General features: G+C 76.6%; 43 protein-coding genes and 2 tRNA genes (2 of these 45 cut by a window edge). 26 read left to right on the top strand and 19 right to left on the bottom strand.

Features of this window, described 5'->3' with window-relative positions; all coding sequences use genetic code 11:
* The 3 genes in view from Q0848_RS04965 to ettA are tightly spaced (at most 9 nt apart) and all read left to right on the top strand, a layout consistent with a single transcriptional unit that may run on beyond the window.
* Positions 1–1,705, top strand: the 3' portion of a protein-coding gene (locus tag Q0848_RS04965) for a GTPase domain-containing protein (protein WP_299035657.1). 56 nt of this gene lie to the left of the window's left edge; the window shows 1,705 of its 1,761 coding nt (coding positions 57–1,761); its start codon lies off the left edge, out of view; the stop codon is at positions 1,703–1,705.
* On the top strand, positions 1,702–3,492 hold the full coding sequence (locus tag Q0848_RS04960) for a GTPase (RefSeq protein WP_299035654.1): 1,791 nt from the start codon (positions 1,702–1,704) through the stop codon (positions 3,490–3,492). The genes Q0848_RS04965 and Q0848_RS04960 overlap by 4 nt, the downstream gene beginning before the upstream one ends.
* Positions 3,493–3,501: 9 nt before the next feature.
* On the top strand, positions 3,502–5,184 hold the full coding sequence (gene ettA / locus Q0848_RS04955; RefSeq protein WP_299035651.1) for an energy-dependent translational throttle protein EttA: 1,683 nt from the start codon (positions 3,502–3,504) through the stop codon (positions 5,182–5,184).
* Between the two features lie 82 nt (positions 5,185–5,266).
* Here the strand turns inward: ettA and Q0848_RS04950 are convergent, their stop codons facing one another.
* A complete protein-coding gene (locus Q0848_RS04950; protein ID WP_366146435.1) occupies positions 5,267–6,235 on the bottom strand; it encodes an acyl-CoA thioesterase II in 969 nt (322 codons plus the stop codon).
* 317 nt (positions 6,236–6,552) lie between these two features.
* Between Q0848_RS04950 and Q0848_RS04945 the strand changes: the two genes are divergently transcribed.
* Positions 6,553–7,050, top strand: a complete 498-nt coding sequence (locus tag Q0848_RS04945; RefSeq protein ID WP_299035646.1) for a thioesterase family protein — start codon at positions 6,553–6,555, stop codon at positions 7,048–7,050.
* A 66-nt stretch (positions 7,051–7,116) separates the two neighbouring features.
* On the opposite strand, the gene Q0848_RS04940 is transcribed toward Q0848_RS04945, so the two are convergent.
* The 5 genes from Q0848_RS04940 to Q0848_RS04920 form a co-directional block, all read right to left on the bottom strand.
* Positions 7,117–8,259: a sugar-binding domain-containing protein gene (locus tag Q0848_RS04940; protein ID WP_299035643.1), complete on the bottom strand. Its 1,143-nt coding sequence runs from the start codon at positions 8,257–8,259 to the stop codon at positions 7,117–7,119.
* Positions 8,260–8,369: 110 nt separating this feature from the next.
* Complete coding sequence (locus Q0848_RS04935) at positions 8,370–10,079, bottom strand: glycoside hydrolase family 13 protein (RefSeq protein ID WP_366146434.1); 1,710 nt, start codon at positions 10,077–10,079, stop codon at positions 8,370–8,372.
* A gap of 110 nt (positions 10,080–10,189) precedes the next feature.
* Positions 10,190–11,020: an alpha/beta fold hydrolase gene (locus Q0848_RS04930; RefSeq protein WP_299035637.1), complete on the bottom strand. Its 831-nt coding sequence runs from the start codon at positions 11,018–11,020 to the stop codon at positions 10,190–10,192.
* Positions 11,021–11,043: 23 nt separating this feature from the next.
* A complete protein-coding gene (locus Q0848_RS04925) occupies positions 11,044–11,445 on the bottom strand; it encodes a globin (protein ID WP_299035634.1) in 402 nt (133 codons plus the stop codon).
* Positions 11,446–11,514: 69 nt separating this feature from the next.
* Positions 11,515–13,251 (bottom strand): SDR family oxidoreductase, encoded by a 1,737-nt coding sequence (locus Q0848_RS04920; RefSeq protein ID WP_299035631.1) that lies wholly within the window; start codon positions 13,249–13,251, stop codon positions 11,515–11,517.
* A 115-nt stretch (positions 13,252–13,366) separates the two neighbouring features.
* On the opposite strand from Q0848_RS04920, the gene Q0848_RS04915 reads away from it, so the two are divergent.
* Both Q0848_RS04915 and Q0848_RS04910 read left to right on the top strand, forming a co-directional pair.
* Positions 13,367–13,852, top strand: coding sequence for a hypothetical protein (locus tag Q0848_RS04915; protein ID WP_299035628.1), 486 nt, complete (start codon positions 13,367–13,369; stop codon positions 13,850–13,852).
* Positions 13,849–14,862 carry a hypothetical protein gene (locus Q0848_RS04910; RefSeq protein WP_299035623.1) on the top strand — a complete coding sequence of 338 codons (1,014 nt, stop codon included), beginning with the start codon at positions 13,849–13,851 and terminating at the stop codon, positions 14,860–14,862. Before Q0848_RS04915 ends, Q0848_RS04910 begins: the two co-directional genes overlap by 4 nt.
* A 111-nt stretch (positions 14,863–14,973) precedes the next feature.
* On the opposite strand, the gene Q0848_RS04905 is transcribed toward Q0848_RS04910, so the two are convergent.
* From Q0848_RS04905 to Q0848_RS04880, 6 genes are all read right to left on the bottom strand, one after another.
* Entirely contained in the window at positions 14,974–17,196 is a 2,223-nt protein-coding gene (locus tag Q0848_RS04905) for a prolyl oligopeptidase family protein (RefSeq protein ID WP_299035620.1), read from the bottom strand.
* Positions 17,197–17,275: 79 nt separating this feature from the next.
* A complete protein-coding gene (locus Q0848_RS04900; RefSeq protein ID WP_299035617.1) occupies positions 17,276–17,923 on the bottom strand; it encodes a pyridoxamine 5'-phosphate oxidase family protein in 648 nt (215 codons plus the stop codon).
* 129 nt (positions 17,924–18,052) lie between these two features.
* The gene (locus Q0848_RS04895) at positions 18,053–20,608 is read right to left on the bottom strand and encodes an FtsX-like permease family protein (protein WP_299035615.1); all 2,556 of its coding nucleotides are present in this window, start codon (positions 20,606–20,608) and stop codon (positions 18,053–18,055) included.
* A gap of 3 nt (positions 20,609–20,611) precedes the next feature.
* The gene (locus tag Q0848_RS04890; RefSeq protein WP_366146433.1) at positions 20,612–21,325 is read right to left on the bottom strand and encodes an ABC transporter ATP-binding protein; all 714 of its coding nucleotides are present in this window, start codon (positions 21,323–21,325) and stop codon (positions 20,612–20,614) included.
* A gap of 307 nt (positions 21,326–21,632) precedes the next feature.
* Positions 21,633–22,385: a response regulator transcription factor gene (locus tag Q0848_RS04885; RefSeq protein ID WP_299035609.1), complete on the bottom strand. Its 753-nt coding sequence runs from the start codon at positions 22,383–22,385 to the stop codon at positions 21,633–21,635.
* The gene (locus Q0848_RS04880) at positions 22,382–23,926 is read right to left on the bottom strand and encodes a sensor histidine kinase (RefSeq protein ID WP_299035606.1); all 1,545 of its coding nucleotides are present in this window, start codon (positions 23,924–23,926) and stop codon (positions 22,382–22,384) included. The genes Q0848_RS04885 and Q0848_RS04880 overlap by 4 nt, the downstream gene beginning before the upstream one ends.
* Positions 23,927–24,155: 229 nt before the next feature.
* Between Q0848_RS04880 and malQ the strand changes: the two genes are divergently transcribed.
* Positions 24,156–26,333 (top strand): 4-alpha-glucanotransferase, encoded by a 2,178-nt coding sequence (gene malQ, locus Q0848_RS04875; protein WP_299035603.1) that lies wholly within the window; start codon positions 24,156–24,158, stop codon positions 26,331–26,333.
* Here the strand turns inward: malQ and Q0848_RS04870 are convergent.
* Positions 26,311–27,114 carry a hypothetical protein gene (locus Q0848_RS04870; RefSeq protein ID WP_299035600.1) on the bottom strand — a complete coding sequence of 268 codons (804 nt, stop codon included), beginning with the start codon at positions 27,112–27,114 and terminating at the stop codon, positions 26,311–26,313. The genes malQ and Q0848_RS04870 overlap by 23 nt on opposite strands.
* Before the next feature lie 115 nt (positions 27,115–27,229).
* Here Q0848_RS04870 and Q0848_RS04865 point away from each other — a divergent pair, with 115 nt between their 5' ends.
* Positions 27,230–27,715, top strand: coding sequence for a GNAT family N-acetyltransferase (locus tag Q0848_RS04865; protein ID WP_299035597.1), 486 nt, complete (start codon positions 27,230–27,232; stop codon positions 27,713–27,715).
* 511 nt (positions 27,716–28,226) lie between these two features.
* On the opposite strand, the gene pepN is transcribed toward Q0848_RS04865, so the two are convergent.
* On the bottom strand, positions 28,227–30,782 hold the full coding sequence (gene pepN, locus Q0848_RS04860) for an aminopeptidase N (RefSeq protein WP_299035594.1): 2,556 nt from the start codon (positions 30,780–30,782) through the stop codon (positions 28,227–28,229).
* Between the two features lie 132 nt (positions 30,783–30,914).
* Between pepN and Q0848_RS04855 the strand changes: the two genes are divergently transcribed.
* Positions 30,915–31,532 (top strand): DsbA family protein, encoded by a 618-nt coding sequence (locus Q0848_RS04855; protein WP_299035591.1) that lies wholly within the window; start codon positions 30,915–30,917, stop codon positions 31,530–31,532.
* 190 nt (positions 31,533–31,722) lie between these two features.
* On the top strand, positions 31,723–35,280 hold the full coding sequence (locus tag Q0848_RS04850; RefSeq protein ID WP_299035588.1) for an ABC transporter ATP-binding protein: 3,558 nt from the start codon (positions 31,723–31,725) through the stop codon (positions 35,278–35,280).
* A gap of 35 nt (positions 35,281–35,315) precedes the next feature.
* Here the strand turns inward: Q0848_RS04850 and Q0848_RS04845 are convergent, their stop codons facing one another.
* Complete coding sequence (locus Q0848_RS04845) at positions 35,316–36,062, bottom strand: DUF429 domain-containing protein (RefSeq protein ID WP_299035585.1); 747 nt, start codon at positions 36,060–36,062, stop codon at positions 35,316–35,318.
* Positions 36,063–36,137: 75 nt separating this feature from the next.
* Here Q0848_RS04845 and Q0848_RS04840 point away from each other — a divergent pair, with 75 nt between their 5' ends.
* The 4 genes from Q0848_RS04840 to Q0848_RS04825 are packed head-to-tail and all read left to right on the top strand — an operon-like array spanning position 36,138 to position 39,231.
* On the top strand, positions 36,138–36,614 hold the full coding sequence (locus Q0848_RS04840) for a ribose-5-phosphate isomerase (RefSeq protein WP_299035582.1): 477 nt from the start codon (positions 36,138–36,140) through the stop codon (positions 36,612–36,614).
* 1 nt (position 36,615) lies between these two features.
* Positions 36,616–37,512: an Fpg/Nei family DNA glycosylase gene (locus Q0848_RS04835; protein WP_299035579.1), complete on the top strand. Its 897-nt coding sequence runs from the start codon at positions 36,616–36,618 to the stop codon at positions 37,510–37,512.
* Positions 37,513–37,570: 58 nt separating this feature from the next.
* Positions 37,571–38,779 carry a PP2C family protein-serine/threonine phosphatase gene (locus Q0848_RS04830; RefSeq protein ID WP_299035576.1) on the top strand — a complete coding sequence of 403 codons (1,209 nt, stop codon included), beginning with the start codon at positions 37,571–37,573 and terminating at the stop codon, positions 38,777–38,779.
* A gap of 35 nt (positions 38,780–38,814) precedes the next feature.
* Positions 38,815–39,231 (top strand): SRPBCC family protein, encoded by a 417-nt coding sequence (locus Q0848_RS04825; protein WP_299035573.1) that lies wholly within the window; start codon positions 38,815–38,817, stop codon positions 39,229–39,231.
* Between the two features lie 31 nt (positions 39,232–39,262).
* Here Q0848_RS04825 and Q0848_RS04820 read toward each other — a convergent pair.
* Positions 39,263–39,336: transfer RNA gene (locus Q0848_RS04820), tRNA-Gly, on the bottom strand.
* A 182-nt stretch (positions 39,337–39,518) separates the two neighbouring features.
* Here Q0848_RS04820 and Q0848_RS04815 point away from each other — a divergent pair.
* The 5 genes from Q0848_RS04815 (at position 39,519) to clpX (ending at position 44,522) form a co-directional block, all read left to right on the top strand.
* Positions 39,519–39,592, top strand: a tRNA-Pro gene (locus Q0848_RS04815).
* A 183-nt stretch (positions 39,593–39,775) separates the two neighbouring features.
* The gene (tig, locus tag Q0848_RS04810; RefSeq protein WP_299035570.1) at positions 39,776–41,131 is read left to right on the top strand and encodes a trigger factor; all 1,356 of its coding nucleotides are present in this window, start codon (positions 39,776–39,778) and stop codon (positions 41,129–41,131) included.
* Between the two features lie 690 nt (positions 41,132–41,821).
* Positions 41,822–42,376 (top strand): ATP-dependent Clp protease proteolytic subunit, encoded by a 555-nt coding sequence (locus Q0848_RS04805; protein ID WP_299035803.1) that lies wholly within the window; start codon positions 41,822–41,824, stop codon positions 42,374–42,376.
* Between the two features lie 11 nt (positions 42,377–42,387).
* Positions 42,388–43,062: an ATP-dependent Clp protease proteolytic subunit gene (locus tag Q0848_RS04800; protein WP_299035568.1), complete on the top strand. Its 675-nt coding sequence runs from the start codon at positions 42,388–42,390 to the stop codon at positions 43,060–43,062.
* 170 nt (positions 43,063–43,232) lie between these two features.
* Positions 43,233–44,522: an ATP-dependent Clp protease ATP-binding subunit ClpX gene (gene clpX, locus Q0848_RS04795; RefSeq protein WP_299035566.1), complete on the top strand. Its 1,290-nt coding sequence runs from the start codon at positions 43,233–43,235 to the stop codon at positions 44,520–44,522.
* A 308-nt stretch (positions 44,523–44,830) separates the two neighbouring features.
* Here clpX and Q0848_RS04790 read toward each other — a convergent pair whose 3' ends face one another.
* The 3 genes from Q0848_RS04790 to valS all read right to left on the bottom strand — a co-directional run bounded on the left by Q0848_RS04790 (position 44,831) and on the right by valS (position 48,724).
* Positions 44,831–45,208 carry a hypothetical protein gene (locus tag Q0848_RS04790; RefSeq protein ID WP_299035564.1) on the bottom strand — a complete coding sequence of 126 codons (378 nt, stop codon included), beginning with the start codon at positions 45,206–45,208 and terminating at the stop codon, positions 44,831–44,833.
* 132 nt (positions 45,209–45,340) lie between these two features.
* Positions 45,341–45,976: a methyltransferase domain-containing protein gene (locus Q0848_RS04785; protein ID WP_299035562.1), complete on the bottom strand. Its 636-nt coding sequence runs from the start codon at positions 45,974–45,976 to the stop codon at positions 45,341–45,343.
* Positions 45,977–46,114: 138 nt separating this feature from the next.
* Entirely contained in the window at positions 46,115–48,724 is a 2,610-nt protein-coding gene (gene valS, locus Q0848_RS04780; RefSeq protein ID WP_299035559.1) for a valine--tRNA ligase, read from the bottom strand.
* A gap of 180 nt (positions 48,725–48,904) precedes the next feature.
* On the opposite strand from valS, the gene Q0848_RS04775 reads away from it, so the two are divergent.
* From Q0848_RS04775 to Q0848_RS04745, 7 genes are all read left to right on the top strand, one after another.
* Complete coding sequence (locus tag Q0848_RS04775; protein WP_299035556.1) at positions 48,905–49,993, top strand: alcohol dehydrogenase catalytic domain-containing protein; 1,089 nt, start codon at positions 48,905–48,907, stop codon at positions 49,991–49,993.
* Positions 49,994–50,144: 151 nt separating this feature from the next.
* On the top strand, positions 50,145–50,657 hold the full coding sequence (locus Q0848_RS04770; RefSeq protein WP_299035553.1) for a ribose-5-phosphate isomerase: 513 nt from the start codon (positions 50,145–50,147) through the stop codon (positions 50,655–50,657).
* A 465-nt stretch (positions 50,658–51,122) separates the two neighbouring features.
* On the top strand, positions 51,123–54,413 hold the full coding sequence (ileS, locus tag Q0848_RS04765) for an isoleucine--tRNA ligase (protein ID WP_299035550.1): 3,291 nt from the start codon (positions 51,123–51,125) through the stop codon (positions 54,411–54,413).
* Entirely contained in the window at positions 54,410–56,023 is a 1,614-nt protein-coding gene (locus Q0848_RS04760) for a folylpolyglutamate synthase/dihydrofolate synthase family protein (RefSeq protein WP_299035547.1), read from the top strand. The genes ileS and Q0848_RS04760 overlap by 4 nt, the downstream gene beginning before the upstream one ends.
* Complete coding sequence (locus tag Q0848_RS04755) at positions 56,020–56,415, top strand: DUF4233 domain-containing protein (RefSeq protein WP_299035544.1); 396 nt, start codon at positions 56,020–56,022, stop codon at positions 56,413–56,415. The genes Q0848_RS04760 and Q0848_RS04755 overlap by 4 nt, the downstream gene beginning before the upstream one ends.
* A 147-nt stretch (positions 56,416–56,562) precedes the next feature.
* Entirely contained in the window at positions 56,563–57,000 is a 438-nt protein-coding gene (ndk, locus tag Q0848_RS04750) for a nucleoside-diphosphate kinase (RefSeq protein ID WP_299035542.1), read from the top strand.
* Positions 57,001–57,265: 265 nt separating this feature from the next.
* On the top strand, positions 57,266–57,671 hold the 5' portion of the coding sequence (locus Q0848_RS04745) for a GNAT family N-acetyltransferase (protein WP_299035539.1). 161 nt of this gene lie beyond the right edge of the window; the window shows 406 of its 567 coding nt (coding positions 1–406); its start codon is at positions 57,266–57,268; its stop codon lies beyond the right edge, outside the window.

Below are 57,671 nucleotides of genomic sequence, written 5' to 3'. Positions count from 1 at the left end.
CGACCTGGCCGAGCTGCACCTGCCGCTGGACCTGCCCGACTCCCAGCGCGGCCGCAGCGGCGCGGGGGCCGTGCGCGACCAGCTCGACGACTACCTGCTGCCGCGGCTGCGCCAGGCCGACGCGCCGCTGCTCGCCGTCGTCGGCGGGTCGACGGGCGCCGGCAAGTCGACGCTCGTGAACTCGCTGCTGCGAGAGCGCGTCACGCGCGCCAGCGCTCTGCGGCCGACCACGCGCGCGCCCGTCCTGGCCCACCACCCCGACGACGCCGAGTGGTTCACCGGCGACCGCGTGCTCCCGGCGCTCGCCCGCAGCACGGGGGAGGACGAGCCGTCCAGCCCCGCGACGGCGGACTCGCCCGCCGCGAGCGCCCTGCGCCTGGTGTCCTCGCCCGGGGCCCCGGCCGGGCTCGCGCTGCTGGACGCCCCCGACGTCGACTCCGTGGTCGACGCCAACCGCGCGCTCGCCGCGCAGCTGCTCGGTGCCGCCGACCTGTGGATCTTCGTGACGACGGCCTCTCGCTACGCGGACGCCGTGCCGTGGGAGCTGCTCGCCGGCGCCTCGCGACGCGGTGCCTCCGTGGCCGTGGTGCTCGACCGCGTGCCGGCCGGTCCGGGGGACGCCGCCGTCCTGCGGGAGGTCCGCGCGGACCTCGCCGGGATGCTGCGCGACGGCGGGCTGGGCGCCGCGCCGCTGTTCTCGGTGCTGGAGACGACCCCGGGCGACGACGGGCTGCTGCCCGAGGACGCCGTCGAGCCGCTGCGGCGCTGGCTCGCCGGCCTGGCCGGGGACGCCCGCCAGCGCGCCCTCGTGGTCCGCCGCACCCTCACCGGGGCGCTGGACGCCCTCCCGCGCGAGCTCGCCCCCGTGGCGGGCGCGGCGGCCGGGCAGGCCGCCGCCGTCGCAGCGCTGCGCGACGACGTCGTCACCTCCTTCGCGCAGGGGCGCGAGGAGCTGGAGACCGAGCTGACGGACGGCACGCTCCTGCGCGGCGAGGTGCTCGCGCGCTGGCAGGAGTTCGTGGGGACGGGGGAGTTCTTCCGCTCCTTCGACGCGGCGGTCGGGCGCGTGCGCGACCGCCTCGGGGCCGTCGTCCGGGGGCGTCCGGCGCCCGGGCCCGAGCCCGTCGGGGAGGCCGTGCGCTCCGGCGTCGCGGCGCTGGTCCGTGCGCGCTGCGCCGCCGCGCTGGACCGCACGCGCGACCGGTGGACGGCGCGGCCGGCCGGCGCGCAGGTCGTGGCCGTCGCCGGGCCGGTGCTCGACCTGCCGGCGGACTTCGACGAGCGCGTCGCCCGGCTCGTGCGCGACTGGCAGCGCGGGGTGCTCGACCTCGTGCGCGCCGAGGGAGAGGGGCGCCGCACCCGCGCCCGCGTCCTGTCCTTCGGCGTCAACGCCCTCGGCGTCGCCCTCATGGTCGTGGTCTTCGCCAGCACCGCGTTCATCCCCACCGGGGCCGAGGTGGGCGTGGGCGTCGGCGCGGCCGCCGTCGGGCAGCGGGTCCTCGAGGCCGTGTTCGGCGACGCCGCGGTGCGGGCGCTGGCCGAGCGCGCGCGGGCCGACCTGCTGCGCCGCGTCGACGAGCTCGTCGACGCCCCGCGGCTGCGGCTGCTGGAGGTGCTCGAGTCGACCGGCGTCGACGTCGGGGCCGCGGCTCGGCTCGAGCAGGACCTCGCCGAGGTGGCGGCGGCCCGCGAGGAGACCCCGTGAGCGCGCGCACCGGTCTGCCCGGCCGTCGCCGCGCGCCCGAGGGAGCCGCGCATCCCGTCGACGGCGTCGCGCTCGTCGCCCGCGTGGACCACCTGCGCTCAGCCCTCGAGGTCGGCGGCGAGCGGCTGGAGCCGGACGCCGTCGAGCGGGCCCTGCCGGTGCTCCAGCGCGCCGAGGACCGGCTGCGCCTGGGCAGCGCCCGCACGGTCGTGGCGCTCGCGGGCGCCACCGGCAGCGGCAAGTCGAGCCTGTTCAACGCCCTCACCGGCCTCCCGCTCTCCCAGGTCGGCGTGCGGCGCCCCACCACCTCCCGCCCCACCGCCTGCGTGTGGGGGGCCGAGCCCGCCGAGGAGCTGCTGGACTGGCTCGAGGTGCCCCAGCGGCACCGCACCGCCCGGGAGAGCGCGCTCGACGCCCAGGACGAGCAGGACCTGCACGGGCTCGTGCTGCTCGACCTTCCCGACCACGACTCCACGGCCGCGGCCCACCGGCTCGAGGTGGACCGCCTGGTGCGTCTGGTGGACCTGCTCGTGTGGGTCGTCGACCCGCAGAAGTACGCCGACGACGCGCTCCACGCGCGCTACCTGCGCCGCCTCGCCGGGCACGAGGACGTCGTCCTGCTCGCGCTGAACCAGGTGGACCGCCTCGGCGCCGACGACGCCCGCGCGGCCGAGGCGGACCTGCGCCGCCTGCTCGCCGAGGACGGCCTGGCCGGCGTCGAGGTGCTCCCGGTCTCGGCGCGCACGGGGGCGGGGCTGCCGGACCTGCGCGCGCGGCTCGCCGACGCCGTCGCCGCCCGGGCGGTCGCGCTGCGCCGCACCGAGGCCGACCTCGAGGGCGTGCGCGCGGACCTGGCGGGCAGCACCGCGCAGGCGCCGCGACCGGCGCCGGCGCCCGAGGAGGTGCCCGGGGCCGACGAGCTGGTCCGCGCGCTCGGCGCCGCGGCGGGCGTGCCCGCCGTCGTCGACGCGGTGGAGGCCGACCACCGCCGTCGCGCCGAGCGCCGCACCGGCTGGGTGCCGCTGCGCTGGACGGGGCGGCTGCGACGGGAGCCGCTGCGCCGCCTGGGGCTCGAGCCGCGGCGCGGCTCCGCCGTCGCCGAGCACGACGCGGAGGGCGTCGACGACCTGGTGGTCAGCTCGGTGCCCGCGCCGTCGCCGTCCCAGCGCGCCGCCGTGCAGCTCGCCGGCCGTCGCGTCGGCGAGGAGGCGGGGGCGGGGCTGCCGCCGCGGTGGGCGCGGGCCGTCCGCGACGCCGCGGCCCCGGCCGGGCACGACGTGGCCGACGCGCTGGACCGCGCCGTCGTGGGCGTCGAGCTGCCCCGCGCCGCCCCGCGCTGGTGGGCCGTCGCCGGCGTGGCCCAGGGCCTCCTGGCCGCTGCGGCGCTCGTGGGCCTGCTGTGGCTGGTCGGCCTCGGGGTGGCGGCCTGGCTGCAGCTGCCGCCGCTGCCGGTGCCCGCCGTCGGGCCCGAGCGCACGGACGGCGAGCGCCTCGTGCCGCTGGCCACGGCGCTCCTGGTCGGCGGGCTCGTGCTCGGTGCGCTGCTGGCCGCGGCGTCCGCCCGCCTCGCCGCGCGCGGTGCCCGCCGCGCGCGGCGGGCGGCGCAGGGGCGCCTCGACGACGCCGTGCGGGGCGTCGCCGCCGACGCCGTGCTGACGCCGGTGGTCCGCGTGCTCGACGAGCACGAGCGGGTGCGCGCCGCCCTGGCGCCCGCCGGCGCCGCCGGTGAGGGGGCCGGCGCACGAGCCGGGTCGTCTCGGTCGGGACGGCGGCGCCGCGGCCACTAGCCTGCAGGCATGGCCGAGTTCATCTACACCATGACCAAGGCGCGCAAGGCGCACGGCGACAAGGTCATCCTCGATGACGTCAGCATGTCGTTCTTCCCCGGCGCGAAGATCGGCGTCGTGGGTCCCAACGGCGCCGGCAAGTCGACGATCCTGAAGATCATGGCGGGGCTCGACCAGCCCTCCAACGGCGAGGCGCGCCTGTCCCCGGGCTACAGCGTCGGCATCCTCGAGCAGGAGCCCCAGCTCGACGCCGGCAAGGACGTCCTCGGCAACGTCAAGGACGGCCTGGGCGACATCGTGCGCAAGAAGGAGCGCTTCGACGCCATCGGCGTCGAGATGGCCGAGCCGGACGCCGACTTCGACGCCCTGATGACCGAGATGGGCGCGCTGCAGGAGGAGATCGACTCCGCCGACGCGTGGGACCTCGACTCCCAACTCGAGCAGGCGATGGACGCCCTGCGGTGCCCCCCCGGCGAGGCCGACGTCACGGTCCTGTCCGGTGGTGAGAAGCGCCGCGTGGCGCTCTGCAAGCTGCTGCTGTCCAAGCCCGACCTGCTGCTGCTGGACGAGCCCACCAACCACCTCGACGCCGAGAGCGTGACCTGGCTCGAGCAGCACCTGGCGGCCTACCCCGGCGCCGTCCTCGCCGTGACGCACGACAGGTACTTCCTCGACAACGTCGCGCAGTGGATCGCCGAGGTCGACCGCGGGCGCCTCTACCCCTACGAGGGCAACTACTCCACCTACCTGGAGAAGAAGCAGGCCCGCCTGCAGGTGCAGGGCAAGAAGGACGTCAAGATGGCCAAGCGCCTGGCGGACGAGCTCGAGTGGGTGCGCAGCAACGCCAAGGGCCGCCAGACCAAGTCCAAGGCGCGCCTGGCCCGCTACGAGGAGATGGCGGCCGAGGCCGACCGCACGCGCAAGCTCGACTTCGAGGAGATCCAGATCCCGCCGGGCCCGCGCCTGGGCAGCCAGGTGATCGAGGTCTCCGACCTGCGGAAGGGCTTCGGGGACCGGGTCCTCATCGACGGCCTGTCGTTCACGCTGCCCCGCAACGGCATCGTCGGCGTCATCGGCCCGAACGGCGTCGGCAAGACGACGCTGTTCAAGACCATCGTGGGTCTCGAGGAGGCCGACGGGGGCACGGTCAAGGTCGGCGACACGGTCAAGATGAGCTACGTCGACCAGGGCCGGCAGGGGCTCGACCACAGCAAGACGCTGTGGGAGACCGTCTCCGACGGGCTCGACTGGATCCACGTCGGCAACGTCGAGATGCCCTCGCGCGCCTACGTCTCCGCGTTCGGGTTCAAGGGCCCGGACCAGCAGAAGCCCGCCGACGTGCTCTCCGGTGGTGAGCGCAACCGCCTCAACCTGGCGATGACGCTCAAGGAGGGCGGCAACCTGCTGCTCCTCGACGAGCCGACGAACGACCTCGACGTCGAGACGCTCGGCAGCCTGGAGAACGCGCTGCTGGAGTTCCCCGGCTGCGCCGTCGTGATCTCCCACGACCGGTGGTTCCTCGACCGGGTGTGCACCCACATCCTCGCCTACGAGGGCACCCCGGAGAACCCGTCGAGCTGGTACTGGTTCGAGGGCAACTTCGACGCCTACGAGGCGAACAAGGTCGAGCGGATGGGCCCGGACGCCACGCGCCCGCACCGCGTGACCTACCGCCGCCTCACGCGCGACTGACGCCACCCGGCGGCACGACGACGGCCCCTCCCGCTGCGCGCGGGAGGGGCCGTCGTCGTCTCGCGGGCCGAGCCCGCGGGGCTCAGCCGACGATGCCGGCGCCGGCTCCCGGGCGGGGCGGGCGGACGAGGCCCTCCTGGGCCACGGAGGCCACGAGCTCGCCGTCGCGGGAGAAGACCTGCCCGGTGGCGAGGCCCCGGGCGCCCACGGCGGTGGGGGAGACTTGCCGGTAGAGCAGCCACTCGTCGAGGCGGGCGGGGCGGTGCCACCAGAGCGCGTGGTCCAGGCTCGCGACGCGCAGGCCGCGCGAGGCCCAGGTGAGCCCGTGGTGGGCCAGCACCGGCTCGAGCAGCGAGTCGTCGCTGGCGAAGGCGAGCACCGCGCGGTGCAGGGCGTCGTCGTCGGGCAGCGGCGCGGTGGTGCGCAGCCAGACCGCCTGGCCGGTGCCCGGGGGCAGGACGCCCTCGGGCACGTGCCGCAGGTCGATCGGCCGCGAGCTCGCCCAGCGCTTCGCCCAGGCGCGCGCGGCGTCGTCCAGGGAGCCGGGCACGCGCCACGCCGGCGGCGCGTCGGGGGTCCCCAGCAGGTCGACGGTCGAGCGCAGCTCCTCCGGGCCGGGGACGTCGGGGGCCGCCACCTGGTGGTCGACGCCGTCGGCCGGCGCCTGGAACGAGGCGATCATCGACAGGATCGGGCGGTCGTGCTGCAGCGCGTGCACCCGGCGGGCGCTGAAGGAGCGGCCGTCCCGCAGCCGCTCGACGGCGAAGGTGATGGGCAGCGAGGAGTCCCCGGCCCGCAGGAAGTACCCGTGCATCGAGTGCACCGGTCGCGGCGCACCGCCGGCGGGCGGCGGCGGGTCCCCGGGCGCGACCTCGCCGGCGCGGCCGTCACCCACGGTGCGGGTGGCCGCGACGACGGCCTGGGCGACCACCTGGCCGCCGAAGACGCGGCCGTGCGGCTGGGGCAGGCTCTGGCCGACGAAGACGTCCTGGTCGCGCTCGTCGACGCCGCGCCCCTCCAGGGCGAGGACGTCCAGGAGGCGCTCCAGCAGGCGGCGTCCCGGGCTGTCCTCGGAGGCCTCGCCGTCGGGTGCGGCGGGCCAGGTCGGGATGCCGGCCGGTCGGTCGTCCTGGGGTGCGGTCGAGCTCGCGCCCGCCGCCTCGTCGTCGCGTCGGTCCACCACGGCGCACGACCGTACCGGCGCCGGGCCCCGCCGCCCCGCGGGAGGTCCGCCGCCGACGTCGCGGCGGCGGTGCCGACCCGCGGCAGCAGCCCACGACCCCGTGGGGAGGTGCAGGTCCCCCCGAGCGGTCGACGCCTCCGCGGGCCGTGGACGGCGGTGCCGCCGGCGCCTGGGACGATGCCCGCATGCCCGCTCGTGAGGTCCCCGTGCCGCTGCGCTGGTCCGACATGGACGCCTACGGACACGTCAACAACGTCCAGTACGTGCGCCTGCTCGAGGACGCCCGCATCCTCGCCTTCCGGACCCCCCACGGGGAGGCGACGTCGGAGTCGCCGGTGCGGACCGGGACGATCGTCGCCCGCAACGAGGTCGAGTACCTGGTGCCGCTGAAGTACCAGTACGAGCCCGTCACCGTGCGCCTGTGGGTCAGCCGCACCTCGGGCGCGAGCTTCGACATCGGGTACGAGGTGCGGGGCCGGGCCGCGGACGCGCCGGACCCGCTGACCGGGGACGCCGAGGGCTGGGTCACCTACGCCCGCGCCGAGTCCACGATCGTGCTCTTCGACATGGACGCCCACCGCCCGCGGCGCATCACGCCCGGCGAGAGCGAGATGTTCGCGCAGATGTCCGGCCCGCCCGTCGAGCTGCGCCGACGCGCCCGGGAGCGCGCCGCCCAGGCCTGAGGACCCCCCGCGGACGGCGCTGCTGAAGGGGGACGCGCGACGACTCGCCCCGAGGGCGCGCGGGACCTACCGCCGGGCGTCGTCGGCAGCGGGAGGTGCGCCGTCGTCGAGGTCCTGGGCGTCGAGGTACTGGGCGTCGAGGTCCTGGGCGTCGAGAGATTGGGCGTCGCGGCCGGCGGGCAGCTCCTCCGGGGCCAGCGCGAGCAGCGCGTCGGCCAGCTCGGCGTCCGCCACCAGGGTCGTCACCCAGCCGGTGCGCACGGCGGCCAGCACGGCGGACGTGCGCGCCGCGCCGTAGGCGACGGCCACCACCTCGGGGACGCCCTCGAGCTGCTCCAGCTCGAGGGCCATCACGCGGTCGTCGAAGGCGCTGGGGACCCGGCGCCCCTGGGCGTCGAGCAGGCGCCCGCTGATCTCGGCCACCGCGCCGTCGCGCAGGCCGGCCTCGCGCTCGGCCGCGCTGACGGCGGGCCAGATGGTCGACAGCGTCGCGCCCCAGCCGCCCACGGCGACCACCGCCGTCGTGAGGTCGTCCACGCGACGCAGGGCGCTGCGGATGCCCGGGTCGCGCCGCAGCGCCGTGGCGGTCTCGGCGTCCGCGGTGACCAGCGGCGCGTAGACGGGCAGCGCGCGCCCGCCCGCGACGGCGGCGACGCGACGGACCACCTCCACGGTCCCCGAGCCGGCGTCGTGCAGGGCGCCGGCCAGCTGGACGACCGTGCACGGGGGCAGGCGCTCCAGCGACTGGGCGGCGTGCGCCAGCGTGCGGCTCCACGTCAGGCCGAGGACCTCGCCCTCGACGAGCAGCTCCTCCAGGAGGGCCGCGACGGCCGCGCCCAGGTGCCGGCGCACCACGGACCCGTCGCCCGTCGGGGTCTCGACCACGACGGTGCGCTCGAGCCCCAGCGCGGCGGCCAGCGCCACCGAGCGCTCGGGGTCGGTGCCGCCGGGGACCACCACGCTCACCCGGACGACGCCGCGCTCGGCCGCCTCGTCCAGCAGCCGGGCCACCTTGAACCGGCTGATCCCGAGGTCGGCCGCGATCTGGACCTTGCTGTCGCCGACGACGTGGAAGCGCCGGGCCACCTCGCCGAGGAGGACGAGCCCCGTCGGGCCGGGCGGGTGGCCACCGGGGCGCGGGGCGCTGCTGGTGGAGGTGCCGGCCCGCGCCGGTCGCGACCTCGGGGGAGGCGGGCTCTCGTCGTCCACGGTGACGACCTCTCATCTGCGAGCAGTCCCCGCTCAGGTGAGCGGGTCGCGACTGTAGCGCGCCGACCGCGGGCGCCGCGGCGTCTCCGGGGCGCCCGCGGTCGAGGGACTCAGGCCGTCGCGGCGGGACCGCGCAGCCAGGCCGTGGTCGTCGGCGGCAGCAGGCGCGCCTCGCCGTCGTGACCGAGCTCGCCGCTGACCAGCAGCACCTCCGCGCCGTCCGGCAGGCGGACCGGCTCTCCGCCGAGGTTCGCCACGACGAGCGCCCCGCTGCTGCGGAAGGCGAGCACGCCGCCCTCGACCTCCGCCGCGCCGTCGAGGTCGGTCCAGTCCAGCCCCGGCGAGGAGCCCAGCGCCAGCTCCCGGCGCAGGCGCAGCGCCGCGCGGTACATCTCGTACGTCGAGCCCGGGACGTCGCGCTGCCGGTCGAGGGCGAGCTCGCCGTAGACCGCGGGCTGCGGCAGCCAGGAGGCGGCGGTGGGCCCGAAGCCGAAGGAGGGGGCGTCGCCCTCCCACGGCACCGGCACGCGGCAGCCGTCGCGGCCGTTGACCTCGTGCCCCGTGCGCTCCCACGTGGGGTCCTGGCGCGCGTCGTCGGGGACGACGCCGTCGGGCAGCCCCAGCTCCTCGCCCTGGTAGACGTAGGCGCTGCCCGGCAGCGCCAGCATGAGCAGCGTCGCGGCGCGGGCGCGCTGCAGCCCCACCGCCGGGTCGGGCTGGTCGTCGCCGGCCGCGAGGCCGTCCGGGTTGCCGCCGGCGGTGCTCAGGCCGAAGCGGGTGGTGTGCCGCACGACGTCGTGGTTGCTGAGGACCCACGTGGGCGGGGCGCCGACGGCGGCCATGGCCCGCGAGGTCTCCTCGACCTGCGCCTTGAGCGCGGCGGCGTCGAGCGGGGAGACCAGGTAGCCGAAGTTGAAGGCCTGGTGCATCTCGTCGGGGCGCACGTAGCGCGCCAGCCGCTCGACCGGGTCGACCCACGCCTCGGCCACGAGCATGCGGTCGCCCTCGTACTCGTCGAGGACCGCGCGCCACGCGCGGTAGACCTCGTGGACGCCCTCCTGGTCCCACATCGGCGGCGGCGTGCGCGACTCCCCGTGCTGCCCGGCGAGCGTGCCGGTGATCATCTCGGTCTCCGCGTCCCACTCGGGCAGGCCGTCGGCCTTGACGAGGCCGTGGGCCACGTCCACCCGGAAGCCGTCGACGCCGCGGTCCAGCCAGAAGCGCAGGACGTCCTGGAACTCCCGGACGACCTCGGGGTTGCTCCAGTCCAGGTCGGGCTGGGAGGAGTCGAACAGGTGCAGGTACCACTGGCCGGGGGTGCCGTCGGGCTCGGTGGTCCGCGTCCACGCCGGGCCGCCGAAGACCGAGCGCCAGCTCGTGGGCGGCAGCTCGCCGTGCTCCCCGCGGCCGTCGCGGAACAGGTAGCGGGCGCGCTCGGGGCTGCCCGGCCCGGCGGCCAGGGCCGCGCGGAACCAGGCGTGCTCCCACGAGGTGTGGTTGGGGACGAGGTCGACGACGACCCGCAGCCCCAGCTCGTGCGCGCGGGCGATGAGGGCGTCGGCGTCCGCCAGCACGCCGAAGCGCGGGTCCACGTCGCGGTAGTCGGCGACGTCGTAGCCGGCGTCCAGCTGGGGCGAGGTGTAGAAGGGCGACAGCCACAGCGCGTCGACGCCCAGCTCGGCGAGGTGCGGCAGGCGGGCGGTGATGCCCGGCAGGTCGCCCATGCCGTCGCCGTCGCCGTCGGCGAAGGACCGGGGGTACACCTGGTAGATCACCGCGGAGCGCCACCACTCCCCGCGGCCTCCCGCGGTGGTGCTCACCTGCTGGTCGGCGTCGGTCTCAGGGGCGCGGGCGGCGTCGGTCGTCGTCACGCGCGACGACGCTACCGGCGCTCTGCGGGCTCGCGCGCACCGTCCACCCCGTGACGGGGTCAGGCGCCGCTGACCTCCCGGAGCCAGTCCAGCGCGACCGGCAGCGCGTCGAGCACGGCGACGTGGCCGTCGCGGGGGCGCACCCACAGCTCCGCGCGCGGGCAGCGCCGCAGCAGCCAGTCGCTGTGGGACGGCGGGACCACGCGGTCCCGGCCGCCGTGCACCAGGAGCACCGGGCACCCGACCCGGGCGACGTCGAAGCCCCACGGCGCGGCGAGGGCGACGTCGTCGTCGACGAGCCCGTCGGGGCCCTCGGCCGCCGCGCGACCCACGTCCTCGCCCAGCGGGGCCCACCGCCCGGCGAGCGCCGCCCAGTCGGTGTCGACGAAGCTCGACTCGTCGAACCGGTCGTGCTCGACGTAGCGGGCTCGGGCGTCCCGGCCGCGGCGGGCCGCGCGCAGCGGCCCCTCGTCCGCCATGCCCTCGTACCAGGGGAAGTCCGCGGTGAAGGGCGCGGGGCCGGCGAGGGAGACCGCCCCGAGGACGCGGTCGGGCAGCAGCGCCGCGCACGCCAGCGCGTGCGGCCCGCCGCCGGAGGCCCCGACGACCGCGAGGCGGGAGAGGCCCAGGGCGTCGGCCACCGCGGCGACGTCACCGGCCGCCGAGGCGACGTCGCGCCCGGGGGACGGCGTCGACCCGCCGCAGCTCGGGCGGCCGTAGGACACGACGCGCAGGTCGCGGCGCGCGGCCGCCGCCAGCACGGGCTCGAGCAGCGCGCCGGTCTGCGGCGAGCCGTGGTGCCACACGAGCGCCGGGGCGTCACCGCCGCTGCCCGAGTCATGGACGCGCAGGACGCGACCTCCCACCTCGACGTCCCGCGCGGTGACCACCCGCGGAGGCTACGGCCGCGGTGTCAGCCGTCGAAGGTGTTCAGCATGCTGTGCGCGGCCCGCTCGAGGTAGTCCCACAGCTCGGCGTGCAGCAGCGGCGGCAGGTCGAGGGAGTCGACCGCCGCGCGCATGTGCAGCAGCCAGCGGTCGCGCGCCACGGGGCCGACGGCGAAGGGCGCGTGGCGCATCCGCAGCCGCGGGTGCCCGCGCTCGTCGGAGTACGTCGTCGGCCCGCCCCAGTACTGCTCGAGGAACATCCGCAGGCGCACGCGCGCCGCGGGCAGGTCCTCCTCCGGGTACATCGGCCGCAGGACGTCGTCGCCCTCGACGCCGTCGTAGAAGCGGTCGACGAGGGTGACGAAGGTGTCGTGCCCGCCGACGGCGTCGTAGAAGGTCTCCTGGCCGCCCGGTCCCTGGATGCGCACGTGGTCAGTCTCGCCCAGCCCCGGCGGTGCCCGGACCGCCGGGGCCTCGCCCTCAGACCGCCTGGACGCTCACGACGTCTGGGCCCGGCCCTCGGCGGCGGCGGCCTGGTCGCGCATCAGGGCGTCGGCGTCGGGGTTGGCGCGAAAGGCGGCCTCGGCCGCCTGGGCCACGTTGCGCTGCATGCCCCCGAAGACGACGGCGTGGAAGGGCACGATCGCCGTCCAGTACAGGCGGCCCGGCAGCCCGCGGGGGTGGAACAGCGCCCGCTGGTGGAAGACGACGGCGTCGTCGGCCACCTCGGCGCCGAGCCGCCCGGCCTCCTTGGCCTCGGCGCCCGTCTCGACGGACAGGTCGAGCCAGGCGAGCCCGGGCAGGCGCATCTCGGCCCGCAGCCGCAGCAGCCGCCCGCGGTCCACGGCCTCGACCCGCCACCAGTCGAGGGCGTCGCCGACGGACAGGTGCAGGGGGTCGCGGCGCCCGCGGCGCAGCCCCGGCCCGCCGAAGACCTGGTCCAGCACGCCACGGGTCCACCACCCGAGCTGGAAGGAGTACCAGCCGTTCTCGCCGCCGATGCCCTGCAGCACGGCCCACAGGTGCTGGGGCGGCGCGTCGACGACCGTGCTGCGGTCGTCCTCGTACAGCACGCCGCCGGCCCAGTCCGGGTCTGTCGGCAGCGGCTCGCTCGGCGCCCCGCGCAGGCTGGCCGAGCGCCACGTCGTCTCCACCTGCAGCTCGCGGATGCGCGTCAGCGCCAGGCGCACCGACTCGCGGAAGTCGATGAGCCCGCCCTCCGGGTCCGGGACGTGGGAGCGGATGTCGCTCTCCTTGCAGACCACGTCGTGGACGAGGCTGCCGACGAGCGGCTGGGCGATCTTCTTGGGGACCGGCGTCACCAGGCCGACCCAGCGCGAGGCCAGGCGGGGGGTGAGGACCGGCAGCGGCACGATGACGCGGGGCTTCAGCCCGGCGATCGCGGCGTACCCCTGCATCATCTCGCGGTAGGTCAGGACGTCGGGGCCGCCGATGTCGAAGCCCCGGTTCGTGCCCTCGGGCAGGCGCGCGGCCCCCACGAGGTAGCGCAGGACGTCGCGCACGGCGATCGGCTGGATCCGCGAGCGGACCCACTTGGGCGTCACCATCGCGGGCAGCATCTCGGTGAGGTTGCGCATCATCTCGAAGGACGCCGAGCCGGAGCCGATGATCACGGCCGCCTTCAGCACCACGGACGGCACCCCGGACGCGAGGAAGATGTCCCCGACCTCCTTGCGCGAGCCCAGGTGCTCCGAGAGGTGCTCGCCCTCGGGGTAGAGCCCGCCCAGGTAGACGATGCGCCCGACGCCGGCCTCCCGCGCCGAGGAGGCGAAGGTCCGCGCCGTGTAGCGGTCCAGCTGCTCGAAGTCGCGGCCCGAGCCGAGCGAGTGGATGAGGTAGTAGGCGACCTGGACGCCGTCCAGGGCCCGGCGCAGGTCCGCGGCCTCGTTGGCGTCCGCCTCGACGAGCTCGACGTCGTCGGCCCACGGCCGGTCGGCGAGCCGCTCGGGGTGGCGCGCCATCGCGCGGACCCGGTAGCCCGCGGCCAGCAGCTGCGGCACCAGGCGCCCGCCGATGTAGCCGGTGACCCCCGTGACGAGGACCAGCGGCGGCCTCCCGTCCGCGCCCAGGGGCGCGTGCACGTGCTCGTCGACCGCGGTGGCGTCGGAGGCCACGTCGCCGCCGAGGCGCTCGGTGTCGCCGATGTCGCCGTCCCCCGGACCGTGCACCCGCTGGTCGGACGTGCCCGCCGTCTGGTCTGCGCCGCTCGTCATGGGCCCATGGTCGCCCCGGGGCCCCGCGCCCGCCCGGTGGTGACGTCACCACTCGCACGGGTGCGATCCGCCCGACCGCGGTGCCCCGGGGACGCCGCCACGGCATCCTCCGGCCGTGGCGGGAACAGGGGCGCGGGCGACGGGGGCGGAGCTCGTGGTGGACCTCGAGGCCTTCCCGCGCACCTGGCGCCTGCCCGTGTCGCGGTGGTTCGCGTGGGTGATGCTCGCCATGGCCGCGCTCGGCGCCGAGAGGCTGGTCTCGGGGGCCGTGGGAGTCGTCGACTGGGCGGGTGTCGCCGTCGGCGGCGCCCAGCTCGCTCTCGGGGTCGTCGGGGCCACCGTCACCCGCCGTGCACGGGTCGTCCTCGAGCCGCTCGGGTACCGCGTCGGAGACCCCGCGCTGCGCGGCCGGCTGCGGCCGTGGTCCGGCGTCCTCGAGGTCCGCCCTCCGGGCCGGTGGACGGAGCACGCGGAGATCCGCGGGACCAGAGCGGCCGACGGCCCCGTCGCGCTCGCGGACATGTCGGCCGAGCAGGCGGCCGAGCTGCAGCGTCGGCTGGTGGAGGCCCGGTCCGCGGCCGGCGTCCGGAGCGACCCGTGAGCGGCGCACGGCAGGACCACGCCCGGGAGGTGCGCGTCGACCTCGACGGCATCGGCCGTCGCTACCCGGTGGCGACGGGGCGGGGGTGGCCCTACCTCCTCTCCGTGGTGCTCCTCTCGCTCGGCGCGCAGGTGCTCGTCCGTGCGGCCCTCGACACCGCCGGTCTCACCGCAGCGCTGCTGGGCGGGCTGGCGCTCCTCGTCGGCGGCGGTGGTGCGGCGCTCGTCGGAGCACGTGCGCACCTCCGCCTCGAGCCCGCCGGCTTCCGCCGCCACGACGGCCTCCGCTACGGACGCCGTCTCCGGTCGTGGTCGACCGTGCGCGAGGTCCGACCGTCGAGCCGGTGGAACGAGCACCCCGAGCTGCGGGGGACGAGGGCGTCCGACGAGCCCGTGGTGCTGGTCGGCATGACGGACGACGACGCCCGGGAGCTGGGTCGACGGCTGGAGGCCGCGCGCTCGGGGAAGACGAGCTCGGTGCCGGCCGAGGCGGACGACGGGGCGTCCTCGACGAGCGGAGCGCGCTCTCCGGTGCCGGACGGCCTGGTCCTCGACCTGGGGGACCTCCCGCAGGTGCTGGCCACTCCTCTCGGCCGCCCCCGCTCCCTCGTCGCGTGGGCCGTCGGAGCTGTCGTCGCCGTCGTGGTCCTGGCGTGGACGGCGCTGAGCTGGGCGCTGGGGGACGGGCCCCACCTCCTCCCCCTCGTCGTGGGGGGCGTGCTCCTCCTGCAGTCGTGCGTCCGGCTCCTCGCCGGTCGGCGTGAGCGCGTGCTGCTCCGCCCCACGGGCGTCGTCGTCGCCGGGGACTCGGACGACCGCGAACGTCCGTGGACCGGCAGCCTCCGGGTGCGCCCGCCCAGCCGGTGGGCGAGCCCGCCGCAGCTGGTCGGGCTGCCGGGCGGTCCTGTGACGCTGTGGGGGTACGACGACGAGCAGGCCCGCGAGCTGCGTCGCCGGCTGGAAGGTGCGCGAGCCCGAGCCGCCCGGGACCGGGTCGAGCGACCGCGGTGAGCGCGGCCACGCCTCGGGTCTCGAGAGCGACGAAGCGCAGGTCTGAGCCGCCTCAGACCTGCGCTTCGTCGCACTCGTCGGCCCTGCCGCTCGTCGGTCGGCGGTCGGGCGTCAGGGCACCTGCGCGACGTCCAGGCCGAGGCGCTCGCCCAGGAAGGCCAGGACGTCGGCCGTCAGCGCGGTGGACCGGCTGAGCGCCCGCGCCCCGTGGCCGACGTCGGCCTCGCGCCGCAGGAGGACGGGTGACTCCTCGACGGGTCGCGACGTCGCCGCCTGGAGGGCCGCGCACAGCTTGCGCGCGTGCAGCGGATCGACGCGGCTGTCGCCGTCGAAGACGGTGAACAGCGTGGCCGGGTAGGGCTCGTCCGCCCGCACGTGGTGGTACGGCGAGTGCGCCAGCAGCCAGCCGAGCTGCTCGGGGTCGGTCGCGTCGCCGTACTCGCCGGCCCAGGTCCGCCCCAGGCCGTGCAGCTGGTAGCGCACCATGTCGAGCAGCGGGGCCGAGCACACGACGGCCGCGTACGCACCCGGCCGCCGCGTGAGCGCCGCACCGACGAGCAGGCCGCCGTTCGAGCCGCCGTAGATGCCGAGGCGCTCGCGCGTCGTCCAGCCGCGCGCCACGAGGGCGTCGGCCGCCGCCTCGAGGTCCTCGTACACCCGCGGCTTCTCCGGGCCCATGCCGGCGCGGTGCCAGTCCTCGCCCTCCTCGCCGCCGCCGCGCAGGCCGGCCTCGGCCCAGACGCCGCCGGAGCGGACCCACGCGAGCGTCGTCGCCGACCACGTCGGGCGCAGCGAGATGCCGAAGCCGCCGTAGCCGTAGAGCACCAGCGGGGCGCCGGCCCGCGGCGCGCCGTCGGCGTCCAGGGCGTCGGCGCGGGCGGTGACGAGCACGCGCACGGTCGTGCCGTCGGTGCTCGTCACCTCGAGCTGCTGGGTCCGCGTGGGCACCTCGGGGCCGTCGGACGCCGGGGCCCCGGGCGGGCCCTCGACGAGCTCGAGCTCGCCCGTGCGCGCGTCGTAGCGGTGCACGTGCGGGAGCGTCGTGGGGTCGGTGAAGGTCAGCCACACCTCGGAGCCGCCCTCGGGGCGCGACACGAGGCCGCCCACGCTGCCGGTCCCGGGCAGCTCGACCTCGCGGAGCAGGGTCCCGCCCGCGAGGTCGTGGACCGTGACGCGGCTGACCGCGTGCGTCGTCCAGGCGGCCAGGAGCACGGGCTCCTCGCCCAGCTCCGGTCCGTCGAGGACGGTCCACCCCTCCAGGACGGCGTCGTCCCGCTCGGCGAGCAGGTCGCGCCAGGCGGCGGGCCCGGGGTCGGAGGGGTCGCAGACCGCCAGGCGGCCGCGCGGGGCACCCAGGTCGGTGCTCACGTACAGGCGCCCGTCACGTCCGACGCGGGCGGACGTGCTCGCGTCCTCCCCGACGACGACCTCCCGCAGCGGGGGAGCGGCCGCGGCCGTCGACCCCTCGCCGAGGTCGGCCAGCCAGACGTCGCTGCGCGGGTCGGTGCCCACGGCGGCCGTGACCGACAGCCAGCGCCCGTCGCGCGAGAGCGAGACGCCGTAGTAGGTGCGCAGGTCGCGCCCGGCGCCGAAGACCTCGACCTCCTCGGACTCCGGCGCCCCGACCTGGTGCAGGACGACGCGGCGGTGGAACTGCGCCTCGTCGTCGGGCACGAGGTCGGGCGCCAGGCGCCGCACGCAGAAGAAGGCGTCCCCGCCGGGGAGCCAGGCGACGGGGGAGTAGCGCGTGCGGTCCAGCGGTCCGTCGACGACCTCGCCCGTGGCGACGTCCATCACCCGCAGGGCGCTCTCCTCCGAGCCGCCCTCGGAGAGCTGGTAGGCCAGCAGGTCGCCCTCGACGCTCGGCTGCCAGGCGTCGAGCGTCGTCAGCCCGCGGGGGTCCAGGGCGGCGGGGTCGACCAGGAGCCGCTCGACCTGCGCGCCGTCCGGGCTCGCGGGGTCCGCGGGCTCGCGCAGGAGGAGGACGGCGTGCTCGGCGCCGGGGTCGCGCCGCACCGAGAAGCGGCGCGCGCCGCGCCAGACCGGCACGCCGACGCTGCCGGCCGCGAGCAGGTCCCTCAGCCGCCCCTGGACCTCGTCCCGGCCCGCCCACCCGGCGCGGTGCTCGGCGAGCAGGGCGTCCTGCTGGGCGGACCAGGCGCGGGTGTCCTCGGCGTCGGCGTCCTCGAGCCAGCGGTAGGGGTCGGCCACGCCGACGGTCGAGCCGCCGACGGCCAGCTCCTCGACGACGTCGTCCCGGCGCGCGGGCGGGTACGGCCGGGGCGAGGCCGACGCCTCGGGGCCGAGGAGGGGGAGGTCACCGGGGGAGGTCACGAGCCGCACGGTACGTGCGCCCTGCGCGGCGGGGGCGCTGCGCGTCCGCCCGCTCGCGACCACGTCCGCGGCGGGGAGGTCAGGAGGTGCGGTAGAGGCCGTCGGCGTAGGCGGGCCCGTAGTAGGCCTCGAGCTCCTCGAGCGCGGCGTCGGGTCGCTCGAGCGCCCGGGCGATCTGCCGGCGGGCGGGCACGGCGCCCGGGTCCCAGGAGTCCGGCTCCCACAGCCGCGAGCGCAGGAAGGCCTTGGAGCAGTGGTGGAAGACCTGCTCGACCTCGACGAGCAGGGCCAGCTGCGGGCGGTGCTCGCGCACCACGAGCTCTGCGAACCAGGGGGCGTCGCGCACCAGGCGGGCGCGGCCGTTGACGCGCAGCGTGTCGCCGCGGCCCGGGAGGAGGAAGAGCAGGTCCACGTGCGGGTTGGCGAGGACGTTGCGGAAGCCGTCGACGCGCCGGTTGCCGGGCCGCTCGGCCAGGGCGACCGTCCGGTCGTCCAGCACGAGCACGGACCCGGCCGGGTCGCCCTTGGGGGAGACGTCGCACGTGCCGTCGGCGCCGGACGTCGCCAGCAGCCAGAACGGCGAGGCCGCGAGCCACTGCCGGTCGAGGTCGTGCAGGCGGTCGCGCTCCTTGCGCACGGCGCCGGCCGACGGCTCGCCCACGAGCGCTCGCAGCTCCGCCTCGTCGGCGACCTCGACCACGTCCGCCCCGGCGGGCTGCTCGTCCACGGCGCCATCCTGCTCCTCGCCGAGCCGGTCGGGGCCCGCCCGCGGCGACGGGGCGGGGGCGGTGGTGCGGCCCCCTGCGCCGCACCACCGCCCCGGCACCGCGCCGGGGGACGTCCCCGACCGCCGGCGTCAGGCCGCCATCGCCGCGACCGGGGGCGTGCGGGCCGCGCGCCGCGCCGGGAGGAGGGAGGCGGCCATCCCCGCCGCCGTCGCGACGACGACGACCGCCGCGACCTGCAGCCACGGCACGTCGAGCACGATCGGCGCCTGGGCGGCGAGGGCGGAGGCCGTCCCGGCCAGCCCGAAGACGACGCCGAGGCCGACGCCGAGGACGGAGGCCACCCCGGCCACCAGGCCCGCCTCCCACAGGAGGGTCCTGCGGACGTCGCCGGCCGGCTGGCCCAGCGCCCGCAGGAGCCCGAGCTCCTGGCGGCGCTCGACGACGGACAGCGCCAGGGTGTTGCCGACGCCGACGAGCGCGATGACGACGGCCACGCCGAGCAGCCCCGTGACGACCAGGAGCAGGACGTCGAGGACCTGGTCCAGCCCCTGGCGCACGAGCACCGCGCCCGCGACGTAGGAGTCCGGGGCGACGGCGGACGCCGTGGCGGTCAGGGCGTCGACGGTCTCCGACGCCGCGGCGCCGTCCGGGTCGTCGATCGACGCCCAGACCTCGACGACGGGCGGGGCGCCGAGCAGCCGCTCCAGCTCGGCGGCGGCGACGACGGGGTAGTCGCTGCGCCCGTCCACGCGGACGACGAGATCGACGGCGGAGGCCGTGCCCGTGGCGGTGACGACGTCGCCGTCGGCCAGGCCGTTGACCTCGGCGTAGCCGGGGCCGACGCGCACCTCGCCCTCGGCGGGGGCGACGGCCGTGGAGGAGCGGACGACGCCGTCGACGGCGGCGGGCAGACCCAGGACCGCCTCGTCGGGGACCTCGCCGAGCTCGACGAGCCCGCCGGTCACCGCGGCGGCGCCGGTGACACCGGGCGTGCCGGCGACCTGCTCGAGGAGCTCGGCGGGCAGGCCGGCGTCCTCGTAGGGCCCGCCCGGCGAGACGACCTGGACGTCCGCGGGGTACTGCGCCTCGAGCTCGGTCGTCGTCGTGGCGCGGACGGAGGCCGCGCCGACGACGAAGGTGCTCACCAGCGTGACGCCGACCAGCAGCGCCGTCGCCGTCGCCGCGGTCCGGCGGGGGACGCGCACGGAGTTGCGGGCGGCCAGGCGCCCGGGCACGCCTCCGACCCGGGCGAGCAGCCGGCCGGCGAGCCCGACGGCCGCGGGGATCGCGCGCTGGCAGAGCAGGACGACGCCGAGGAAGGTCGGCACGCCCGCCGCGACGCCCACGAGCAGCTCGCCCGCGACCGAGGCGTACGCGAGCAGCGCGGCCCCGGGCACGAGGAGCACGAGCCCGAGCACCAGGCGCAGCACGCCTCCGCGCGAGCGCAGCGGCACGGGGTCGAGCGGGCGCAGCGCGGCCAGGGGAGCCACCCGCGTCGCGACCCGCGCGGGGCTCGTCGCGGCGGCGACGGTGACGACGGTGCCGAGGACCACGCCCGTCAGCAGCGCCCACCACGGCACCGACAGGTCCGCCAGCGGGACGGGGGAGTCGAGGCGACCGACCACCGCCGAGCCGAGGGCCACCAGCGCGACCCCGAGCGCGGTGCCCAGCGCCGAGGCGGCGAGCCCGGTGCCGAGCGCCTCGAGGAGCACCCCGCGCCGGAGCTGGCTGCGCAGGGCGCCGACGCAGCGCAGCAGCGCGAGCTCGCGCGTCCGCTGGGCGAGCAGCACCGCGAAGGTGTTCGCGATGACGAGGCCGGCGACGAGGACGGCGACCACCGCGAAGGCCAGGAGAACCGAGAAGAGCTGCAGCGCACCGCCCGTCGCGTCATCGACGAGCTGGTCGGTGTGCGCCTCGGCCGTCAGGGCGGGCGCGGGGACTCCGAGGGCGTCCTCGGCGGCGGCCTGGACCGCCGGCACGAGGGCGTCGGGGTCGGTGCCGTCGGCCGCCGCGACGCGCAGGGCCTGGGCGCTCCCCGAGCCCCAGGCGGCGACCTGCTCGGCGGTGACGTGCAGCTGCGGCATGAGGGAGGCCATCGGGTCGCCCCCGGTGTCGAGGACCCCGACCACGGCGAGCTCCTCGGGGGCGGGCTCGGCGGGGACGTCGTCCTCCGACGTCGCCGGCGGCGCCTCGGGGACGACGGTGACGGTGCCGCCCGGTGCGACGTCGAGGCGGTCGCTCACCGCGACCTCCCCCGTGCGCTCCGGCAGCCTCCCCTCCGAGAGGCGCTGCCAGCGCAGCGGCGACCCCGCCGGCTCGACCGTGCGGACCTGGGCGGAGGTCGAGGCGCCGTCGTCGCCGACGGCGGCCGTGGCGTAGGCCTCGGTGTCCAGCGCGACCGCGGTGACGCCGTCCACGGCCCTGACCGCGTCGACCGCGCCGGCCAGCGACGGCGCGGCGGCGTAGGGGTCGTCGACGTCCTCGGGGAGGAGGTCGACGGGAGCCTCGACCACGGCGGCGGCGGGGACGAAGGGCGCCGCGAGGGCGGCGCGGACGGTGGCCGAGGCGGTGGACCCCCCGACGAGCGTGACGACGACGAAGGCGACCGCGATGACGACGGCGGTGGCGCTCGCGAGCAGGCGCCCCCAGTGGTGGCGGAGCTGGGCGAGGGTCAGGCGCAGCACGTCTCAGCCCCCCAGGGCGGCGAGCGCGGACAGGACGGTCTCGGCGGTGGGGTCGTGGACCTCGCCCGCGAGCCGGCCGTCGGCCAGGAGCACGACGCGCTCGGCGTACGACGCCGCGACCGGGTCGTGCGTGACCATGACGACGGTCTGGCCGGTCTCGCGGACGGCGCTGCGCAGCAGCGACAGCACCTCGGCGCCGGCGCGGGAGTCCAGGTTGCCGGTGGGCTCGTCGGCGAAGACGACGTCCGGGCGCGGCAGGAGGGCGCGGGCCACGGCGACGCGCTGCTGCTGGCCGCCGGACATCTCCGACGGGCGGTGGTGCAGCCGGTCGGCCAGGCCGAGCCGGCCCGTGACCTCGGCGAACCACGCCGGGTCGGGCTCGCGGCCGGCGAGCGACAGGGGGAGGACGGCGTTCTCGCGCGCCGTCAGGACGGGGAGGAGGTTGAAGGCCTGGAAGACGAAGCCGATGCGGTCGCGCCGCAGCCGGGTGAGCTGCTTCTCCCGGAGCCCGGTGATCTCGGTGGACCCGACCCACGCGCGGCCCGACGACGCCGTGTCGAGCCCGGCGAGGCAGTGCAGCAGCGTCGACTTGCCCGAGCCCGAGGGGCCCATCACGGCGGTGAAGGTGCCCCGGCCCACGCACACGTCCACGCCGTCGAGCGCGGTGACGGCTGCGTCGCCGCGCCCGTGCACCTTGGTGAGGCCCTCGGCGCGCACGGCCGCCGTGGTGACGTCGTCGGGCGCGGCGCGGTGCCCGGCACCCGGGTCGAGGGTGGTCGTCGAGGTGGGCGGGGCGGGGCGCACGGGGCCTCCTGGGTGCGGCGAGCGGGACGTCCTCCTCCTCGGAGGCGGCTGTCCCGGTGGACGTCTCGACGCTAGGAGGCCGACCGCGGCGCCCGCGTCGGCCGCTGGTCTGCTCCGCGGCCCGCGCCGCGGCGTGGTACGTCCGCCGCCGGGACGACGCCCGGGTCGCCCTGCGCGCGAGCGGCGGTGCGACGTCAGACCGTGGTCGGACGTCGCGGTGTCAGTCCGCGGCGTCGCGCAGGAGGTCCTCGGGCTGCACGAGCCCGCAGCGGTAGGCGAGGACCACGGCCTGCACGCGGTCGCGGGAGCGCGTCTTGGCCAGCACGCGGCCGACGTGGGTCTTGACCGTGGCCTCGGAGACGAACAGCCGGGCCATGAGGTCGCTGTTGCTGGCGCCGCGGGCCATGAGCTCGAGCACCTCCCGCTCCCGGGGCGTGAGGGAGGCGAGCGCGGCGGCGTCGGCCGGCGGGACCGTCGGGGCCGGGGCGGCCCGCTCCTCAGGGGCCGCGCCGCCCGGGCCGTCGGCCGGGGGGCCGGCCTGCAGCATCGGGCCGACGTGCTGCAGGAGGGCGCGCGTGGCGCTCGCGGCCATGACGGCGTCGCCGGCGTGCACGGTGCGGATGGCGCGCAGCAGGTCCTCGGGCTCGGCGTCCTTGAGGAGGAAGCCGCTGGCACCGGCGCCGATGGCGCTGACGACGTACTCGTCGAGGTCGAACGTGGTCAGCACGACCACCTTCGGGGCGTCCGGCCGGCTCGTCAGCTCCCGCGTCGCCTCGATGCCGTCCCGGCGCGGCATCCGGACGTCCATGAGCACGACGTCGGCCCGCACCTGCGCGAGCAGCTGCAGCGCCGCGTCGCCGTCACCGGCCTGGCCGACCACCTCCAGGTCGGGCTGGCTGTCGACGACCATCGCGAAGCCCGCTCGCACGAGCGGCTGGTCGTCGACGAGGACGACCCGCACGGGGGCGCTCACGAGCGGCTCCCGGAGCGGACGTCCGCGGCCGGGCCCGCCGGCGTCGCCGTGCGCGGGCGGGCGGGCACGGCGTCCGGCACGTGCGCGCGGACCCGCCAGCCCCCGCCCGGCACGGGACCGACCTCCACGGCGCCGCCGACGAGGTCGGCTCGCTCGCGCATGCCGACGAGGCCCTGCCCGCCGGGGGCCGCCGGCGCCGCGCCCGCCCCGCGGCCGTCGTCCACCACCTCGACCTCGACGGCGTCCGCCAGCCACCTCAGGACGACGCGGGCCCGGGCGCGGGGGCCCGCGTGCCGGAGCACGTTGGTCAGCGCCTCCTGCGTGATCCGGTAGACGGCGAGGCCGGGGCTGGGCGGCAGCATGCGGCGCTCGCCGTGCTCGTCGAGCACGACGTCGAGCCCGCCGGCGCGGACCTCCTCGACGAGGGCGGCGAGGTCCCCGGAGCCGGGCTGCGGGGTCCTGCGCGCGGCGTCGTCCTGGCGCAGGACGCCGAGGAGCCCGCGCATGTCCGTCAGCGCCTGGCGCCCGGTGCCGGCGATGGTCTCGAGGGCGCGCACCGCGGCGGCGGGGTCCGCGCGGGCCGCGTACCGCCCGCCGTCGGCCTGGGCGACGACGACCGACAGCGAGTGCGCGACGACGTCGTGCATCTCCCGGGCGATCCGCGCCCGCTCCGCGGCCGCGGCGATGACGGCCTGCTGGTCGCGCTCGGCCTCCAGCAGGCGGGCGCGCTCGGTGAGCGCCGCCTCCTGCGCGACGCGGACCCGGGACAGCTGCCCCACCGACCAGGCGGCGACGACCAGCAGGCCGATGGCGCCGGCGGCGACCGCGCCGATGACGGGCTCACCGGCGGGGATCGCGACGAACCGGGCGGCCGCGAGGACGGACGCCAGGAGCCCGGTGACGAGGACGAGCCTGCCGGCGCGCCGGGAGCCGTAGGCGACGACCGCGTGGACGGTGACCAGGACCGCGACGAGCCCCGGGTTGGTCAGCTCGCCGACGGCGAGCACCACCAGCCCGGCCGCGACGACGAGCGCGAACGTGGTGCGGGGGGCGGTGCGGCGCCCCGCGAGCGGCAGCACGAGCAGGACGCACTGGAGCCACAGCGGCACGGCGCTCCCGATGTCCACCCCCGCGGTGGAGAAGGCGAGCAGCACCGCGGCGAGCACGGCCGTGGCCACGTCGACGGCGAGGCGGTGGCTCCGCAGCCACACGACCGCGCGCTCGCCGACGCCCGGCGCGTGGGCGGGTCGTCCGTCCGGGAGGGCGGGGGTCGGGCGTGACGGGCGGGGGACCCGGCGTGACGCGCGGCGGACGGGCTCCGCGCCCGCGTACCGGTCGTCCTGGTCCTGGTCCTGGTCCTGGTCCTGGTCCTGGTCCTGGTCCTCCACGGCGCGGCGGGAGCCCCGCAGCCACCCGGCCGCGCGCCCCCCGACGCCCGTCGGGCGGGCGGGTCCTCCGCCCGGGGGGTCGGCGTCCCGGCGCGACGGGCGGCGGGCGGGCTCGGCGCCCGCGTAGCGCACGTCCTCCTCCTCGACCCCCACGCCGCGACCGTAGACGGGCGGTCCGACGGCCGGCGTCAGCCCGTGGTCGGACGTCCGCCGGTCCGGCGTCGTCGCCGTCGGGGAGGGCTCCGGGAGCGCTGCCGCCGCCGGGCCACGACGCCCCTGCTCTGGCAGGATCGCCGGGCGTCGCCGGGCCCGCGCCGGCGGTCCCTCCCCGCGGGGTGCGGGTCCTCGCCGCACCCTCCTCGCACATCTCGGACGGAGCACCATGCCCGACGCCACCGCCACCCCCACCGGCGACGCCCCGCCCTCGGAGCGGCTGCAGGAGCTGGCCCGCCGCTACGGAGTCGCCGTCGAGTACGACGACTGGCAGGGCCGCCACGTCGACGTCCCGGCCAGCACCATCGTCGCCGTCCTGGCGGCCCTGGACGTCGACGCCGCCGGCGAGGACGCCGTCGAGGCGGCGCTCGCGGCGGCGGAGCTGGCGCCCTGGCGCCGCACGCTGCCCCCCGTGGTCGTCCTGCGCGACGGGCGCGTGGGCGAGGTGCCCGTGCACGTGCCCCACGGCGAGCGCGTCGCGTGCGAGCTGGTGCTCGAGGAGGGGCGCGTCGTCCCGCTCTCCCAGCTGGACCGCTGGACCGACCCGCGCCAGGTCGACGGCGCACCCGTCGGGCGCGCGGTCTTCGCCGTCCCCGCCGACACCCCCCTCGGCTGGCACGAGGTCCGCGTGCGGGTGGGCGACGTCCCCGGGGACGCCGAGCCGACCGCCACGGCGCCGCTGGTCCTGACCCCCTCGGTGCTGGAGCTGCCCGAGGGCGTGCGGGACGGCCAGCACTGGGGGCTGATGGTCCAGCTCTACTCCGTGCGCTCGCGGCTGTCGTGGGGCCTCGGCGACACCGCCGACCTCGCCGAGCTGGCCAGCTGGAGCGGGGGCGAGCACGGCGCCGACTTCGTCCTGGTCAACCCGCTGCACGCCGCCGAGCCGGTGACGCCCATGGAGCCCTCGCCGTACCTGCCGACGACGCGGCGCTTCGTGAACCCGGTCTACATCCGGGTCGAGGACGTGCGCGAGACCGCCTACCTGTCCTCCACCGACCGGGCGCTGCTCGAGTGGGCCGCCGAGGAGCAGCGGGCCGCGTCCGCGCAGGGCGCGCTCGTCGACCGCGACGCGGTCTGGTCGGCCAAGCGCTCGGCGCTGCGCACCGTCTTCGACGCCGGGCGCACCGCGGCGCGCGAGGCCGACTTCGAGGCCTTCCGGGCCCGCGAGGGGCAGGGCCTGACCGACTTCGCCACCTGGTGCGCGCTCGCCGACCGCTTCGGGCTGCCCTCCTCGCAGTGGCCGGACGAGGCGCACCAGCACGGCAGCCGCCAGCAGGCGCACCTGGTGGCCGACGTCGCCGACGACGTCCGCTTCCACGAGTGGCTGCAGTGGGTCGTGGACTCCCAGCTCGAGGCCGCGCAGCGCACCGCCACGCGGGCCGGGATGGCGCTCGGAATCATGCACGACCTGGCCGTGGGGGTGCACCCGACGGGCGCCGACACCTGGACCCTCGGGCCCGCGCTGGCCCGCGGCATCACCGTCGGCGCCCCGCCGGACGCCTTCAACCAGCAGGGCCAGGACTGGAGCCAGCCGCCGTGGCGGCCCGACGGGCTCGCCGACCTGGCCTACGCCCCCTACCGCGACATGATCCGCACCGTGCTGCGGCACGCGGGCGGGGTCCGCGTCGACCACGTGATGGGCCTGTTCCGGCTCTGGTGGGTCCCGGCGGGCCTCGGCCCGGAGGCGGGCACCTACGTGCGCTACGACCACGAGGCGATGGTCGGCGTCCTCGCGCTGGAGGCCCAGCGGGCCGGCGCCGTCGTCGTCGGCGAGGACCTCGGCGTCGTCGAGCCGTGGGTGCGCGACCACCTGCGCGAGCGCGGGGTCCTCGGGACCTCGGTGCTGTGGTTCGAGCGCGACGGGGAGGGCGCGCCGCTGCCCCCCGAGGAGTGGCGCGAGCTGTGCATGGCCACCGTCACGACGCACGACCTGCCCCCGACGGCGGGCTACCTGGCGGGCGAGCACATCGACCTGCGCGACCGCCTCGGGCTGCTCACGCGCGACGTGGCGGAGGAGCGGGAGGTCGACGAGCGCGACCGCGCCTCGGTGCTGGCGCAGCTGGCCGAGCGCGGTCTCGTGCCGCAGGACCCGACCGAGCGCCAGCTCGTCGACGGCCTGCACCGGCTGCTGCGGGCGGCGCCGAGCCGCCTGCTCGGCGTCTCCCTGCCCGACGCGGTGGGGGAGCGGCGCACCCAGAACCAGCCGGGCACCTACGACCAGTACCCGAACTGGCGCGTCCCGCTGGGCGACGGCGCGGGCGACCCGGTGATGCTCGAGGACCTGCCGTCCCGTCCTCGCGTGCGCTCGCTGCTGGAGGCGCTGCTCAGCGACGCCCCGCCGCGGTGAGGCGGCACGCCTCCGCCCACCGGTCGGAGGCGTGCACGTCGTCGTGCCGGCCGGTGGGCGCGGGCGGCCCGGCGCTCCCCGCGACGAGCGCGACCGCGTCCGCGAGCAGGTCGTGCAGCGCGGCGTCCGGGTCGGTGCCGACGGCGCTCGCGATGCCCGCGGCGGAGCACGTCACCGCGAACGGCGCCCCGTGGCGGCGGTAGGCGCGCACGGCGCGGTCGTCCTCGCGGGCGCCCCGGGGGCCCGACCGGCTCCGGGAGGGCGCGCCCACCCCGCGCGTGGCGGTGACGAAGCGGCGCGCCCAGGCGGCGGCGAGCGGCACCTGCTCGAGGACCGCCCGCGTCGCGGCCGTGCAGTCGTCGGCGGGGCGCCCCTCGAGCCGCGCGAGCGCGTCCTCGCCCGTCAGCAGGGACACGGCGAGGGCGTGCTGGCGCTCCTGCGCGGCGACGGGCAGCGCCCGTCGCGCGCACAGCAGGGCGAGGCGCGCGTCCGTGGCCGGGTCGTCGTCGTGCAGTCCCACCACGGAGGGCACGAGCAGCCCCAGGCGGGCGCGGGCGGCGTCGCTCGTGCGGTCGTTGACGTCGCGCGCCAGCTGCGCCAGCAGGGGATGGGTGCAGGCCGGGTGGTCGCTCCAGCGCTCACCGGCGAGGAACGAGGCCATCTCCATGAAGCAGGCCCCGGTCCGGGGGCTGCGGTGCCGCCCGCGGGAGAGCACCGGCATCGCGGCCGGGACGGCGCCCGCGGCGGCGCGGGCGGTGGTGGGGCGGGTGTCGTGGTCCACGTCGGCCTCCCGGGCGCTCCCGGCGCCGGGAGCGGACTGCGCCCCGCGCCGGTCCCCGCCAGTGTGCGAGCGCGCCGCAGGCACCACAAGACCCCGGGCGCGCCAGACTCCGGCCATGGTCCAGCTGCGTCCCCAGCGCCCCGACGACCTCCCGCTGCTGCTGGGCTCCTCGAGCCCGTACGACTTCGGGCCGTCGCCCGCGCGCACGCAGCCGGGCCCGTGCGACCTGGACGACGCCGGGGTGCTGACCGTCCTCGACGACGAGGGCGCCGTGGCCGGCCAGGTGAGCTGGCACTGGCGACGCCACCAGTGGGGGCCGAACGCGGCGTCGAGCTGCCCGATGGTCGGCGTCTGGCTGCGGCCGGACGCCCGCGGCCGCGGTGTCGGCCGCGCGGCGCAGGAGGCCCTCGTCGAGCTGCTCTTCGCGCACACGACGGCGCACCGCGTCGAGGCCCACACCGACGTCGAGAACGTCGCCGAGCAGCGGGCGCTGGAGGCGGCGGGCTTCACCCGCGAGGGCGTCACCCGCGGTGCGCAGTGGCGTCGCGGCGCCTACCGCGACGGCGTCCTGTTCGCCGTGCTCCGGACCGACCGCCCCTGACTCCCCCCAGAAGCACTCCCGGAGCGCTCGACGCACCCCCCTTCGGCACTTCGTCGCCGAAGTGCCGCGAACGGCGCCCCTGGGGCGCACCGTGTCGGCGAAGTGCCGTGGGGAGCGCCTCTGGGGCGCACTGTGTCGGCGAAGTGCCGTGGGGAGCGCTCCTGGGGCGCACTGTGTCGGCGAAGTGCCGCGAACGGCGCCCCTGGGGCGCACTGTGTCGGCGACGTGCCGTGGGGAGCGCCTCTGGGACGCACTGTGTCGGCGACGTGCCGTGGGGAGCGCCTCTGGGACGCACTATGTCGGCGAAGTGCTGTGGGGAGCGCCTCTGGGGCGCACTGTGTCGGCGAAGTGCCGTGGGGAGCGCTCCTGGGGCGCACTGTGTCGGCGACGTGCCGTGGGGAGCGCCTCTGGGGCGCACCGTGTCGCCGAGGTGCGGGGAGGTGGTGCCTCGGAGGCGGGGAGCCCGTCTCCGGCCGCGTCGGTGCCGACGCGGCCGGAGAGGGCCGGGGCGTCAGGCGCGCGAGCGCCGGTCGAGCTCCTGGGCGCGTCGGGCCCGCTCGACCCCGTCGCGGTTCTCGGCCGTCAGGCGCCGCAGCCCCGACGGCGCGTCGGGGTTGGCCTCGAGCCAGGCGGTGGTGAGGGCGGCGACCTCCTCGCCGTCGGCCTGGTCCGGGAACAGCCCGAGCACGACCTGCTGGGCCGTCTCGTTCGTCCGCTCGGTCCAGACGCGGGCGATGCTCGCGAAGTAGCGCTCGACGAACGGGGCCAGCAGGGCGGGGTCGGACGCCCGCGTGAACCCGGAGATGGCCGCGCCCTGCAGCGCCACGGGCGTGTCGCCGCGGTCGACGACGGAGGCCCAGACCTCCTCCTTGCCCGCCGGGTCGGGCCGGGACGCGCGGGCCGTGACGGCGAGGCGCGCCCCGCGCGCGGTGGCGTCCCGCTCGGCCATCGCGTCGACCTCCTCGAGCCCCGCATCACCGGCGGCCACGAGGTCGGTCAGCAGGTCCCAGGCGAGGTCCACGTCCACCTCGAGGCCCGGCAGGGGCGCTCGGCCGTCAAGGACCCCGCGCACGGCGGAGAGCTGGTCGGGCGTCGAGGCCTGCGCCGCACCGGCCTTCAGCAGCTGGAGCTGGAGGTCGCTGCCGGGCTCGGCGCTGCGCGCCAGGCCGAGCAGGCGCTCGGCGACGTCCGAGCGGACCGCCGGCCGGTGCTCGGGGGCGGTGTAGAGGCGCAGCGCGGTCGCGAGCTGGCGCAGCAGGACGAGGACCACGGAGGAGTCCGTCTCGGCGCCGATGCCCCGCAGCACCAGCTCGACGAAGTCGCCGACCGGCATCTCGGCGTCGCGGGCCATGTCCCACGCGGCGCCCCAGACGAGCGTGCGCGGCAGCCCCTCCTCGATCAGGGACAGGTGCTCCACGGCGGTCGCCAGCGACTGCGGGTCCAGGCGGACCTTGGCGTAGGCGAGGTCGTCGTCGTTGAGCAGCAGCAGCGCGGGCCGCGGCCGCCCGGCCAGCTCGGGCACCTCGGTGCGCTCGCCGTCGACGTCGAGCTCGACGCGGTGCGTGCGGCGCAGCCGGCCGTCGACGAGGTCGTAGCAGCCGACGGCCAGGCGGTGGGGCCGCAGCACGGGGTGCTCGGCCGGGGCCTCCTGCAGCACGGCGACCGACGTCATCGCGCCGTCGGGGCCGACCTCGACCTGCGGGCGCAGCGTGGTGACGCCGGCCTGCTCGAGCCACAGGGCCGACCACGCGCGCAGGTCGCGGCCGGAGGTGGCCTCGAGCTCGACGAGGAGGTCGGACAGCTGCGTGCTGCCGTAGGCGTGGGCCCGGAAGTACCGGCGCACGCCCTCGTCGAAGTGCTCGCGCCCGACCCAGGCGACGAGCTGCTTGAGGACGCTCGCGCCCTTGGCGTACGTGATGCCGTCGAAGTTGACCTCGACGTCCTCGAGGTCGCGGATGTCGGCGACGACGGGGTGGGTCGAGGGCAGCTGGTCCTGCCGGTAGGCCCACGACTTCTCCATGCTGGAGAACGTCGTCCACGCCGAGGTGAACCGCGTGGCCTCGGCGGTCGCCAGCGTCGAGGCGTACTCGGCGAAGGACTCGTTGAGCCACAGGTCGTCCCACCAGCGCATGGTCACCAGGTCGCCGAACCACATGTGCGCCAGCTCGTGGAGGATCGTCACGGCGCGCCGCTCGACCATCGCCTCCGGCACGCGGCTGCGGAAGACGTAGTCCTCCAGGAACGTGACGGCGCCGGCGTTCTCCATGGCCCCGGCGTTGAACTCGGGCACGAAGAGCTGGTCGTACTTGGCGAAGGGGTAGGCGAGGTCGAAGAGCTCCTCGTAGTGGGCGAAGCCGCGGCGCGTGAGGTCCATGACCTCCTCGGCGTCGAGGTGCTCGGCGAGGGACGCGCGGCACAGGACCCCGAGCGGCACCGTCCGGCCGTCCCGGCTGGTGAGCTCGCCGTCCACCCGGTGGTACGGGCCCGCGATCACCGCCGTCACGTAGGACGCCAGGCGCGGGGTGGGCTCGAAGGACCAGGTGGCCCGGCCGGGCCCGGCCGAGGAGGGCTCGGGCGTGGGGGAGACCGACACGACCGTCCAGTGGTCGGGCGCCGTGACGGTGAAGCGGAAGGTCGCCTTGAGGTCGGGCTGCTCGAACACCGCGAAGACGCGGCGGGAGTCGGCCACCTCGAACTGGCTGTACAGGTAGACCTCGTCGTCGACCGGGTCGACGAAGCGGTGCAGGCCCTCGCCGGTGGTCATGTACGCGGCGTCGGCGACGACGCGCACCACGTTCTCCTCGGCCAGGCCGTCGAGCTGCAGCCGCTCGCCGTCGAAGACCGCGGCGGGGTCGCGGCGCTCGCCGTTGACCTCCACCTCCGTGACGGCCGGGGCCACCAGGTCCAGCCACGTCGAGGCGCCCTCGCGCGCCGAGAAGCGCACGGTCGTCGTCGAGGTGAGCACCTCCGCCCCGCGGGTGAGGTCGAGGGCCACGTCGTAGGAGTCGACGGCGACGAGCGCTGCGCGCTCGCGCGCCTCGTCGCGGGTCAGGTTGGTGCCGGGCACGGCGGGTTCCCCCTCGGGCGTCGGGTGCGTCGGACAGCTCTCGCCCCGACGGCGGCAGCCTCGCCGCCGCACCCCCCTGGTGCCGGGGACGACCGGCGGAATGCTGCCACGCGTCTCGTCCTTGCACGCGGCATGAGCGAGCAGACGCAGCGCCAGCAGGTGGAGTTCTGGTTCGACCCCGCGTGCCCGTGGGCCTGGATGACCTCCCGGTGGATGGAGGAGGTCGAGCGCACGCGGCCCGTCGACGTGACGTGGAAGGTCATGAGCCTGGCCGTCCTCAACGAGGGACGCGAGCTCCCCGAGCAGTACCGCGAGCTGATGGACAAGGCGTGGGGCCCGGTGCGCGTCGTCACGGCGGCGAAGGAGCTCCACGGCGCCGAGCACGTCAAGCCGCTCTACGACGCGATCGGCACCCGGGTCCACCCGGGCGGCCGCACGGACTTCCGCGAGGTCGTCGTCGAGGCGCTCGCCGAGGTCGGGCTGCCGGCCGACCTGATCGACGCGGCCGACTCCGACGCCCACGACGAGGCGCTGCGCGCCAGCCACGCCGAGGGCATCGACCGCGTGGGCCAGGACGTCGGCACGCCCGTCATCGCCGTGGCCGGCACCGCCTTCTTCGGCCCCGTCGTGACGCCGGCGCCCAAGGGCGAGGCCGCCGGGACGCTGTGGGACGGCGTCGTCGCCGTCGCCTCGACCCCGGGCTTCTACGAGCTCAAGCGCACGCGCGACCAGGGGCCGGTCTTCGACTGACCCAGCTCCCCGAGCCGCTTCCGGGGACGCGAGCGAGGACGGGCCGGGACCTGCGGGTCCCGGCCCGTCGTGCTCCCCGACGTAAACGCCTGGGACCTGTCGGCGCCCGCGGCTAGCGTGCGCGGTGGCCGGGAGGACGGGCGCCCGTCGGGCGCCCCCGCCGGCCTCCGAGGGAGGTCGAGGACCCGTCGTGCGCAGTGCGAGAGCGGACGACGTGCTCGCCGTGCCGGCCCAGGACGCCGGTCCGGGCGCCGACGGGTCCTCCCCGGCGTCGTCGGCCCCGCCGCCCGCAGCGGGCGGGTCGAGCGGGACGGGCGCACCCGGCCCACCGCCCCTGGACCGTCGCCGCCTCGCCGAGCGCGGCTCGTGGGTCGCGCTGGCCCTGGCCGCGCTCGCGGCCCTGGCCGAGACGGTGGGCGCCGTCGTGGCGGGGCGGGTGGCCGACGGCCCGACGACCTCCCTCGTCCTGGTGCTCGGCGCCCTCCTGGTCGGTGCGGGGCTGCTCGACACCGTCGGTCGCACCGTCTTCTCCGGGGTGGTCGGCCGGGCCGAGGGGCGCCTGCGCGGCGACCTCGTGGACACCGTCCTGGGCCAGCCCGTGACCTCCCTCGAGGAGCAGGGGGTGGGGGAGCTCTTCGACCGCGTCGACGACGACGCCTGGCAGGTCGCGACCCTCCTGCGCCGCGTCGGGTGGGGCACCGGCCGTGCGCTGCTGCGCAGCGTGATGGCGTGGGTGGCCGCCGCGTTCGTGTGGTGGCCGTCCGTCGTCGCCTTCCCGCTCGCGGCCGCGCTCGTGTGGCTGGCGGTGCGCCGCCGCGCCCCCGAGGTGGCGCGGCTGAAGGTGCTCGAGGAGGTCGCCTGGTCCGAGCACTCCTCCCACCTCGAGGAGGTGGTGGCGGGCCGCGACGACGTGCGCACCGCGCTCGGCCAGCCCCACGCCGTCCGCCAGTACGCGCTGCGCGGGCGCGAGCTCATGGAGCGGGTCGCCGCCACCAGCAGGGTCGCCGCGGGCCTGGCGGCGCGGGCCGGGTTCGTGCTGCACGCCGTCCTCGCGGCCTTCGTGCTCGCCGGGGTGTGGCTCGTCGCGGGCGGGGACCTGGGGCTGGAGCAGCTGATCACCCTGTGGCTGCTCGTCTCGGCCTTCGTGGCGCAGGTCGCCCAGGTGAGCAACAACCTGCCCGACATCCAGGAGGGCCTCGGGGCGCTCACCCGCATCCGCCAGCTCCTGGGAGCCGGCCAGGAGCCGCGCGGCGGCCGCCCGGTGCCGCCGGGGCCGGCGCGGGTGGAGCTGCGGGGTCTGTCCGTGGGCTACGACGGGGGCTTCGCCCTGGACGGCGTCGACCTCGTCGTCGAGGCCGGCAGGACGTGCGCGCTCGTCGGGCGCAGCGGGTCCGGCAAGTCGACGCTCGCCAAGGCGCTGTCGCGCGCGGTCGAGCCCGCCCCGGGCACCGTCCTCGTCGGCGGCGTGGACGTCGTCGAGGCCGAGGTCGAGTCGCTGCGCCGCGCGGTCGGGGTCGTCACGCAGCGCACCGAGCTGCTCGCGGCCTCCCTCGAGGACAACATCACCCTCTTCGCCGACGTCCGCCCCGGTGCGGTGCGGGAGGCCGTGGCGGCCCTGGGCCTGGAGGACTGGGTCGCGGCGCTGCCCGACGGCCTGCGCACCCGCCTGGGCACGGGCGGCACGACGCTCTCCGCCGGCGAGGAGCAGCTCGTGGCCTTCGCCCGCCTCCTCGTCCGGGACGTCTCCCTCGTCGTGCTCGACGAGGCGACCGCGCGCATGGACCCCCAGACCGAGGCGCGGGTCACCCGCGCCTCGGAGCGCCTGCTCGCCGGCCGCACCGGCGTGGTCATCGCGCACCGGCTGTCGACCACCCGGCGCTGCGACGACGTGGCCGTCCTGGAGGCCGGACGCCTGGTCCAGCACGGCCCCCGGGCGCGGGTGGCCGCGCAGGAGGGGCCCTTCCGCGACCTGCTGCGCGCGGGCGGCGAGGTCCAGGACGGCCCCGAGGTCCGGGCGCCCGCCACCCGCGCACCGCGCCGGGAGCCCCGGCCCCAGCCGCCGGCGCCGAGGACCTCCCTGGCGCGCACCGTCCTGCGGGTGCTGCTGACCCACAAGCGCTGGGGCCTCGTCGGCGGTGCGGGCTTCCTGGCCATGTCGATGCTGGGCGCCGCCGGCGTGGCGACCGCGTGGCTGTGGGGGCTCGTCGTCGCGGGCCTGGACGACGGGGAGCAGCCTTGGCTCCTCACCGGCGCGCTCGCGGCGTCCGTCGTGGTCTCCCCGGCGTTCCTGCTCATGGCGTTCCGGCTCTACCCCCTGTGGTGGGTGGCGACGTCCCTGCGCCTGCGGCTGGCCGTGATGCGGGGGCAGACCATGCAGCACCGGCTCGCCCGCACGACGCCGGGCGAGGTCACCGCGCGGGCCCTCGACAGCGACCGCCTCATGATCTACGCCGACCGCTGGGTGGACGTCGCCGTCGGCGTCGTCGTGGTCGGCGCCATCACCGTCGCGAGCCAGAGCCTCCTGGCGGGGGGCGTCGTCGCCGGCGTGCTGCTCGTGTCCGCGCTCGTCTCGGCGCTGGGGGCCCCCGCCATGGGGCGCGCCGCTCGGGTCGCGGGGGACCAGCGCGCCGTCTTCGGGGGCTCCCTGGTCTCCGCGCTCGACGCCGTCCGCACCGTCAAGCTCGCCGCCGCCGTCGGCCCGGTGCGCCGCCACCTCGCCGAGGTCGACGAGGTGCGGGTGCGCGCCTCGGTGCACGAGAACCGGGTCAAGTCCCTCCTCGAGGGCGTGCCCGTCGTCCTCGTCCAGGTCGGGGTCGTCGTCGGCTGGGCGGTCTTCCTCCTGGGCGTCTGGCCGCTGGAGACGGCCGTGCTCGTGACCACGGCCGTGACGGGTGCGGCGTGGTTCGGCACGGTCGCCGGGGCGGCCATCACCGAGGCCCCGGTCGCGCGGCGCTGGCTGCGCGCGTCGGCGGCCCTGGCGGGGGAGGGCGACCTCGTGGCGCTGCCGGCGGGGGTGGACCTGGTCGCGGGCACGGCGCCCGGCCCCCCGACGGCTCGCCGCACGCCGCTGCGGTCGCTGCGCCTGGAGGGGCTGACGGCGGTGCACGACGACGGCACCGTGGGCGTCCAGGGGGTCGACCTCGAGGTGCGGGCCGGCGAGCTCGTGCTGCTGGTGGGCCGGGTCGGCTCGGGCAAGTCGAGCCTGCTGGCGGCGCTGGCGGGGCTGGTCGACCACGAGGGCCGCCTGGTGTGGAACGGCCGGGAGGTGGAGGACCCGCAGCGCTTCCTGCGCCCGGGGCAGGTCGCCTGGGTGGGCCAGGTGCCCCGCGTGCTCTCCGGCACCTTCACCGACAACGTCGTCCTCGACCACGCCCGCGCCGCGGAGGGCGCGCTCGGTGACGCCCGCATGGGCCCGGACGTCGAGCGCGCCGGCGGGCACAGCGCCCTCGTCGGGCACCGGGGCGTCCGGCTCTCGGGCGGGCAGGTGCAGCGCCTGGCGCTCGCGCGAGCCCTCGCGACCGAGGCGGAGCTGCTCGTGGCGGACGACGTGTCCTCGGCCCTGGACGCCCGGACGGAGGGCGAGCTGTGGGACGCGCTGCGGCGCCGCGGCACCACGGTGGTCGGGTCCACGTCCAAGCGCTCGGCGCTCGTCCGCGCCGACCGCGTCGTGGTCCTCGAGGACGGACGGCTGGCGGCGACCGGCACGTGGGCCGAGCTGGAGGGCCGCTGGGGCCACCTGGCGGGGTGATCGGCGGGCGGCGCCCCGTCCCGGGGCGGGGAGCGTCAGACCCAGATCGCGATGACGCGGTCGCCGTCGCGCTGGACCTCGCGCGGGAGGGGCTCGGCCGACCCGCCCGCGACGCGGTGCGCCGACCAGGCGGCCGCCGCCGCGTCGAGTGCGTCGTCCAGGGCGACGGCCGCGGGGGCGGTCTCGAGGGCCGCGCCCAGCGCGTCGGCCCCGCACCCGAGCCCGCGCTCCCCGGCGAGGACGCCGAGGCGCTGCTGCGCCCCGCGCGCGCTGCGCTTGGGGGCCAGGACGCGCCCGGCCATGGCGGCGAAGGACAGCTCGGGGTGCACCTCCACGAGCTCGGGGCCGGGGCCCCACCGCGCCCCCGCCTCGTCCCACGCGCGGACGTGCGCGAAGAGGGCGAACGCCTGGGCGCTGGGGCTCGGGGCCCCGCTCTGCCGGGCCAGCGCCCTCGCCTCGGCGTAGCTGCCGCCGTGGGCCACCACCGGGCGGGCGGGGGTCGGGAACACCCGGGAGGCGGCCCCCCGCCGGTCGGCCCCGGGGCTGGAGGCCCCGGCCTCGGCCAGCCGGCGGCGCGCGGCCTCGTCGGCCCACCGCGGCCCGGCCTCGACCAGACCCAGCGGCAGGTCGAGCCCCACGACGGCCGCGCCGTGCCGCTCGGCGAGGTCGCGCACGTCCTGCGGGCCGTCGGCGACCTCCAGCTGCGGAGCCGCCCCCGGCCCCGCCCACAGCGCGCAGGCCCACCGCCCCCGCGCCCCGTCCACGCCCAGCACCACCGGCACGGGCCGACCCTCGCACGCGCCGGCCCTCGCGGGCCGGGAGCGCCCCCGCGCGTCGCCGTGTGCTGAGATCCAGGCATGCGCGTCCACGCCGCCACCGACCACGCCGGCTACGAGTTCCTGCAGGACCTCATCGCGCACCTGCGCGAGGCCGGCCACGACGTCGTCGACCACGGGCCCGACCACTACGACGCCCTCGACGACTACCCCGCCTTCTGCATCGCCGCCGGCGAGGCCGTCGTCGCCGACCCGGGCAGCCTGGGCGTCGTCGTCGGGGGGTCGGGCAACGGCGAGCAGATCGCCGCCAACAAGGTCGTCGGCGTGCGGGCCGCCCTCGCCTGGAGCCTCGAGACGGCGCGGCTGGCCCGTCAGCACAACGACGCCAACGTGGTCGCCGTGGGAGCGCGCCAGCACTCCGTCGCCGACGCCGTCGCGCTCGTCGACGCCTTCCTCGCCGAGCCGTTCTCGGACGACGAGCGCCACGTCCGCCGCATCGGGCAGGTCGGCGCGTACGAGCGCGGCGACCGCGCCCAGCCGTCCGCCCCCGGCGTCTGAGGTGCCCGAGGGGCACACCGTCCGGCGGCTCGCCGACGTCTTCCAGCGCGACTTCCGCGGGCAGGCCCTGCGGGTGTCCAGCCCCCAGGGCCGCTTCGCCGAGGGCGCCGCGCTGCTCGACGGGACCGAGCTGCGGCGCGCCGAGGCCCACGGCAAGCAGATGTTCCTGGGCTTCGAGGGCGGCCGGTGGCTGCGCGTGCACCTCGGCCTCTACGGCAAGTGGGCGTTCGGGACCGGCGAGCCGCCGGAGCCCCGCGGTGCCCTGCGCGTGCGGCTGCTCGGTCCGGGCGCCGACGGCGCGGGCGTCTGGGCCGACCTGCGCGGCCCCACGGCGTGCGAGGTCGTCACCACGGGCGAGAAGGAGGCCGCGCGCGCCAAGCTGGGCCCGGACCCGCTGCGCCGCGACGGCGACGCCGGTGCCTTCGCCGACCGGGTCGCCCGCAGCCGCACCTCGATCGCGGCCCAGCTCATGGACCAGGCGGTCGTGGCGGGAGTCGGCAACGTCTACCGCGCGGAGGTCCTCTTCCGGGCGCGCACGGACCCCTTCGCGCCGGGCGTCGAGGTCGGGCGGGACCGCGCCCTGGCGATGTGGGACGACCTCGTCGTGCTGCTGCGGGACGGGGTGAAGCGCGGCGCGATCGTCACGACGCTGCCGGCCGACCGGCCCGCCGGCCACCGCCGGGGCCGGGTGCGCCGCGAGGACGCCCACTACGTCTACCGGCGCCACGGCCTGCCCTGCCGGGTCTGCGGCGCGACGGTCCTGACGCGGGAGGTGGTCGGCCGCAACCTGTTCTGGTGCCCGGTCTGCCAGGCCGGCCTGCCGGAGCTGCCGTCGGAGCCGCTCGACCTCACCGCGGGCGCGGACCTCGACGCGTCCGCCCGCGCGCAGCGGACCTGACCCCACCGACCCGCCGGAGCGGCCACGGGCGGCCGGTCCCGCTGGTTACCCTCCAGGGGTGCCGACCGAGAGCCGGACCGTCCCCGGAGGGCGTGCTGCTGCGCCCACGTGGGTCCCCTCGGCGGCCGGCGGGTGGCTGGACGAGCGGCGGCGCCGCCTCGGCTGGCTCGTCCAGCTGAGGCTCCTGCCCTCGCAGACCTTCCGCCTCGGCGTGGCCACCGGCCTCGTGGTCGCGTGGGTCGTCGCGGCGATCACGGTGCCGCTGTGGGCTCCCGCGTCCGCCCTCTCCGTGGTGATCGTCCTCGGCGGGTACTTCCTGCGCCTGCGGCAGCTGGCCATGCTGCTCTTCCTCGTGGCCACGGCGCTCGTCTACGTGGTGCCCCGGCGCAACGCCGTGGACCTGCCCCGCGGGACGTCGGGCGCCGTCGTGCAGGCGGCGTCGGCGGTCATCACCCCGGGCGTCCTGTGCGTGCTCGCCGCCGTGGCGGGCGTCGTCGTCCTCATCGCGCGCAGCCGGGAGCGCCTCGGCGTCCACGGCGCGCAGGGCGAGTCCATGCTCGTCGAGCTGCGGGACCGCCTGCGGGCCCAGAGCCGGGTCGCCGACCTGCCGGAGCCCTGGCACCTGGAGCACGCCATCCGGTCCGCCTACGGGGACGGCTTCGCCGGCGACTTCGTCATCGCCCGGAGGTGGGGCCAGGAGCGGCTCGACGTCCTGCTCGTCGACGTGTCGGGCAAGGGCACGGCCGCGGGCACGCGGGCCCTCCTGCTGTCGGGGGCCTACGGCGGTCTCGTGGGGGCCCTGCCGACCTCGGGGCTGCTGCCGGCGGCCAACGACTACCTCCTCGAGCAGCACTGGAGCGAGGGCTTCGCCACCGCCCTGCACGTGAGCCTCGACCTGCGCACGGGGGAGTACGCGGCCGCGAGCGCGGGGCACCCGCCGCTGCTGCGCCACCGCGGGGGGGCGGCGCCCGACCGGTGGGTGACCGCCGAGGTCGAGGGCGGGCCCGCCCTCGGCCTGCTGCCCGACGTCGGCTTCCCGTCCGTGCGGGGCGTGCTCGAGCCGGGCGACGCGCTGCTGCTCTACACCGACGGCGTCGTCGAGGCGCCCGGCCGCGACCTGGCCCAGGGCATCGACCTGCTGGCGCACGCCGCCGGCGAGCTGACGGCGGGCCCGGGGCTGGTCGGCAGCGCTCGGCGCCTCGTCGACGCCGTCGCCGCCGAGGACGACGACCGCTCCGTGGTCGTCCTGTGGCGCGAGCCCGCGTGAGCGGGAGGGGCCCGGGGGCCGCTCGGCGCCCGACCGTGGAGCTGCTGCGACGGCTGTCGCTGACCACCGGGGCGGCGGGCGCCGCCCCGGTGGAGGAGGCCTGGGAGCGCTACGCGCAGCCGGCCCTGTGGAGCACGTGGTCCCCGCAGATCCGGTCCGTCGACCTGCCCGCGCGCATCGCGCCCGGCGTCCGGGGTGCCGTCCACGGTCCTGGCGGGCTGCGGGCGGACGTCGTCGTGGAGGACGTGGACGAGCAGCGGCGCACGTGGTCGTGGTCCGTCGTCCTGGGCCGCCCGGGCGTCCCGGGCGTGGGGCTGCACCTCGACCACGCGGTGGAGGCGGCGCCCGGCGGCGGCTGCTCGACGTCGCTCGTCCTGACCGGACCGGCGCCCGTGGTCCTCGGCTACGCGCCGGCGGCCTGGTGGGCGCTGCGGCGGCTCGTGCGCCCCTGAGCGGCGCCTCGCGCCGTGCGATCCGAGACGGTGGAGCGGGTGACGGGAATCGAACCCGCGTAGCCAGTTTGGAAGACTGGGGCTCTACCATTGAGCTACACCCGCGACGTCGGCGCTGACGCCGACGCGGCCCACCCTAGCGAGTGGCCGAGGTGGTCTCCTCCGCCCCGCCCGGGACGCCGCCGTCCCGGTGCCCGCGCCGGCCCCGGAGCCGCCGGCGACGACGGGGCCGCGCCGGTCGTCGCCGTCTAGGCTGGCCCCGGCCGGTGCCCGCAGGGGGCCAGCCACGGGGTGTGGCGCAGCTTGGTAGCGCGTCCGCTTTGGGAGCGGAAGGTCCCCGGTTCGAATCCGGGTACCCCGACCGACGAGGGCCGGGCGGTGCCCGTGCGGGCGCCCCCGGCGCCGCTCGGGCACCGGTTCGGCCGCGAGCGGCGTCACGGCTATCGTGGGCGGCTGGCCCGCGCCCGTCCCGCCGTCCGAGGCGAGGAGCCCCGCCGCTGGCGGGGTCAGGGGCGCACGTCGAACCGCATCTGGAGCCCGCGCAGTGAAGAGCGCCGTCGAGACCCTCACGCCGACCCGGGTCAAGCTGACCGTCGAGGTCCCCCTGGCCGAGCTGAAGCCGAGCCTCGACAAGGCCTACCGCGAGATCGGGCAGCAGGTCACCGTGCCCGGCTTCCGGAAGGGCAAGGTCCCCCCGCGCATCATCGACCAGCGCGTCGGTCGCGCCGCGGTGCTGCAGGAGGCCGTCAACGACGCCCTGCCGCAGTTCTACAGCCAGGCCGCCCAGGAGCAGGAGCTCCGCGTGCTGGGCCAGCCGACCGTGGACGTCACCGAGGTCCCCGTCGACGACGACAGCCAGCTCGTCTTCACCGCCGAGGTCGACGTGCGCCCGGCGATCGACCTCCCGGACTACGCCTCCATCGAGGTCTCCGTGGACGACGTCGAGGTCTCCGAGGAGGACGTGACGACGCGCCTCGACGCGCTGCGCGCCCGCTTCGGCACGCTCTCCGGCGTCGACCGCGCCGTCCAGGACGGCGACTTCCTGTCCATCGACATCCGCGCCGAGATCGACGGCACGGAGATCGACACGGCCGAGGGCATCTCCTACCAGGTGGGCGCGGGCACCATGCTCGACGGCACGGACGAGGCCGTCACCGGCCTGTCCGCCGGCGAGTCCGCGACCTTCACCGCCCCCCTGGCCGGCGGCGACCAGGCCGGGCAGGACGCGCAGGTCACCGTGACGGTCCAGTCCGTCAAGGAGCGCCAGCTCCCCGAGGCCGACGACGACTTCGCGCAGATGGCCTCGGAGTTCGACACGATGGACGAGCTCACCGCCGACCTGCGCGAGCAGGCCCGCAAGGCGGCCGTCCTCGAGCAGGGCGTCCAGGCCCGCGACAAGGTGCTCGACGCCCTGCGCGAGCAGGTCGAGGTCCCCGTGCCCGAGTCGCTCGTCGAGCAGGAGGTCCACCGCCACCTCGAGAGCGAGGGCCGGCTCGAGGACGCCGAGCACCGCACCGAGGTCACCGAGCAGACGCAGCAGGCCCTGCGCACCCAGCTGCTCCTCGACGCGGTCGTGGAGCAGGAGCAGGTGCAGGTCTCGCAGGAGGAGCTCGTCGAGTACCTCGTGCAGACGGCGCCCCAGATGGGCATGGAGCCCAGCGCCTTCGCCCAGGCGGTCCAGGAGGCTGGCCAGGTGCCGGCCATGGTCTCCGAGGTCGCCCGCCGCAAGGGCCTGGCCGTCGTCCTCGAGGGCGCGACCATCACCGACGCCTCCGGCAACAAGGTCGACCTCTCCGAGGACGAGGACGGCCCCGAGACCACCGACGTCGACGAGGCCGCCGACGCCGAGGGCGACGCCCCGGCCACCGAGGCCTCCGACGAGGACGGCTCGCGCGCCTGAGCCACGCCGTCGACGCCCCGACCCCCGCACGGGGGTCGGGGCGTCGTCATGTCCGGCGCTCGAGGTGCCGTACCGGGACGGCGGCGACGTGCCCGGCTGGGCTGGGTGCGGCGGGTCGGGTCCCCGCGGGGCACTGGCTGCGCGCTCGTGCGGGGCGTGCGCCCCGCACGAGCTGCTCGCCTCACGTGCCCCGCGGGGACCCGACCCGCCGCCGCTCCACCTCGCCCCGCGCGCGGTGAGGTCGCCGCAGTCGCCCCGGTGCAGCGCTGCGTGCCCGACTCACGCGACCCACCGCTCCCGGCCCAGCCCGGCACGCCTCCCGTCCTGCTGGCCGCCGGCCGCTCGTCCGCCCCGCCGCCCGTGCGCCGCACGGGGGAGCGGGGTGCGCCCACGGCGAACACCCGTGGGGCGTCGGAACGGGGGCCGGGGGCAGGGGGTTAGGGTCGATGCCAGACCTCATGGGATGACCTCCGGGCCCACCGGACGGGCGGGTGCGACGTCTCGACGCCGCGCCGGCCGCTCGTCGGGACCGGTGCAGTGCACGAGACACGACCAGGGGCGCGACCCGCGCGAGCGGGGCGCCCAGGCGAGGACGGAGCGAAGAGCGTGGTGCAGACACCAGGCGCGTACGGCGTCACGGACGGCGTCACCGCTCGGGGGCCCGGCGGCAGCGTCGGGCTCGACGAGCACATCTACCAGCGGCTGCTGCGCGAGCGCATCATCTGGCTCGGCTCCGAGGTCCGCGACGAGAACGCCAACGCCATCTGCGCGCAGATGCTGCTGCTGGCGGCCGAGGACCCCGAGAAGGACATCCACCTCTACATCAACTCGCCCGGCGGCTCGGTGACGGCCGGCATGGCCATCTACGACACGATGCAGTTCGTGACGCCCGACGTGGCCACGTACGGCATGGGCCTGGCCGCCTCGATGGGGCAGTTCCTGCTCTCCTCTGGCGCCCCGGGCAAGCGCTACGCCACGCCCCACGCGCGGATCATGATGCACCAGCCCTCCGGCGGCTTCGGCGGCACGGTGAGCGACATCCGCATCCAGGCCGAGCTCATCAACAACATGAAGCGCACGCTGAGCCAGCTGACGGCGGACCAGACGGGCAAGTCGATCGAGCAGATCAACCTCGACAACGACCGCGACCGCTGGTTCACCGCGGCCGAGGCGCTCGAGTACGGCTTCATCGACCACGTCGAGGCCCACGCCGCGGACGTCCGCGGCGGCGGCGGCACGAGCTGAGGAGCCCTTCGATGGCAGACACGACCGACCACAGCGCGATCGCCGGCGGCACGGCGCCGCAGATGCCGAGCAGCCGCTACATCCTCCCGCAGTTCGAGGAGCGCACGCCCTACGGCTTCAAGCGGCAGGACCCGTACAACAAGCTCTTCGAGGACCGCGTCATCTTCCTCGGGGTGCAGGTGGACGACGCGTCCGCGGACGACGTCATGGCGCAGATCCTCGTCCTGGAGTCCATGGACCCGGACCGCGACATCACCATGTACATCAACTCCCCGGGCGGCTCCTTCACGGCGCTGACGGCGATCTACGACACGATGCAGTACGTCAAGCCGGACATCCAGACCGTCTGCCTCGGGCAGGCGGCCTCGGCGGCGGCCGTGATCCTCGCGGCCGGTGCACCGGGCAAGCGGCTGGCGCTGCCGAACGCGCGCGTGCTGATCCACCAGCCGGCGCTCTCCAGCGGCGACTACGCGCAGGCCTCGGACATCGAGATCCACGCCGCCGAGGCGCTGCGCATGCGCAACTGGCTCGAGGAGACGACGGCGTTCCACAGCAACCGCGACGTCGAGCAGGTCCGCCTGGACATCGAGCGCGACAAGATCCTCACGGCTCCGCAGGCCCTGGAGTACGGCCTCGTGGACCAGATCCTGCCGAGCCGCAAGGGGCGGGTGCAGGTCTCCGCGTGACGTCGGACCCCCACCGGGTCGCCAGGGCGACCCGGTGGGGGACCACGCGTGACGAGCGCGGCAGCCGGGTCGTCCCGCGCGACAGGGCGCGGCGGCGCTGACACGGCCCGCCGGGTGGTGTGTGATGGGACGAGCCCGGTGACCGCCGGGGCAGCAGGGAGGAGTGGGCCGTGGCGCGCATCGGGGACGGTGGCGACCTGCTGAAGTGCTCCTTCTGCGGGAAGAGCCAGAAGCAGGTCAAGAAGCTGATCGCCGGACCCGGCGTCTACATCTGCGACGAGTGCATCGACCTCTGCAACGAGATCATCGAGGAGGAGCTCGCCGAGGCCAGCGAGCTCGGGCTGGTCGACCTGCCCAAGCCGCGGGAGATCTTCGACTTCCTCGAGGAGTTCATCGTCGGCCAGGACGCCGCGAAGCGGGCCCTGGCGGTGGCGGTCTACAACCACTACAAGCGCGTGCAGGCGACGCCGCCGGCGGCCAGCGGCCGTGACGACGCCGTCGAGCTCGCCAAGTCCAACATCCTGCTCATCGGGCCGACGGGGACGGGCAAGACCTACCTCGCGCAGACCCTGGCGCGGATGCTCAACGTGCCCTTCGCCATCGCGGACGCCACGGCGCTGACCGAGGCCGGCTACGTCGGCGAGGACGTCGAGAACATCCTGCTCAAGCTCATCCAGGCCGCGGACTTCGACGTCAAGAAGGCCGAGCAGGGCATCATCTACATCGACGAGGTCGACAAGATCGCTCGCAAGAGCGAGAACCCGTCGATCACCCGCGACGTCTCCGGCGAGGGCGTGCAGCAGGCGCTGCTGAAGATCCTCGAGGGGACGACGGCGTCGGTGCCGCCGCAGGGCGGTCGCAAGCACCCCCACCAGGAGTTCATCACCATCGACACGTCGAACGTGCTGTTCGTCGTCGGGGGGGCTTTCGCGGGGCTCGAGGAGATCATCGCCTCGCGCACCGGCAAGGGCGGCGTCGGCTTCGGCGCGCAGCTGCACACCAAGTCCGAGGACGTCGACGTCTTCGGCCAGGTGATGCCGGAGGACCTCACGAAGTTCGGGCTCATCCCGGAGTTCATCGGGCGCCTGCCGGTCATCACGACGGTGAGCAAGCTCGACGCCGACGCCCTCGTGAAGATCCTCACCGAGCCGCGCAACGCGCTCGTGCGCCAGTACCAGCGCATGTTCGAGATCGACGGCGTCGAGCTGGAGTTCTCGGAGGAGGCGCTCCGGGCCATCGCCGAGCAGGCCATCCTCCGCGGCACGGGCGCCCGCGGCCTCCGCGCGATCATGGAGGAGGTGCTGATGCCGGTCATGTTCGACATCCCCTCCCGCGAGGACGTCGCCCGCGTGGTCATCAGCCGCGAGGTCGTCCTCGAGAACGTGCTGCCGACGCTCGTGCCGCGCGACGCCGGCACGGCAGCGCCCCGCAAGCGCGAGCGCCGGGACAAGTCGGCCTGAGCCGCCCGGACCCGCTTCAGGCGAGGCCGAGCTGGCCCGTGCGCTGAGCCTGCGGCTCGCCATGGGTCGACCGAGGAGCGCAGGCCTCGGTCGCCGAGTGACCGGGGAGCGCCCGTCTCGACGAACGGGGCATCGGCCGTGCCCGCTGCTCCCCGGTCGCCTGACCGGCGAGCCCGCTGCTCCTCAGACGGAGTCGCCTCAGCCGCGCCGTCCACCGAGCTGGCGCCGGCGCTCGGCGCTGATCAGCAGCGCCTGCCGACGGCAGCCCGTCGGGTCGCTGGTCAGCCGTCGGTGCGTGAGGCGGAGCGTCAGCACCCCCCGCTCGGCGAGGCGGGCGTCACGTCGGACGTCGCGCTCGCGGTCGCTCGTCCCGTCGTGGTGCGGCGTCCGTCGGGCTCCACCGCCAGCTGCGCGGCCTCGTCGTAGAGGTCCAGCCGCACCGACCGTCCGCCGAGCTGCACGCGCTCCTGCCATCGCCGTCCGGCGAACGCCGGTCCGTGGACGACCTCACGGTGGCCCCAGATCTCGAGCTCGCTCTCGCAGCCGCCCTCGAGCAGGTCGGGCAGCGCCCCGGGCCGGGCGCGCCCGGGGGGCCTCGCCTGCGCGGCGAGCTCGACGCGCAGGCGCCCGGCGGTCGAGCGGCGCTCGCGGACCGCCGTGATGACGGCCGCTCGCCGGAGGTCCACGATGAGCCTGGGCCAGGCCTCGACGACGGCGCTCCCCGGTCGCGACGTGAGCGGAGCGCGTGCTCCCCGGTCAGGGCGACCGGAGGCACGAGGACGCTCGCGCCCGTCGGGAGGCCGCAGTCGGGCGGGGTCTCAGGCCGGCGACGTCGCGTAGACGCGGTGGACGAGCCCGGAGCGCCCGGCGCGGTCGGCCTCCTCGACGACGAAGCCGGCGTCCACGGCCAGGCGCCGGGCGTCGCGCAGCAGGTGGTCGGCCTGCCAGCGGACGGTCACGGGGTCCAGGACGCGCTGGAGCGCCCTCGCCGCTCGGGAGCGGCACGGGCCGTGCTCGACCAGCAGCAGCCGGCCCCCCGGTCGCAGCACCCGCCGCGCCTGCGCCAGCGCCGCCGCGGGGTCGGGCACCGTGCACAGCGCGTACGTGGCGACGACGGCGTCCACGCAGGCGTCCGGGAGGTCCAGGGCCTGGACGTCGCCGTGCCGCAGGTCGACGCGCTCCTGCAGACCGAGGCTCCGCCGGCGCGAGCGGGCGACGTCCAGCATCGCCTCCGAGAGGTCGACGCCGACCACGCGGTCGACCTGCGGTCCGTAGCGCGGGAGGTTCAGCCCCGTGCCCACGGCCAGCTCGAGCACGACGCCGCTCGCGCGCGACGTCGCCCACTCGCGGTGGTGCCCCAGCAGCCGACGCTCGGCGACGGCGAAGACCCTGTCGTAGTCCTGCGCGTGCGCGTCGTAGACCCGTCGGACCCGCGCGGTCGGGCTGCTGCGCACGAGGGGTCCTCCCGGTTGGCCTCCGGCAGGGCCGGTGGGGCGGTCTGCGGTGGTGGTCGCCCGACGACCGTCGATGCCGGGCCGACACCGGGGCCGGGCCGCCCGTCCGCCGGACGGCCCGGTCTCGTCGCGACCGGGTCAGGCGTCCTCGGTCACCAGCTCCACGTCGGAGACGACGAGCTCCTCGCCGCCCTCGCGCAGGTCGAGCACGTCCACCCGGCCGGCGCCGCGCAGGTCGTCCGCGGCGAGGCGCAGGAGCGCCACCTCGGTCGCCGGGGCGGTGACCACGGCGCGCCGGGCCTGCGTGCGCTGGGAGACCTTGGCCTGCGACTTGGCCTTCCGGACGCCGGCCAGCGCGCTGCCGACCACGGGCAGCGCCCGCGGGTCCGCGTCCCCGCCGACGGCGCGCAGGGGAGCGGCGACCGGCCAGGCGGCGCGGTGCACGGACCCGCCGTCGTGCGACCACGACCAGACCTCCTCCGTGGCGAAGGGGAGGACGGGCGCCAGGAGCCGCAGCAGGACGTCGAGCGCGGTCGACAGCGCGGCCCGGGCCGAGCGGGCGCCGGCGTCGGCCTCCTCGGCGCCGCCCGCGTACGCGCGGTCCTTGACCAGCTCGAGGTAGTCGTCGCAGAAGCGCCAGAAGAACGTCTCGGTCACCGACAGGGCGCGCTGGTGGTCGTAGGCCTCGAACGCGGCGGTCGCCTCATCCACGACCTCGGCCAGGCCGGCGAGCATCGCCCGGTCGACCGGCTCGGTGACGTCCTCCGCGGGTGCGGAGCCGAACGAGAGCACGAACTTGCTGGCGTTGAGGACCTTGATGGCCAGGCGGCGCCCGACCTTCATCTGCGCGACGTCGAAGGTGGCGTCGGTGCCCAGGCGCGCCGAGGCGGCCCAGTAGCGCACGGCGTCGGTGCCGTGGTCCTCCAGCAGGTCCACGGGCGTGACGACGTTGCCCTTGGACTTGCTCATCTTCTTGCGGTCCGGGTCGAGGATCCAGCCGCTGATGGCCGCGTTGCGCCACGGCAGGGCGTCGTCCTCGAGGTGGGCGCGCACGACCGTGGAGAACAGCCAGGTGCGGATGATGTCCTGCCCCTGCGGGCGCAGGTCGTAGGGGGCCACGCGCGACCACAGGTCCGCGTCGCCGTCGCGCTCGCCCCAGCCGCCGGCGATCTGGGGGCTCAGCGACGACGTCGCCCACGTGTCCATGACGTCGGCCTCGCCGACGAAACCGCCCGCGGCGCCGCGCTGGGACTCCTCGTACCCGGCGGGGACGTCGCTCGAGGGGTCGACCGGCAGGTCCGCCACCGGCGGCGTGATCGGCTCGTCGTAGCGGGGCGCGCCGTCCTCTCCGACCGGGTACCAGACCGGGATGGGCACGCCGTAGGAGCGCTGGCGGCTGACGAGCCAGTCACCGGTCAGCCCGCCCACCCAGTTCTCGTAGCGCACGCGCATGAAGGACGGGTGGAAGGCCAGCTCGGCGCCCCGGTCGAGCAGCTGCTGGCGCAGCTCGCCGTCGCGGCCGCCGTTGCGCAGGTACCACTGCCGGCTGGTGACGATCTCGAGGGGCTTGTCGCCCTTCTCGAAGAAGTTGGTCTTGCGCTGCGTCGGCACCGGCTCGCCGTCGAGGTCGCCGCTCTCGCGCAGGGCGGCCACGACCGCCTCGCGCGCGGAGAAGGACGTCTTGCCCGCGAGCCGGGCGTAGACCTCGCGGCCGCGCTCGCCGGTGACCCATGACGGCGTCTCGCGCACGAGCCGCCCGTCGCGGCCGACGACGGGGCGGGTGGGCAGCTGCAGGTCGCGCCACCACTGCACGTCGGTGAGGTCGCCGAAGGTGCAGCACATGGCGATGCCGGCGCCCTTGTCGGGCTCGGCGGCCGGGTGCGCCAGCACGGGGATCTCGACGTCGAACAGCGGGGAGCGGACCGTCGTGCCGAACAGCGGCTGGTACCGCTCGTCGTCGGGGTGCGCGATGAGCGCCACGACGGCGGGGACGAGCTCCGGCCGCGTGGTCTCGATGTGGACCGGCTCACCGGAGTCGGTGCGGGAGAACGCGACCCGGTGGAAGGCGCCCGGGTAGTCGCGCGCCTCGAGCTCGGCCTGGGCCACGGCGGTCTGGAAGGTGACGTCCCACAGGCCGGGGGCCTGGGCCTGGTAGGCCTGGCCGCGCTCGAGGTTGGCGAGGAAGGCCTGCTGGGAGACGGCGCGGGAGCGGTCGTCGATGGTCTGGTACTGCTGCGTCCAGTCCACCGACAGCCCGAGGCGGCGGAACAGCGCCTCGAAGGCCTTCTCGTCCTCCTGCGTCAGCTCCACGCACAGGCGCGTGAAGGTGCGCCGGTCGACGGGCACCTGGTCGGCGGCCTTGACGCTCTTGCCCTCGGCGCCCCGGAGCGGGGGGACGAAGTCCGGGTCGTGGGGGAGCGAGGGGTCGCAGCGGACGCCGAAGTAGTTCTGCACCCGGCGCTCGGTCGGCAGGCCGTTGTCGTCCCAGCCGATCGGGTAGAAGACCGTCTTCCCGCGCATCCGCTGGAAGCGGGCCACGAGGTCGGTGTGCGTGTACGAGAAGACGTGGCCCACGTGCAGGGACCCCGACGCGGTGGGCGGCGGGGTGTCGATCGAGTAGACGTCGGCGCGCTGCGCCGAGCGGTCGAAGCGGTAGGTGCCGCCCTCCTCCCAGACGCGCGACCAGCGGTCCTCGAGGCCGTCGAGGGAGGGCTTGTCCGGGACCTGCGGGGTGCGCGCGTCGGGCATGGGGCCGATCTTCCCAGACCGGCGGCGCGGGTCCGGCCCGTCGGGGCGCGCGCGGCGGGGCCCAGCGGGGACGGGGGAGCCGCGACCGTCCTACTCTCGGGGCGCGCCGGCACAGAGGCCGGCGGGCCCCGCGGGGCCGGTGACGCGACGACGCGGCGAGAGCCGATGAGGAGCCCGACGGTGAGCGACAGCGCCCCCACGACGATGCAGGCGGTCGTCTGCCACGGCCCGCAGGACTACCGGCTGGCGGAGGTCCCGGTGCCCCGGCCCGGGCCGGGCGAGGCCCTCGTGCGCGTGCAGGCCGTGGGCATCTGCGCGAGCGACCTGAAGTGCTACCACGGCGCCGCGAAGTTCTGGGGCGACGACAGCCGCCCCGCGTGGGCCGAGACCGAGGTCGTGCCGGGCCACGAGTTCGTCGGCGAGGTCGTCGAGGTCGACGACGAGGCCGCCGCCCGCTGGGGGGTCTCCGTCGGGGACCGCGTGGTCGCCGAGCAGATCGTCCCGTGCGGCGAGTGCCGCTACTGCCTGCGCGGGCAGTACCACCTGTGCGCACCGCACGTGATGTTCGGCTTCAAGCGCGCCACCCCGGGCGCCATGGCGGAGTACATGGTCTTCCCGGCGAACGCCCGCGTGCACACGGTCGACCCGACCATCCCGCCCCAGCACGCCGCCTTCGCCGAGCCGCTGGCGTGCTCGCTGCACGCGGTCGAGCGCGCGGGCATCCAGTTCGGGGACGTCGTCGTCGTCGCAGGGTGCGGGCCCATCGGCCTCGGCATGATCGCCGGGGCCCGGGCCAAGGGCCCCGCCCACGTCGTCGCGCTGGACGCCGTCCCGGCCAAGCTCGAGCTGGCCAGGAAGTGCGGCGCCGACGTCGTGGTGGACATCGCCGAGGAGGACGTCCAGGAGGTCGTCGCCTCGCTGACCGACGGCTACGGCGCCGACGTCTACATCGAGGGCACCGGCCACCCCTCGGCGGTCGGCCAGGGCCTGGCCCTGCTGCGCAAGCAGGGCACCTTCGTGGAGTACTCGGTCTTCAAGGACGCCGTCTCCGTCGACTGGTCGATCATCAGCGACGACAAGGAGCTCGACGTCCTGGGCGCCCACCTGGGGGCCTACACCTGGCCGGCGGCGATCGCGATGATCGAGTCCGGGGTGCTGCCGCTGGACGAGATCTGCTCCCACCAGCTGCCGATCTCCCGCTTCCAGGAGGGCCTGGACCTCGTCGCCGACTCCTCGCGCTCGGTGAAGGTCTCGCTCCTGCCGGGGTGACCTCCCGCGGGGAGCGGCGCCTCGGGCGAGCGAGGGGGCGGGCGACTGCGGGGCATGACCACCGGGGGTGGGGCGTTGGCACCACCAGGACCGGACCCATGGGGGCCGGTCAGGACGAGCAGCAGGACGTCGGACGAGCACAGGAGGAGCCATGGCTGAGCAGGGCTGGACGATCGTCGTCGGGGCTGACGACGCAGGGGTGCAGTACAAGGACGCCATCAAGGCCGACCTGGAGGCCGACGACCGCGTCGCGGAGGTGATCGACGTCGGCGTCAACGGCGACGAGTCGACCGCCTACCCGCACGTGGCCGTCGAGGCCGCCCGCCGCGTGGCCGACGGCCGCGCGGACCGCGCGCTGCTCGTGTGCGGCACGGGGCTCGGCGTCGCCATCAGCGCCAACAAGGTGCCGGGCGTGCGCGCCGTGACGGCGCACGACAGCTTCTCCGTCGAGCGCGCCGTCCTGTCCAACGACGCCCAGGTCCTGTGCTTCGGCCAGCGCGTCGTCGGGCTCGAGCTGGCCCGTCGCCTCGCCAAGGACTGGCTGGGCTACCGCTTCGACACCTCCTCGGCCTCGGCGGCCAAGGTCGACGCGATCAGCGGGTACGAGCGCGAGGCCGCCTCGCTGGCCACCGACCGCGACGCCGAGCTGGCCAAGTGCGACTGACCGCCTGAGCCGCGGCGCCACGACCTCGAGGCTGCAGCCGCGGGACGCCCGTCCGGTGGCGGCAGCCTCGAGGTCGGTCTCGAGCTCTCCGCGGACTGCGGCGAGATGGAGGTCCGCGTCACCGGGCGACCCGTCGGGTGACGCGAACCTCCATCTCACCGGCGCGGTGCGCCCCGCGCTGTGCTCGCTGGCCGCCCGCGCCCGCGGGCGCGTAGCCTGGTCGCACACGGCGTCGACCCGGCCATCACCGGCGAGCCTCCGGAAGAACAGGCGCAGCCCCGCGAGGGGAGGCGCCCCAGTAGACCCGGACGGGACCAGCCCGTCATCGCTGGAGAACGAGCGGCGTCCGGCACGCGAGTGCGGGACGCAAGCGAGGTGGTACCGCGGGAGCACCGGCCGGACGCCGGGCCCTCGTCCTCGTGGTCGGAGCGCACGCGCGTGCGCCCGGGCGAGGAGGTCCGCACCGTGGTCTACCCCCAGGCCAGCTCCGGCCAGGACGTGCCGGAGGCCGGCGTCAGCTCGTCGCCGGACCTCCCCGCGCTCGAGCGCCGCGTCCTCGACCACTGGGCCGCCGACGGCACGTTCCGCGCCAGCGTCGAGCAGCGGTCGGCGGGCGAGGACGGCGCCAACGAGTACGTCTTCTACGACGGCCCGCCGTTCGCCAACGGCCTGCCCCACTACGGCCACCTGCTCACCGGCTACGTCAAGGACGTCGTCCCGCGATACCAGACCATGCGCGGGCGCCGGGTGGAGCGGCGCTTCGGCTGGGACTGCCACGGCCTGCCCGCCGAGCTCGAGGCCGAGCGTCAGCTGGGCATCGGCGGCAAGCGCGACGTGCTCGAGATGGGCATCGAGGTCTTCAACGAGGCCTGCCGGGCCAGCGTGCTCCGGTACACCGACGAGTGGCAGGACTACGTCACCCGCCAGGCGCGCTGGGTCGACTTCGACGCCGACTACAAGACCCTCGACCTCTCCTACATGGAGAGCGTCATGTGGGCCTTCAAGACCCTGCACGACAAGGGCCTGGTCTACGAGGGCCAGCGGGTGCTGCCGTACTGCTGGCGCGACGAGACGCCGCTGTCCAACCACGAGCTGCGGATGGACGACGACGTCTACCAGCAGCGGCAGGACCCGGCGGTCACCGTCTGGTTCGGCCTGGAGACGGGCGAGCGCCTGCTGGCGTGGACGACGACGCCGTGGACCCTGCCGAGCAACCTCGCCGTCGCCGTCGGGCCCGACGTCGACTACGCCGTCGTCGAGGCCGGCCCCGCGGCCGCCTGCGGCGAGGGCGGCGAGGGCGGCGAGCGCTACGTCCTCGCCGAGGCCCGCCTGGGCGCCTACGCCGAGGTCCTCGACCTGGGCGAGGACCCGTCGGCGCGCGTCGTGGAGCGGCTGCGCGGGGCCGACCTGGTCGGGCGCCGGTACGCCCCGCTGTTCGACTACCTCGCCGACGCCGAGGTCTTCAGCACCGAGCGCGCGTTCGTCGTCGTGCCGAGCGACCACGTGACGACCGAGGACGGCACCGGCGTCGTCCACATGGCGCCAGCCTACGGCGAGGACGACCAGCGGGTCTGCGCCGAGCACGGCATCCCGGTCGTCCTCACGGTCGACGACCGCGCGCGCTTCACCTCCGTGGTGCCCGACTTCGAGGGCCAGCACGTCTTCGAGGCCAACACCCCGATCACCCGGGTGCTGCGCGAGCGCGGGCAGCTCCTGCGCGCCGACAGCTACGTGCACTCCTACCCGCACTGCTGGCGCTGCCGGAACCCGCTGATCTACAAGGCCGTCTCCTCGTGGTTCGTCGAGGTGACGAAGGTCAAGGACCGGATGGTCGAGCTCAACCAGCTCGTCGAGTGGGTGCCCGGCCACGTCAAGGACGGGCAGTTCGGCAAGTGGCTGGAGGGGGCCCGCGACTGGTCCATCAGCCGCAACCGCTTCTGGGGCAGTCCGCTGCCGGTGTGGGTCTCGGACGACCCTGCGCACCCGCGCACCGACGTCTACGGCTCCCTCGACGAGCTGGAGCGCGACTTCGGCGTCCGCCCGACCGACCTGCACCGGCCGTTCGTCGACGAGCTCACCCGGCCGAACCCCGACGACCCCACGGGGCGCTCGACCATGCGCCGCGTGCCCGACGTCCTGGACGTGTGGTTCGACTCCGGCTCCATGCCGTTCGCGCAGGTGCACGCGCCGTTCGAGAACGGCGACTGGTTCGAGCACCACTTCCCCGGCGACTTCGTCGTGGAGTACATCGGCCAGACGCGCGGCTGGTTCTACACGATGCACGTGCTGGCGACGGCCCTGTTCGACCGGCCGGCGTTCCGCCGCGTCGTCAGCCACGGGATCGTCCTCGGCGACGACGGCCAGAAGATGTCCAAGAGCCTGCGCAACTACCCCGACGTCGGCGAGGTCTTCGCCCGCGACGGCTCCGACGCCATGCGGTGGTTCCTCATGGCCTCGCCCGTGCTGCGCGGCGGCAACCTCGTGGTCACCGAGGCCGGCATCCGGGAGGGCGTGCGGGCCGTGCTGCTGCCGCTGTGGAACGCGTGGTCCTTCTTCGCGCTCTACGCCAACAGCGCGGACGGCGGCCGCGGGCGAGCGGCACGTCTCGACGCCCCGCCGTCCGCGGACCCGCTGGACCGGTACGTGGTCGCCCGCACGGCCGACCTCGTCGACGACGTCACGGCGGCGCTCGACGTCGTCGACGTCGCGGGGGCCTGCGAGGCCGTGCGCGAGTTCGTCGACGTGCTGACCAACTGGTACGTCCGGCGCTCGCGCGCGCGCTTCTGGGCCGAGGACGGCGCGGCGATGGACACGCTCGCGCGCGTCCTGGAGGTCGTCGCCCGCGTGGCCGCGCCGCTGCTGCCGCTGACCACCGAGGAGGTCTGGCGCGGGCTGACGGGCGGGCGCAGCGTCCACCTGGAGGACTGGCCGTCCTCCGGCGCCGAGCACGGCCTCGCGCACGACCCGGAGCTCGTGGCGGCGATGGACCGCGTGCGGGCGGTCTGCTCCGCGGCGTCGTCCCTGCGCAAGGGCGCCGGGCTGCGCACGCGGCTGCCGCTGGCGCGACTGGAGGTGGTCGTCGAGGACCTGGCCGCGCTGGAGCCCTTCGCCGACGTCGTCCGCGACGAGGTCAACGTGCGGGAGGTGGTGCTGCGCAGCACGGCCGACGCCGGGGGAGGTGTCGTGGAGAGGGTCGTCGTCAACGCCCGCGCGGCCGGGCCGCGCCTGGGCAAGCAGGTGCAGGTGGCGCTGGGGGCCGCCAAGGCCGGGGACGTGCAGATCGGCGAGGACGGCACGGTCGTCGCCGGTGGCATCGCCCTGCAGGAGGGGGAGTACGAGGTGGCGCGCGTGGTCGGCGAGCAGGCGCCGGGGACGGCGACGCAGGTGCTGCCCGGCAGCGGCTGGGTGGTCCTGTCCACCGAGGTCACGCCGGAGCTCGCGGCCGAGGGCGTCGCCCGCGACGTCGTCCGCACCGTCCAGCAGGCGCGCCGCGACGCGGGCCTCGCGCTGGGGGACCGCATCCGGCTCACCGTGCTCGGCGACGACCCGGTGGTGGACGCGGTGATGACCCACCAGGGCCTGCTGCAGCGGGAGGTGCTGGCGGACTCCGTCGGCGTGGCGACCTTCGCGGCCGCCCGGGACGTGGGAGGAGCGGCGGGAGCGCTCGCGGACGGCGACGCCGACCCCGCGGGCGGCGTCAGCGACGGCGTCGTCGGCGACGGCGCGGCCGTGCGCGTCCGGGTGGAGCAGCGATGAGCGCCCCGACGGGGTCCTCGGCCCCCGGCTCGCCGGCCGGTCGCCTGCGCGCCGCCCACGCCGAGCTGCTCGCCCGCACCCCCGAGAGCGCGGTGCAGCCCCGGCTGGACCCGGTGCGCCGGGCGCTGGAGCTCCTCGGCGACCCCCACCGGGCGTACCCGGTGGTCCACGTCGGGGGCACCAACGGCAAGACGTCGACGGCGCGCATCGCCGAGCGGCTGCTGCGCGAGCACGACCTGCGCACCGGGCGCTTCACCAGCCCGCACCTGCACAGCGTCACCGAGCGCATCAGCGTGGACGGCCTGCCGCTGGCCGACGAGGCCTTCGCCGACCTGCACGAGGACGTCGCGCCGTACCTGGCGCTCGTCGACGGCGAGCTGCGGACCGCCGGCGAGGTGCCGCTGACGTACTTCGAGGCGCTCGCCGTGATGGCCTTCGCGGCCTTCGCGGAGGCGCCGGTGGACGTCGCCGTCGTCGAGGTGGGCCTGGGCGGCGCGTGGGACGCCACGAACGTCGTCGAGTCCGCCGTCCAGGTCGTCACGCCCGTCTCGCTGGACCACACCGACCTGCTCGGCGACACGGTGGAGGAGATCGCGGGGGAGAAGGCCGGGATCCTGCGCCGCAACGCCATCGCCGTGGTCGGCCGGCAGCCCGACGGCGTCGACGACGTCCTGCGCGAGCGCGCCGCCTCGCTGCACGTGCGGCTCGTGCGCGAGGACGAGCACTTCGCGCTCGCGGGCCGCTCGGTCGCGGTCGGCGGCCAGCTCATCGCCGTCCAGGGGCTCGCCGCCCGCTACGAGGACGTCTTCCTGCCGCTGCACGGCGAGCACCAGGCCCACAACGCCGCGCTCGCCGTCGTCGCCGTCGAGGCGCTGCTCGGCGGGGGCGAGCGCGCCCTCGACGGCTCGGTCCTGGAGACGGCGCTCGGCGACGTCGCCTCCCCGGGGCGCCTGGAGGTGCTGCGGCCCTCGCCGCTCGTGCTCGTCGACGCGGCGCACAACCCGGCCGGCGTCGAGAGCCTCGTGCAGGCGCTCGAGGAGGCCTTCGACGTCCGGCACGGCGTCGGCGTCGTCGGGGTCCTCGAGGGCAAGGACGCCGAGGCGGTCCTCGCCCTGCTCGAGCCCGCGCTCGAGGAGGTCGTGATCACCCGCTCGAGCTCGCCGCGGGCCGTCGACGTCGAGGTGCTGGCCGAGCTGGCGCGCGACGTCTTCGGCGAGGACCGGGTCCACGTCGTCGAGCGGCTGGACCAGGCCCTCGCGACGGCCGTCGACCTCGCCGACGTCGGGGGCGGGGGCTCCGGCGGCGTGCTCGTCACCGGCTCGGTGACGGTGGCGGCCGAGGCGCGCCAGCTGCTCGGCGCCCCGGCGGTGGACGCCCCGGCGCGCACCCGCGGCGCCCCCGTCCCGGCGCCGCCGGAGGAGGACGAGGGCGACGCCGACGAGCGGGACCCCCTCGACATCCTCGGCTACCGCCTCGACGCCGACGAGGACGGCGTCGGGGACCCGCGCGGCGGCGTCGGGGGCGTGGAGCCCGACCCGGAGGACGACCTCGGGGACCCGGGCGAGCCCGGCTACCTCGACGACGACGGCGAGGGGGGCGGGCGCCGGTGACCGCGCGCCTGGCCGCCTCGGTGCTCGTCCTCGAGGCGTTCCTCGTCTTCTTCGCCGTCCTGGCGGCGTCGCAGCTCTCGCAGGCGCCCGCCGGCCTGGTGTGGGGCGGCGGCCTCGGCCTCGCGGCGGTCCTGCTGCTCTCGTCCGGGCTCGTGCGGCGGCCGTGGGGGATCGCCCTCGGCTGGGTCCTGCAGGCGGTGGTGGTGCTCGGCGGCCTGGTGCTCCCGGCGATGTTCGCCCTCGGCGGGCTGTTCGTCGTCCTGTGGTTCGGGATGCTGCGGCTGGGCCGCAAGGTCGACCGCGAGCGGGCCGAGTTCGTCGAGCGCTGGGGCCACCCCGACACCTGGGACGACGGCGAGCCGCCCGCCGGCGCGAGGCCGGCGCGCCTGTAGTCGAGGAGCGGCGGCGAGGCGGAGGAGGGCTGCGGGCTCCCCGCGCCGGTGGTGCGCGCGCGCCGGTCGCTAGGCTCCGGCGCGGCCCGGCGACCGCCGAGCCGTGCCGCCGCGCCGGGGACCCCGGCCGACGACCGGAGGACCCCCATGGCCGACCAGCAGACCGACGTCGAGCGCACCCTGGTCCTCGTCAAGCCCGACGGCGTCTCCCGCGGCCTCGTGGGGGAGGTCCTGCGCCGCGTCGAGGCCAAGGGGTACCGCCTCGTGGCGCTCGACCTGCGCACGCCCACCCGCGAGGTCCTCGGCCAGCACTACGCCGAGCACGAGGGCAAGCCGTTCTACGAGCCGCTGGTCGAGTTCATGTCGTCCGGCCCGGTGGCCGCCGTCGTGGTCGAGGGCCAGCGCTGCATCGAGGGCTTCCGCAGCATCGCCGGCGCGACCGAGCCGACGACCGCGGCGCCCGGCACGATCCGCGGGGACCTCGGCCGCGACTGGGGGCTGAGGGTCCAGCAGAACCTCGTCCACGGCTCGGACTCCCCGGAGTCCGCCGCCCGTGAGATCGCCCTCTGGTTCCCCCGGGGCTGACGTCCGCCGGGGCCGTGCCGGCGCCCCGGCGACGGGCTCCGGGGAGCGGGCCCGGGAACGGGCCCCGGGGCAGGGGCCGGGGTAGCCTGCCCGCGTCCCCCGCACCCGTCTCGTCGGGAGTGCCCATGCCGCCCGTCGACACCGCTGCGGTGACCCGCGACCACCTCTCCCGCCCGCTGCCGCCCCGTGGCCGCGCGCGGGTCACCGGCGGGGCGGGCCTCGAGGCCGCCGGCCCCCGCGCGTCCGGGGGCACGTCCTGAGCGCCGTGCGCATCCGTCCCGCCGTCCTGGAGGCCGCCGGTGACGTCGCGGCGCTCGCGCTGCTGCGCCGTGCGGCCGCCTCCGGGCAGGGGCCCGCGCCCTCCGACGACGACTTCGGCCGCCGCTTCATGGCCTGGGTCCGCGCCCAGGCGCACCAGCGCACGTTCTGGCTGGCCGAGTCCCGCGGCGGTGCGGGGGAGCCTCCCGCCGGGATGCGGCTGCCCGTGGGCATGGTCGGCCTCACCCGCTACGAGCGGATGCCGCGCCCCGGCGAGCCCGTGACGACGGCGTGGGGCTACCTCGGCGGGCTGTTCGTGCTCCCGGACCACCGCGACGGGGGCACCGGCAGCGCGCTGGTCGAGGCGGCCCTCGGCCACGCCCGCGAGACCGGCCTCGTGCGCGTCGTGCTGT

Source organism: uncultured Pseudokineococcus sp. (genome assembly GCF_947495735.1).
In the GTDB taxonomy this organism is placed as follows: Bacteria; Actinomycetota; Actinomycetes; order Actinomycetales; family Quadrisphaeraceae; genus Pseudokineococcus.
Note: the sequence above shows the minus strand (reverse complement) of the source record. Positions and strands in the feature narration are given on the sequence as shown.

What these genes read in the sequence shown, in the direction of transcription:
- ettA (WP_299035651.1), top strand. Translation starts at nt 3,502, where the DNA reads ATGGCCGAGTTCATCTACACCATGACCAAGGCGCGCAAGGCGCACGGC.
- Q0848_RS04945 (WP_299035646.1), top strand. Translation starts at nt 6,553, where the DNA reads ATGCCCGCTCGTGAGGTCCCCGTGCCGCTGCGCTGGTCCGACATGGAC.
- Q0848_RS04920 (WP_299035631.1), bottom strand. Translation starts at nt 13,251, where the DNA reads ATGACGAGCGGCGCAGACCAGACGGCGGGCACGTCCGACCAGCGGGTG.
- malQ (WP_299035603.1), top strand. Translation starts at nt 24,156, where the DNA reads ATGCCCGACGCCACCGCCACCCCCACCGGCGACGCCCCGCCCTCGGAG.
- Q0848_RS04865 (WP_299035597.1), top strand. Translation starts at nt 27,230, where the DNA reads ATGGTCCAGCTGCGTCCCCAGCGCCCCGACGACCTCCCGCTGCTGCTG.
- Q0848_RS04855 (WP_299035591.1), top strand. Translation starts at nt 30,915, where the DNA reads ATGAGCGAGCAGACGCAGCGCCAGCAGGTGGAGTTCTGGTTCGACCCC.
- Q0848_RS04840 (WP_299035582.1), top strand. Translation starts at nt 36,138, where the DNA reads ATGCGCGTCCACGCCGCCACCGACCACGCCGGCTACGAGTTCCTGCAG.
- Q0848_RS04800 (WP_299035568.1), top strand. Translation starts at nt 42,388, where the DNA reads ATGGCAGACACGACCGACCACAGCGCGATCGCCGGCGGCACGGCGCCG.
- valS (WP_299035559.1), bottom strand. Translation starts at nt 48,724, where the DNA reads ATGCCCGACGCGCGCACCCCGCAGGTCCCGGACAAGCCCTCCCTCGAC.
- Q0848_RS04770 (WP_299035553.1), top strand. Translation starts at nt 50,145, where the DNA reads ATGGCTGAGCAGGGCTGGACGATCGTCGTCGGGGCTGACGACGCAGGG.
- Q0848_RS04760 (WP_299035547.1), top strand. Translation starts at nt 54,410, where the DNA reads ATGAGCGCCCCGACGGGGTCCTCGGCCCCCGGCTCGCCGGCCGGTCGC.
- ndk (WP_299035542.1), top strand. Translation starts at nt 56,563, where the DNA reads ATGGCCGACCAGCAGACCGACGTCGAGCGCACCCTGGTCCTCGTCAAG.